The following is a 57,671-nucleotide window of genomic DNA, read 5'->3' as shown; positions in this document are numbered from 1 at the left end:
TTGACCGCTGCCGCAAACTGGGCGCCTGGCCGTCAAAATCGGCAATTGATGCATCCGATTATAACAATCTTCAGGATTTTTTGGTTGAAGCCAGGGAAATACCGAAAGAGATTCCTTATAAAAAAGCGGTGATGAAAGTTTCTTAACGAACCAGCCGGTCAACGAGCATGGCCATGAAGAGCAGAAAGAGATAGGGGCTGGAAAGCTTGTAAAGCAGCCAGGCCTTTTTGTTCATGTAAAAGAAAAAAAGATACAGGTTTCCCGCCAGTATGGCCAGGCCGCTGATCAACGCGGTCCAGAAATAGATGGAGCCAAAGCCGCCGTATGCATAGATAAGCATTGACACGGCAATCATCAGTACGACAGTGAGCAGAATGTAGGTGAGGGTGGTTTTTATGCTGTACACTGCCGGAAGCATGGGGACCTTCACAAAGCGGTAGTCATCCTTGAAATATATCGCCAGGTTCCAGATATGATTGGGAATCCACAGGACAACCAGCACAGCGATCAGTAAAGACATCTGATCAATTTTGCCCGTCACGCAGACCCAGCCAAACAGGGCCGGCAGGCCTCCGCTGAACCCGCCAAGAATGATGTTCCAGACTGTTTTTCTTTTCAGCCAGAGGCTGTACAGGCCGACATAACCGGCCATACCCAGGATAATGCAGATTAAAGCGGTCAGGTTGATGTAATACGCAATGATCATGGCAGCCAAAAAGTGCGCCGTTCCCCAGTAAAGGGCTTTGGTGGCGGGAGATATCCGGCCGTCGGGAATGGGCCTGCGCTTGGTGCGTTCCATCACCGCGTCAAGATCCCTGTCCACGTAACAGCTTATCGCGTTAACCCCTGAACAGGCAAGCGTAATCGACAAGATCGCCTTCAGCCATAAAAGAGCAGGAAGGTGTATCCCTTTAGCGGCAATAAACATTGTAACTATAGAAGTAAAGACAAGCAAAAAAACCGATCTGGGCTTGGATACTTCTATGTAGTCCCTGACCGACTTCGCAAGGACCATCAGGCGAAGCTCCTTGCGCTTTATGGTCACTTCCATGAAAATTCCGCACCTGACTTTTAAAAATAACTAAATAGTTGCTAATAATTATAACCTTTGTCGAATTAAATAACAAGCATTGAGAGCTATATGTGACTATCAAGGCTGTCGATAATCAGCGGATAATGTTATCACCCAAAACTGATCATCGTTTTAAATAAGTCAATTTTTTCAATAAGTCAAGCCTGACCCCCGCTACCCCCAATAAGTCAAGCCTGACCCCCGCTACCCCCAGAAAATTATTTTGGCGGGCGTATTATGTTGTAGAGAGCTAGAATTATTAACCAGGAGGAACAAGCACTATGGCGGAGAAATAGCAATTAAAACAACTTGCTGCAGACAGGTGATCCTGGTTTGAATGTAATCAACAAAATTGCTTTCGGAGAAGAATATCTTGTTGCCGCTAAAGAAGGTGATCACGCGGCCCGGGAAGAAATACTGGAAGCAAACAGAACATTTATCTATAAGGTCGCCTGCCTGTTTTGCCGCAAACGGCTTCATTGGGGCCAGGATGACGAGCTAAGCGTAGCCCTGATTGCCTTCAATGAGGCAATTGATAAATACTTGGAGGGAAAAAATGTCCCCTTCCCTGTATTTGCCAGGATGGTGATCAAGCACCGCCTGATTGATTACTTCCGGAAAGAAAAAAAATTAACAGAGGTAAGCTTTGAGGACGATTCCTGGCTTATCGAAGAAAAACGCCTGGCCCAGGAGACGCTGGACGAAGAAACGATTATCCGGGAGCGCAGGGATGAAATTAAAGATTACGAAACGCTTTTAAAAAAACACGGGCTTAACCTGAAGGAACTGGCCCGTTCGACACCGAAACATAAACCGACCTGCCGCCAGTTCATCGGCGTAGCCGCCAGGCTGGCTGAAGATAAAAAAATGTTTGCCTATTTCGTAGAAACGTCAAAACTGCCGCTTAAAGAACTCGAACTGGCCTGCGGCATACCGCGCAAGACGCTGGAAAGGCACAGGAAATATATTGCCGCCATATGCCTGATTTTCGGTTATCCGGAGGAGTTTACCCACCTCCTCTCCTATCTGAAATTATAAAGGGAGCTCAGAACGCCTTGAACGGACAAAAGGGATTGATTTTAAAAAGAGAAAATGAAGATTGCTTTGTCCTGACCCCTGACGGCATGTTCAGAAACGTCCGCTCTTCCGGAAAGACGCAGGTCGGAGAGGAAATCTTTCTTCCTGCCAGGGCGGCCGGTTTCAAACGGGTTCTCCTTGCAGCCGCAAGTATATGTCTGCTCGCCTTCTGCTGCCTGTTTTACCAGATAAATATAGCCCAGGCGGTCACCTTCGTTTCCCTGGACTTTGATTCAAGTCTGGAAATGGGCTTAAACCGTTTTAATAAAGTAGTCAGCGTTAAAGCGTTTGATAAGGATGCCGAAAAAATGCTGAAGAAGGTAAACATAAAAGGCCAGCAGGTTGACCAGGCGGTTAAAACCATTTTAAACCAGGCCCGTACAGACGGATATCTGGTTTCATCACCTGAAGAAAAGATCCTGGTGGCGGTTTCACCCGTAAAGGACGGGGTTGCGCAAAAAGTCACCGCCAAAGAAATAGCCGGGCTGGCCAACCATGTTTTAAGCCAAAACGGAGTTCAAGCCACGATCATATCTTCCTCTACAGACTCGAAAAGCCACCAGGAAGCCGGGGAAAAGAAAATCTCCCTGGGAAGGTATATTCTGCTGGAGGCGGCTGAAGAAGAGGGAAAGATAATCACCCTGCAGGAAATACAGGAACAAAAACTGGCGGATATTGAAGCAAAGCACGAGCTAAATCTGGCAAGGACCTTCTCAGAGCCAAACAACGGCAGGAAACAACTTGTTATGATCACCAGGCCGTTACAAGAACAAACGGCTGAAAAATTAAAACAACAGTATCCGGAAAAGAAAAAAATAGCGAACAATAAAAACCTTGACCCTGACGTTAATCTGCTATTAGAGCAGTCGAATAAGAACAAGGCTGTTACTAAAAAAGTTTATTCAGCCCCGGTAAACAAAGGAGATCAGAATGCGTCATCAACAGATAAGAAGACATCATCAACAGACAAGACATCATCAACAGATAAGAAGACGTCATCAGATAAGAAGACGACATCAGATAAAAAGACGACAACATCAGATAAGCATCAGAAAGAGTCAACAAAGGATCAAAAGGAATCATCAAGCAGTAGCGGGCTGTGGGAAGGTCTTTCCCCTATCTGGAAGGAATTATGGACTAAAAAGTGAGCTTCCTCAACGCTGTGCTTTTCGTTTAAGTAAAGTGTGGCCAGCGCTTCACCCCGGCTGACCGGTTCACCAATTTTTTTATGCAGAACAATTCCTGCTCCGTGATCAATCTTACTCCCGGGGGTCCTCCTCCCAGCCCCCAGCAACACGGCCGCACGGCCGATGTCTTTCGTCTCAATCCCCCGCACAAAGCCTTCCCCGCCGGACAGGACTTTCTCCTGAACTGAGGCGGCGGGAAGCTTTTCCGGATGATCAATAATTTCAGGATCTCCCCCCTGTGCCCGGATTAATTCTTTAAACTTTAACAAAGCGCTGCCGTCTTTTAGCATTACGGACAGTTTTTGTACGGCTTCCTCAACTCCGGCAGCCCTGCCCGCTAAAACGATCATCCTGGCGCCCAGGGCAAGACAGAGCTCTTCAAGATCCGGCGGCCCCTGGCCCTGGAGAGCCTGGATCGCCTCCCGCACTTCCAGCGAGTTGCCGACGGCATAGCCCAGAGGCTGGTTCATATCGGTAATCACGGCAGTGGTGGTCCGGCCGAGCGCGCGCCCGATGGAGACCATCAGCCTGGCCAGTTCGTATGTGTCTTCTTTTAAAGGCAAGAGCGCCCCATTACCGGCCTTGACATCAAGTACAATCGCATCCGCCCCGACGGCTATTTTCTTGCTCATGATGCTGGACGCGATCAGCGGAATAGAGCCTTCTGTGGCTGTTGCGTTCCGCAAGGCGTAGATCTTTCGGTCGGCGGGGACAATGCCGGCCGACTGTGCTGAAACGGCTACGCCGATATCCCTGACCTGGCGGACAAAAGTATCTTTATCAAGGGCAGTTTGAAAACCCGGAATTGACTCCAGCTTGTCAACAGTCCCTCCGGTATAGCCCAGGCCGCGCCCGGACAGTTTTGCCACCGACACGCCAGCCGCCGCAACAAGCGGCGCCAACACAAGAGTAGTCTTGTCCCCAACCCCGCCGGTGCTGTGTTTGTCCACTTTTAAACCCGGAATGCCCGAAAGGTCTATTTTCTCCCCGGATTCAGCCATCAGGCGGGTTAAAGCGGCAGTTTCACCGGAGTTGAGCCCTTTAAAGTATACCGCCATTAAAAAAGCGGCCGTCTGGTAGTCGGGAATATCACCTTTTGTGTAACCGCTGACAAAATAGGCAATTTCTTCGGGCGAAATTTCCAGGCCGTCGCGTTTTTTTGCAATTAGGTCATACATAAGTATCTGCCTTTCTGTCCAGAAAATAATCTTGCAATAGGACGCCGTTATTCATAAGTGAGCGGTTTTGCAATGTTCCGCTGATGCGACACTAGCTACAAAGATGAAAACACATCAAAAAAGGAAGGTCAATGCCTTAAGTGCGATTTTGAGCCTTCATTCAAAGAACGAGTGAACCCGGGGATAAGCGAGGGAAGTGTTTGAGGCGCTTAAGCGCCGAGTTTTGACCGAGCCCGAGGGTGAACGAGTTCGTACAAGCATAAGAGGCGAACATGAGCACGTAGGCAGTTGACCTCCCTAACACAGATTTATTTCTAGAATAGTGTAAGAAGTAGTCCCATATAAAAATATTTCTTCATCTGTTGCCTTTCTTGCCGCCTTTGCAGCATCGTCTGGCCCTGTCCGAAGCAAGCCGATTGGCGGCGCCGGCACGAAGCATTTAGCGAACGTTGAATACGGCGGCTTAAACGAATTAATCATGATTGATGCTCGCTTCTTAAGATCTGCCCTGCAAAGCTTCTGCCCGAAGGCATGCCGAATCCGAACATTTCTGCGACGGAAGCAGCAAGATCGGCAAAAGTTTCCCTCGTGCCCAGGCTAATCCCCGGCAGAACAGGCGCCCCGGCTGCCAGCAGGGGAACATACTCACGTGTATGGTCGGTTCCCGGGGTGGTCGGGTCGCAGCCGTGGTCAGCCGTGATAATCAGAACTTCGTCATCCCGCAAGCTGCTGATGATTTCCGGAAGCCGCCTGTCAAAAGCTTCGAGCGCGTCCGCATACCCGCGGACATCATTACGGTGCCCGTAAACCATGTCAAAGTCGACCAGGTTTGTGAAGATCAGGCCCCGCTCGCTCCCCTGCATCATCTTGATGGTCTGGTCAATCCCGTCCATGTTGTTTACCGTATGCACAGCCCTGGTGATGCCCTTTCCGGCAAAGATATCCTCGATCTTGCCGACCGCCAGAACGGCCAGACCCCTTTCGACCAGCATATCCAGCAGAGTAGGCCCGGTAGGGGCCAGCGAGTAGTCATGGCGGCCTGCAGTCCGGTGAAAACTTCCTGGCCGGCCGATGAAAGGCCGCGCGATAACCCTGCCCACGGCGTGCTCACCGCAAAGCAGTTTCCTGGCAATGCCGCACATCCGGTATAACTCTTCCAGCGGGATTATCTCTTCGTGGGCGGCGATCTGAAAAACGCTGTCCGCCGACGTGTAGACTATAGGATAACCCGTATGCATGTGCTCCGGGCCCAGTTCCTCAATAATTACAGTTCCGGAAGCAGGTTTGTTGCCCAGTGACGGCCGCCCGATCCGCTCCTCAAACGCGCTGATCACTTCGGGAGGAAACCCATCGGGGTAGAGGGGAAAAGGCTTGTCCAGAATAAGCCCGGCAATTTCCCAGTGCCCTGTGGTAGTGTCCTTTCCCGGCGAGAGTTCAGCCATTTTGCCGAAAGCCCCTGCAGGCTGCGCAGCCGGAGGAATCCCGGGAAGGTCTAGTATATTGCCCAGGCCAAGCCTGGCCAGGTTGGGCAGATACAGGCCGCCCGCTTCCCTGGCGCAGTGAAGGAAAGTATTGCTTCCCTCGTCGCCGTATTTGTCCGCGTCAGGCAGGGCGCCCACCCCGGCGCTGTCTAAAACAACCAGAGTCACCCTGCTTATTTTTTCTGCCATAGAGTCCGCCTCCTAAAAGCTGGTTTATTCATAGTACGCCCTGGGATGAACCCTGTCATAAATTTCTTTTAATCTTGCCCTGGTCACATGGGTATAGATCTGGGTGGTGCTGATATCCGCATGTCCGAGGAGTTCCTGCACCGATCTCAAATCCGCCCCGTTTTCCAGCAGGTGGGTGGCAAATGAATGGCGCAGGGTGTGCGGTGTGACTTCCTTGTTTATGCTGCCCTGCCTGGCATACTTTTTGATAATTTTCCAGAAGCCCTGCCTTGTCATCCTGTCTCCCCGTCCGTTAAGGAAAAAAGCTGAGGTCAGCTTTCCCCTGGCCAGTTTTGACCTGCTCCCGTAAAGATATTCGGTAAGACTTTGATGGGCGGCGCTCCCGAAGGGTACCATCCTTTCGCGGGCGCCCTTTCCGAAACAAATAATAAAGCGATGGGTTAAATTTACTCTGTCCATGTCCAGGGAAACCAGCTCCGAGACCCGGATCCCCGTGGCATAAAGAAGCTCGAGCATGGCCTTGTCCCTTACGCCGACAGGCTTAACGCCACGTGGCTGGGCGAGCAGCGTATCCACTTCCGCATTGGTCAGAAAACGGGGCAGCCGCTGGGGAGAACCGGTTGATTCAAGGTTTGCCGTCGGATCGGTCAAAAGCAGGTTTTCGGTTAACAGAAAACGGTAAAACCTCCTCAGTGCAGAAAGCCGTCGTGAAATGGTAGCATGCGCCAGTCCCAATTTTTTTTGCCCCAGGAGGTAATGAATCACCGCCTGGCGGTTATTTTCCCCCAGCGGGTCACGATTGTGTTTTTTGCAGAAAAGATCAAAAAGCTGCAGGTCGAAGCGGTAAGAAACAAGCGTATTCTCCGACAAGCCTCTTTCGATTAAAAGGTAGTTCAGAAAGTTTTCGATTAATATTTCCAAATGGGATCACCTGTTAAATTCTGACCAGTTCGTAATTCCTTGTTCCCAGCCCAATCCATTCAGCGTAATCCAGCTGGTACTGCCAATTGATCTCCGGGTAAACGGCGCGGAACTTATCCCGGACATCTTCCTTTCCGCCAAGAACCGAACCGGGCAGGGCTTTTTCCTGGTTGACCAAATCGACACAGGCCGTGTCCAGGGCCACCGGATCTGTTGAAGCCAGGATGCCTATGTCCCGGACTATTGACGCATCCGTCCAGCTTGTACAATCGCAGTCCGGGGTAACATTAATCACGAAGTTGATGAACCCGGCCTTGCCCTGCTTGTTTTTCAGCGCCCCGGCTGCGTATTCGACGATCTTTTCCTGAATCACACTGGGCTCTGTTTTCCAGTTGACGTCAATCGCCCGCGACCGGCAGGTTATGATACATTCCCCGCAGCCTATACATTTCTTTTTGTCTATAACCGCCGTTTTTTTGTTTTCTTTCGAATCTTTCAGGGTAATCGCCTCTCCCGGGCACCAGGAAGCGCACTGGCCGCAGCCGGTGCATCTTTCGCTCCTTACCAGCGGTGAAATATCGGAATGCATGGCCAGTTTTCCTGCCCGTGAACCGCAGCCCATCCCCAGGTTTTTTAAAACACCGCCAAAACCGCACAGCATATGGCCTTTGAAATGGCTGAGCATGAGCAGAACGTCAGCATGGTAAATAGCCGAACCTATTTTTACTTCTTTGAAGTATTTCAGATTGACCGGCACGCTAATGTAATCCTTGCCGTTCAGGCCGTCGGCAATAATCAGGGACGCGGCTGTTACCGCGTAGGCAAATCCATTTTCGATTGCGGTCTGCAGGTGATCAATAGAATTTTCCCTGCTGCCCGCGTAAAGTGTGTTTGTATCGGTAAGAAAGGGTTTTCCGCCCAGTTTTTTAACCTGATCAACTATATTGCGGACAAAAAGCGGATTGAGGTAGCCCGTGTTGCCTTTCTCCCCGAAATGGAGCTTTACGGCAACCAGGTCCTTTTTCGAAATCAACTCCTCAAACCCTGCCTTTTTAAATAGTTTGGCAAGTTTATCAAAAAGATTTTCACTGTGCCTGGCCCTTAAATCAGTAAAGTAAACCGGAACCATTTTCTCATATCCTCCCGGTCTTTTTAATTTTAATAGCTATTTCTACAAATAGATAAGTTTTCCTTTAATTAAAGGCCGGTTAGAGTATATTCTGTTACAAAACAGGCGTTTCAATTAATCCGGAGCTGACTCCGGTCAGCCAGGGCGTGAAGTAAATCTCAACAATGCCGGCGCAAATGGCGACAGCCAGAACAACTGTCATGATCGCTGTATAACCGACCAGGCAGCTGAGCAGTTTGATCCTGAAATTTGTATAACGGCGCAGTGAAAGCAGGGCAAAAGACAAAGCGGCTGTCCCGCCGAAAAGAAGGGCAGGCAGGTAAAGCAGATTCTGGGGAAGAATGGTAACGGCGGCTAAAAGAAGACCGTTCACGGCCATGCTCTGGGTTAAAAAAGAGATCGCAAAACCGAGAATAAAACCGCGTACAAAGATCAGGGCCAGGACAAAAGGAATTCCGACGAAGGAAAGGCCAAAAATATACAGCAGGATTATGACAAGGATGTCTGTAAAGATTTTGCCTCCTGCGGCGCCGGCTGGAATGGCTGACAGCTGATCTGCCTGAGCTGCGTACGCCTGGATATGTTTGCTGAGTTCCTCAAACTGTCCAACGGAAAGATGGTTGACGCCAAAAACCCCGAACACGGCGCCGGCCAGGAAAACCGCCAGCACAAGCAGGTATTGCGGCCAATTCTGTTTCCAGCAGTTCCTCCAGAAGACTGTCCAGGCTTTCCACATTTTTGTTCCCTCCCCAAAAACATGTCCACTGACACTTTATTGCGGAGGGACCAGTTTTATAACCCTCTTAAAAAATATTAATTGCAAGTATTTAAGTAAAACCGTCCCCCTGTATTTATTTACTGCCGCAAGCAGGGCAGCGGGGGCTTTTTTTAATGGGCAGGCTGTATAATTCCATGGCCAAGGCGTTATAGACCAGTAGCCTGCCGGCCAGCAAATCCCCCTGTCCAAGAATATATTTCAGGACCTGAGTGGCCTGAATCAGTCCAATAATCCCAGGCAGAACACCGATCACCGGCGCGGGTTTGGCCATGTTCCGGGGTTCTTCCGGGTAAAGACAGCGGTAGCACGGCCCTTCTCCGGGCAGAATTGTCATTACCTGCCCCTCCATACCAGTGACCGCGCCGTAAAAGAGAGGTTTTTTTATTCTTAAGCAGGCTTCATTCAGGATAAACCGTGTTGAAAAATTATCCGTGCAGTCTACAACCAGGTCGCTTTCATCGATCAATTCCACTGCGTTTTCAGAAATCAGCCTTTCGCAGAAAACCTTCACTTCAACAGCGGGGTTTAAGGACGATATTGTCCGCTTAGCCGATTCGGCCTTATACATTCCGATCCGGTCCGAATTGTGCAGGATTTGACGGTTTAAGTTGCTTATTTCCAGCTGATCGTCATCCACGACAGTTATTTTCCCAACACCGGCTGCGGCCAGATAATAAGCAACCGGAGAGCCAAGCCCGCCGGCGCCCATGATCATGATCCCGGCCGCTTTAATTCTCTTTTGCCCTTCCAGGCCCACCTCCGGTAAAAGAAGTTGTCTTTTATATCTTTGCATTTCTTCTTCTCTTAAGATTGGACCGGTTTCAGACATGCTTTTATCCCCCTGACGCTATTGTTCAATGCCTCTGAAAGTCAGCTCCGGGTACTTGAACATTTCAGCAAACTTCTGACGGGCCCCTTCCCTGACCTGATCAGCTTGGAACTCATCCAGGTTATGTGAGGCGATCCACTTTTCAAGAAGCGCTCCGCCGGGCGACCATTTTTCCACGGTCTCCCTCTCATAGACCCAGGCTTTGATCATAATGCCATGCTCTTTTATGATCGCCCAAACATCATCCCTCTGCCTGTCGTCGCAGTAAACACAAATCACACATTCTGTAAGACCAAGGTTTGTAACCGGCGTACGGTCATACTTGATGCATGGAATTATCTTCTGTTCCACGTAAGTGTCCAGCGCCCTTGCCAGGGCGTCAATCTCTTTCGGGCTTCCGAATGAAACAAATTTTCCCCAGTGTTTCAGGTATTCCTTATTGGTCAGATCTTTACCCTTGTAATTTATATAATTGTACCGTCCATTTACGTGATTGGAATGAAAAACAAAAATAAAATGGGAATCAGGTTTGTTAATAATCATCAAATACCACCCTTTTCCTGAAAATATTTTTAATAATGTTTTTAACCTGCCGCAGCTGCGGGAATAATTGCCATTTCATCGCCATTATTCAATTTGGTTTCGACACCCTGAAGATAGGCAATATTTTCCCCGTTGACGTAAACGTTAAAACTGTCCAGTGGTTTGCCCTGCGCATCGCACAGTTTTTCCTTGAAGCCTGGGAAGAGATTATCCAGTTTCTGCAGACAGTCCGATACGCTTTCAGCTTCACATTCAACTGTTTTATTGTTCTGTGTAAAGCTCCCCATTGATGCGGGAAATCTTATCACGATGCTCATTCTCTATACCTTCTTTCTTAGTATTTTTCATGATTTGAAGCTTTATTGCTCAACCCCTCTGAAAACAGCGTTTTCGTCCTTAAACATCTTCTCAAACCTTGCCCTTGAACCATCCCTGACTTTTTCTGCTTCTTCTTCATCAAGTCCATGCGAGGAAATCCACCTCTCCAGAAGGTAACCGCCAGGCGACCACTTTTCCATGGTCTCTCTCTCATAAGCCCAGGCCCTCAATTCGACCCTGTGTTCTTTAAGAATTTCCCAGACCTCGTCCCTCTGCCTGCCGTCACAGTAAACGCAAAGCACGCATTCCTTCATTTGGAGTCTTTCAACAGGGGCCCTGCCAAACTTTATGCAGGGAATCATCTTTCTTTCCACGTAGGGGTCCAATTTTTTAGCCAGTTCATAAATTAGCAGGTAAGAAACCAATACCCTATGGGAAAACGGCATTATCAACGCTCACTCCGATGCTCCGCGCCGACAGCAGTAAGGCTCGTTACGGATCGGACTAACGGTGCTGCAAAGGCAGCTGCGCTGCTGGTTTCGCACCGTTGTCCGATTAGCCTCGCTTCGTGGTTGCTGCTACAGGCGCTACGCAAGTCGTGCGCTTTTGAAAAAGCCGTTTTCCTTGAGCCATGCCTACCTGAATATTTTCTATTATAATCATTAAGTTGCCCTATTATGAATTGGTAAAACATTTAGACTATTATGTTCTTAAATTAGATTATATCTCTTGTCATTCCAAGTAGCAAGTTATAAATATAGCCCGTTGCGAGAACATCCTCCAGCGAGTTGCTGCTGGAAGCTATTATGGCAATATCCGTTTTAAATTCCAGGGCAGCTTTCAGGGCCCGATCGGCCGCAGCCGCAGCGGGGAAAATCCCCCTTTTTTTAGCTGTGCGGGCAATTGTACCAGTTATAACTGAAGGTGAGCCCGCTGCTACGGCGGCATCAAAGGCCACCCCGCCGCTGCTGGTTGCGGCTATAACTACGCGCCCTTTGATCTCCGCTAATTTTACCGTTTCTGCTCCCAGGTTCGGCAGCACCGCCTCAACTGCGGCCCCGCTTTCCCTGATTCCTCCCAGTACCTTTTGAATGCCGGACAGCCTTTCGGTATCAGAACCTACACGCGGCTCCGCAACCAAAACTACACCCGTATTTGAGGCACAGGCCAGTCTGCCCGCTTTAAGGCCGACTCCGGCAGGATCCAAGGGTACAGGCGCCCGTGCCGCGTCAGGAGCGGCGCCGAAAACAGCCAGCGCCCCCTCGTCAAGCATTGCCTCCAACGTCGTGGACATATCAATTACGTCCACAATAACTACCACCTGTCCCAAACCGGCGGCCTTTGCAGAGCCGCTTGCATCCGCCGCGGCGGTTATAATCATAAGTCAGCGCCTCTCGAATTGTTTATTAAGGAAGCCGCATATACACCGGCAGCCCCGGCGGTCAGAAAAAATTCCGGGTCCTTCTCCTGGTTGCGTCCCATTGTGCTTACTGCCAGGCCGAAATCTGCGACGGCCCGCATTGTTATGGAGGCGTCCAGGAAGACCACACTGTGCATATCCTGAATGCCGCTCTCAGCTATCTGCCTGGTTATAAACGCTTTCTTTTCTTCTTCAGCCTCCGCAAACGGAACAACACACGGGACGAGCGCAACTTTTCCCAGCGCTGTCCGGGTATGGTGGCTCAAGCCCTTGTGCCTTTCCCTCGGATCCGCAAAACTGACCCGCGGCACAGCCACGGCACGGCCGCCCAGCACTCCCGCCGCATTAACCAGTTCCCCCTGTTCAAGACCGGTATGGCCGAACTCGGATTCGGTCCCCACTATGCCGGGTCCCATCGAAGCAATGATTATGTCCGCTCCGGCTGCTTTTGCCGCCAATAGGCCGCTGTATATATTTACAGCCTCGATATCTCCCCCGAAGGCATGTCCGCAGGTAACAGTGGAGGACAGCAGGCCTTTTTCTTTAAGATCAGTTACCTGGCGGCTAAAGGCGATAGGCAGGGAAGCCCCGTCAGTCATCATGTAGACAAGCTTAACTCTGTCCCCGCAAAGTCTGGCGACTACAGCCGCTATCGGCCCGAGCATGCTGTGCAAAGAGCAGATAATTACGGGAGTTCCGCCAAGTGACGCAGTTTTTCTGAAAAGGTAATTCAGGGGGTGTTCTTTTTCCTCTATTGATAAAACTTTTACCTGGGAGGGCGTGTAACGGACTTTCATGATATGGCCGTCCCCGGCGGCGTCTTTATTGGCGCAACCCGAAACAGCCATGACAAAGTGGGTTCCGCCCGTACCCAGCCCCCTGGAAACCGCCGTTGTGTTTAAAACAACCAGGTCTCCGGGCTGAACCGGTCCGGTCAGGTCCTGATAGTTGACCGCCCGTTCCAGTCTTCCTTCGACTTCGACTGTCAATTCACAAATTCCCGGCCTTACCCGAAGAATTTTTTTTACTGTGCCCGAACGTATCCGGATCACCTGTCGCAACGCCCCAATCGGTCAAGGTAATTAAGCAAACGGTTGTCTGAAATTATTTTTGTTATTGAATACCTTTCAGATAAAAGATGAAACACCGCCAGGACTAGCAAATAACCCAGCAGGGCGGGTTTATCCAGTACCCACATCGCGGTTATCCCCAGTACCGCTCCCAGGGCATTGGATCCCGAATCACCCAACATCGCTTTTGCCTTGAGATCTGTATTAAGATAGGCAAGCAGTCCGCCAAACAGGGCAATTAAAAAAAACAGGTTATCCTGCTTCCAGCCCAGCGCAAGCAGAAAAGCCGCGATTAGGATAAATCCCTTGCCCGCCCTGCCCGGTCTTAGATCTAAAAGGTTGATCGTGTTGGCGGACATCGCAATAACCAGGGCGTAAGCAAACGCCCACCATGAAAAATCAAACGTCAGGGCCGCCAGCAGTGAAACCACAGCGCCGCCCAGGGCTTTCAAGGCGCCGGTATTAAGCTCTTTTTTAAAAAGCAAAACTTTAAAATGCCCCGCCAGACCGCCCACTTCCCTGGAGCCCCAGACATCGTCAATAAAACCAAGGAAGGCGAAAGAAGTTACAATTATAAAGTAGATCAGTGCGTCCTTAGTGTTATTAAACAATAACAGGTACATAAAAGCAATAAACGGGCTGATTAGAAAAAAAATTAATCCCGCAGCGGCGGGAATACTCTGACCCGAATAGTTGGGCCTTAAAAATCCTGCTTTGCAAATCATTTTGAGTAAAACTGGCAAAAGCAAACAGGTAAATATAACGCCGGTTAAAAATGAGGACAAGTATGCCCAATATAAGGAAGCCGTCAACATTCTGCGCCTCTTTTTCGCCGGCCGATGCCTGCCAGTACCAGGGCTACATGCCAGAACTGCTTCCCGCGGTGCATAAACCCTTTCCAGTTCTGGCCTGTTTCATTATGGCGCATGTTCACAGGCACTTCAAGTATCCTGAAACCCTGTTTTGCAGCAGTGATCGTCATACTGACCTCGACACCAAATCCCGCCGCAAAAGGCGCTGTTTTTTCCGCCACCTGCCGTGTCATTGCACGCTGTCCGGACAGCGGAGATTCCATCACCAAACCCGTATGGCGCCTGATGCCTTCCCTGGCCAGCCCTTTTACCAAACCGAAGCCGCCTTTACGCTTACTTTTTGGAAAACGGGCAATGGTCATATCGGCGATATCGTTCATTACAGGGTCAATCAAACGTTTTGCCTCGGCTGCGCTTGAACCAAGGTCGGCGTCTAAAAAAACGATGATTTCCGCTGTCAGTTCCTTTATCCCACAGTTTAAGGCCTCTCCTTTGCCTGAATTGGCAGGCAAAGATATAACATTAGCCCCGGCAAGGCGGGCTTTTATTGCTGTGTCATCAGCCGAACCATCGTCTATTACAAGGACTCCGTTAATTTCAGGCAGATCAAGGATTGCGCTGACAGTATCCGAAATCCTTTCTTCCTCATTGTATGCAGGGATTAAAACCTCAACTGTTTTACCTGACGGCATCCTTTACTCCAAGCTCAACGCCGGAACTAACTTTTGCGCAGTCGGCTTTATTCCGTAATGACCCGCTTGGCCTGCTATGGCCATAACAAGAGCAGCCTGTCCGGAAACGGTATCAATATCGTCCACAGTGCTGATTCTCTTTTTTTGGTATTCTTTCATATATGAATAAGCAGTTGTAGTTTCTTCAACTCCGTAAACCGGTATCTGCCCGGCCAGCAGCAGATCGATCATCAAAAGGTCGACCGAACTGTTTTTATCAATCTCGTGTTCCTGGCTGCCGCCGGCAATAATTACTCCGTTTAATGGTTTTCCATACTCTCCGGATACTTTTAACAATCCTGCTTTCACAAGGGAATCAATCTCTTCAGGATTGCCGGCTCCAAGCAGCCCCCCGACAATGGCGCCGGCCAGGCGGGCAGCCAGCTGATTCTCGTTTAAGTTCCCCCAACCCTTTTGCCCTTTAAGCAGTTCTTTATTAGCCGGTTCGTTCAGATCCCCGATTAAAGTGGTTACCGACGACACCTCTGCGCCGGAAAGCTGGACGGCCTCAATTATGTTGTTCGAAAAACTGTAATTGTTAGTTTCAATAATGGCCAACTTGTACCCCTGAAGGCGTCCTTTGACCAGAAGAGGCAGAACCTGTTTTTCAAAATCTCCCTGAGCTTTATAATTTAACTTGAGCGAGGATAATTCGTTTTCCACCATCTCATTTTTTTTGCGCAGCTGTTCTATTTGAACCTCAAGCCGGTCAGTAAGCTCCTTCTGCCTGCTGACTACAATATCGCTTTTTAAGAAAATCCCACCAACCAGTATTCCCAGCCCCAGAGCTAAAAAAACCGCTACCAGGGAAGCAATATGGTATCTGAAATCAATAATCATTGCTAAATCCCCAGGAACAGTTTAAACTGCAGGTAAACAAGGCGCAACAGTTCCCTCGTAACGGGTGAAACAAATACGATGACACCCAAAGGCAGCAATGCCGCCAAAACTATTTGAGCGAGGTAACGGGCTTTTATCCGTCCCCTGTATAATTTACTGACTCCCTTGGCATCGACTAAAATTGAGCCGATTTTCATTCTGACTAAAAGTGTGCTTGCCATTCCGTGACGGCCCTTTTCTAAAAATTCTTCAACACTGGAATGTGTTCCTACCGCCACAATGAGCTCGGCCCTTTGCTCGTAAGCTAAAAGCATGGCTATGTCCTCGCTCGTTCCCGGAATAGCGAAAGTCCTGGCCGGCAGACCAAGGTTTTTGATTCTTTCAAGGCCGGGCGCCCGCCCGTTTGGATAGGCGTGCACGATCAGTTCCGCCCCGGAAAAGAGGGTATCGTTACTGACGCTGTCCATATCTCCGATAATAATGTCCGGCTTATAGCCAAACTCCCAGAGTGCGTCCGCCCCCCCGTCCACACCGATCAGGACGGGTTTAACCTCACGGATATATGACCTGACGGCCTCCAGGTCTTCTTTATAATTTTGTCCGCGCACCACCACTAAAACGTGTTTGCCCTTTAAAACAGTGCTTATCGTAGGGATATTATACTCGCCGGCGACCATTCCCAACTCGTTTTTGGCGTGCTCGATCGTATTCTCCACGAAATTGGAAAATACTTTGTTCATATTTAGATTTGCCTGGGCCATTTTCTCCCGGATGTCTTCGATTTCCAGAGACTTGCTGTTTCCTATATATTTCCCGTCAGCATATATGTCATTGTCAATTATTTCAATAACCTGGCCTTCCTCAACACCCATAACATTCTCGCCGGCTGCATCCAGTAGCGATAGACCCGACTGGACAAGTAAAAGCGGTCCCGGATTCGGGTAATAACCGGTTATCGAAGAAGCGGCGTTGATAACGGCTTTTGGCCGTGCAGCTACTAAAGATTGAGCGGCCAAATTATCCAAGTCGCTATGATTAATTATTGCAATTTCACCAGGCATCAGACGTTTGACCAGGTCTTTTGTCCGGCGGTCAACTCTAGCTGTACCCTTAATGTACATTGCAACACCCCAAAAATTTATGCCAGGAGCTAACTTGCTTTGGATTCAATCCTCAATTTGTCGGCTATCATGGCAATAAATTCAGAATTGGTTGGTTTGCCTCTTTCCAGATTAATAGTGTATCCAAAAAATTTGGTCATCATTTCTACATTTCCGCGATCCCAGGAAAGTTCTATCGCATGCCGGATGGCTCTTTCAACCCTGCTGGGAGTTGTCTGGTATTTCTGTGCGATCATGGGGTATAATTCCTTTGTAATTGCGCCAAGTAAGTTAATTTCGTTAATCACCATCAAGATTGCGTCTCTTAAATAATGATACCCCTTTATATGCGCAGGGACACCCATTTCATGAATAATATTTGTCACGGCGATATCAAGATTTCTTGGTTTGACCGTGGAGATGTACTGGGATAAATTAAGCCCGCCTGCTAACTGGCGAATACGTGTGGCCAGAACTAAAAAATCAAAGGGTTTAAGCAGGTAGTAATCCGCTCCAAGTTCCATAGCCCGCTGGGTAAATGCCTCCTGGCCAAACGCTGTAAGAATGATTACCTTCGGTTTCGTATTTGAAGCCCCACCGGCAGCCAGTTTTTCTAATACGCCGATTCCATCAAGGTGAGGCATTATGACATCTAAAACAACTACATCCGGACTTTGCTCCTCAATTTGGTGAAGTGTCTCGAGCCCGTTGTATGCAATTCCGGTAAGTATGAAATCTTCTTGCTGATTCATGTAGCTTTTCAGTAGCTCGCAAAATTCCTTGTTATCATCAGCGATAAGTACTTTGACTTTCTTGTTACTCATACTTTTTACGCGGCCTCCTTTTCTTTTTTCCCCCAGGTATTTATATCCATTTGATTCGACGGCGAACTTTAAAACTCCTGCAGGGTTTTAAAATGTACTTTTATATTACAATATCTCTCATTTGAGATCAGGCAGGCTTCTGCAAATCGCTATTTAAAAGGAAAAAGCCGGCTTCACGGAGCATCCATTCAGCCGGCACGCCAAAACCTCGTTTGGGATCATTGATAAAAACGTGAGTCACGGCGCCTATAAATTTTCCGTTTTGGATTATCGGGCTTCCGCTCATACCCTGGACAATGCCGCCTGTTTTGCTGATTAACTTTTCATCAGTGACCCTGATAACCAGTCCCTTTCCGCCCGCCCTGTTGTGTAAAATAATTTTTTGAATTTCAATGTTAAAACATTCTATTTTATCCCCTTTAAGAACTGTCAGAATCTGCGCCGGGCCTTCCTTTATTTCATAACACATAGCCACAGGCAAGGGTTCTTTATAGAAGAACTTGTCCGGCGGTTTCCTAAGCTTTCCAAAGATGCCGACGCTGGTATTTTTGGTTATTTCCCCGAGCAGTTCGGGCTTGCCCCTGTAAAATCCTACTTTTTCCCCGGGTTTACCTGCTTTTCCCGGATAAACTCCCTGAACTACGGCATTTGTTATCTGGCCTTCGGTGAGATTAATCTTTTTGCTTGTATCCGCATCCGTGACCATATGTCCCAGTGCCCCGTATTTGTTTGTCTTTGGCTCATAGAAGGTAAGCGTACCCATCCCGGCGGCGCTGTTGCGAACAAACAAGCCTATCCTGTACCTTCCTGTTTCCCTGCAGTATAATGGTGAAAGGGAGATCCTCATGTCTCGTTTTCCCCGTTTTACTTCGAGGTTGATCAGAGTCTTTTTATTTCCCAAATTATCAATCTCATCCTGCAAAAGCTTGTCGTTTCTTACTTCCTTCCCATTTATTTTAACTATTACATCGCCCGGTAAAATACCTGCTTTTTCGGCAGGGTTATATTTAAATCCCCGCGAGCCCCCTATGGGCGTGTAACCTGCTACTATGACTCCTTCAGAATGCAGGAAGATCCCTATCGAATGCCCCCCGACCATAACTTTTACCGGATCTACCACATTGACTGAAACCTGCCGGAAGGGTATTAAACCGAACAATTTTATCTTCATCTTAATTGGGCCGGAACTCGAAGCTACCGGAATACCGCTTTGCAAAAACAATTTTTCATTGTTTTCACTGCTGTAGACCTGCATCGCAGGGTTTCGGCCATATTTGTAGCCGGCCAACTGAGGCAGCAGAGGATCCCCTACATTAATGTTTTGTTTTACCGGAAGCAACGCCAAGTCCTTTACCGCTGCCGTATATAAAAGCAGAACAACAAACAGCATGAGAAAATTTTTGAGATAATTTGGTTTCAGGCAGCACCCCTCCTTTATTATTCCTCTTTGCCAGCAATCACAAAAATAATCTTAAAAACCAGAGATATACATTAAAACAACTAAATATTTTGCGCATTCTTAAGTTAACCTTTATAAATAGCTAATATACTGCCTAAATGTACCGTTATTTACAGCTATAGCGCTATTTTGACTGCATTCTTATTAATTTAAAAAAAATAAACTCCCGTAAAAACAAAAAAATCCCGTTTTACGGGAGTTATTATTTAACAATTGTGTCAATTGGGGTCAGGCTTGACTTATTTAAATAATTGACTTATTGAAGAAGAAAAAACAAGAAAAATCGTTTGTTTTATTTTGAAAATCATTAGCAAAGGGAACTCAATGCCTTAAGTACAGGATTTTAAGGATACCTTGACTTGGAAAGAGCGGCTGGATCGTGGGTGGCCAAGACGCGGGTTTTGTCTGCTTTTACTATATTAGAAATGAAAGCGATGCTTCTCCAGGTCGCCTGGCAATCCATGAAATGGCCCGTCATTGTATAGGGTGTGCGTTTTACGGGATTTCCCGTCAGATTATCCTGAACCATCACAGCATCGCCGCAGATGATATAAGGGCCGTTTTCTGTTTCTACAACAACAGACATACTCCCCGGAGTATGTCCAGGCGTTGGAACCATGATGACCTGATCAACAATTTTATGTGGAACCAGGTCAATAGTCCTCATCCTGGGAATAGATTTTGTATACCAGGGTGTCAGGCCGATATTCCAATGCTCGTAATAAAAATAATGAGGCGGCAGAGGCATCAGCGCATAGGTCAGTTCCTCTTTCGCCACATAAATTTCAGCGTTTTTGTATTTGTCCAGGTGGTAGGCATGATCCCAGTGAAGATGTGTAAGCAGAATAATGTCTATTTCCTCGGGTTTAGCACCTATTTTCTCCAGAGCGGCCATAGACTGGCCCGGAGTTACCCGGCAGTTCGTTTCGTCATGCCACATGTCTGCGTGCTCCTGATCCGACACGCCTGGATCAACCAGGATCTTTTTTTCGGCTCCTTCAATATAATAACAGAGTAACTTGGCTTTCCAGGGAACGCCCATTCCCTCTTTTTCCATGGACATACCTTGATCAACAACGGCGTCCCCGAGATCTAACGGGTAAATGGTAAGCCTGCTCATTCTTTTTCAACCGGCGTTTCCATAGTTCCAATGACACCGCTTTCTGCCAGTGACCGCATTTCGTCATCCGTCATCCCCAGCATTTCAGAAAGAACTTCCCTGGTATGCTGGCCTAGAACCGGGGCCGGCTTTTCAATCCGGCAGAGTGTTTTGGAAAACTTAATCGGAAAACCGGCCGTTAAAAATTTTCCGGCAACCGGGTGTTCAACTTCCAAAACCATATCCTGTCCCCACATATAAGGGTGTTCAATTAGTTCTTTGACAGTATTGACGCGGCCGCAGGGAATTCCTTTCTCTTCAAACAGCCTTACCCAGTAAACGCTTGTATTTGTAAGAAAAATATTCCCGAGTATCTCATCCAAATCATATTTATTCTGGACACGCAGTATGTTCGTGGCAAAACGCGGGTCAGTGATTAAGTCTTCCCTTCCCAGACATTTGCACAACATGGAAAACAGTTTGTCGTTTCCTGCAGCCATAACAATTGTAGAATCAGAGGTTTTATAAGAAGCAAAGGGAGCCAGCGAATGGTGTTTGTTGCCAATCCTTAAGGGGATTTTGTTAGTAACTTTATATTGACTGAGGTAGTTCCCCATAAAAGCCACCAAACAGTCAAGCATGGCCACATCAACCTGTTGGCCGCCCTGGCCTCTTTCACGGCCATAAAGGGCTGCAATTACACCGATGGCCGTATAAAGACCTGCGCCAATATCACCAATGGAGATTCCGGAACGCAGAGGTTCTCCTCCCTCAGGACCAGTCAGGCTCATTACGCCTCCAATTGCCTGCACAATAATATCATATGCCGCTCTTTCCTTGAAAGGGCCTGTGCTTCCAAACCCCGAGAGAGATGCATGTATTATATTGGGATTGATTCCAGACATTTTTTCAAAGCCAATATCCAGCTTCTCCATAATTCCTGTTCGAAAGTTTTCAACTACTACGTCGCTGTGTTTGACCATTTCAAGGAAAATTTCTTTGCCCTGTTCTTTTTTCAGATCTAGAGTGATGCTTTTCTTCTGGTTGTTGTAGCTCATGAAATAGGCGCTTTCACCGTGAACATAAGGAGTAAAAGCACGGCTGTCGTCCCCCTTGCCGGGGATTTCTATCTTAATAACCTCTGCTCCCAGGTTGGCCAGAATGGCTGTACAGTAAGGGCCTGACAGTATACGTGTTAAGTCAAGTACGCGAACGCCATCCAATGGTTTGGCCGCCAAACATAATCCCCTCCGCTTTTGTCAAATATTTTTGTCTAATTAGAAGTTCTATTTCTGATTATATAACTAAATAAATAACCATATTTTCTTTATGTAGGATAACATAACGTTTCACTCCTGTCAAGAATTCAAATATTTTCTTTCCAAATATATCAAGTTGCTATAAAGAAGCGGCAATAATGTTTGAACTTTCAATTATAATAAACATTGACAATACTTTCTGATTTTTATATTATTTAGCTGCCAACTGAAGAATTTAAAGAGGTGGGTAAGATGAACAGCCCTGAAAAAGAAAATGCAAAAAGAATTGAACATGATCTTATTGGTAAAAGGAGAGTGCCAAATGATGTTTACTGGGGAGTTTATACTTTACGCGCCCAGGAAAATTTTGCCGTTTCCGGATACAGGCTTCATCCTGAATTTGTTCGCGCCATCTGTCATGTAAAAAAGGCCTGCGCTCAAGTAAACATGAAACTGGGTTATTTGGATAGAAAGATTGGCGAAGCGATAATACAGGCCAGTGATGATATCATCAATGGAAGCCTGCTTGATCAGTTTCTTGTTGATGTATTTCAGGGCGGGGCCGGAACTTCGACAAATATGAACACCAACGAAGTTATTGCCAACCGCGCTCTAGAAATATTAGGAGAAGAAAAAGGAAATTATCAGATTATTCATCCCAACGATCATGTAAACTTACACCAGTCAACTAACGACACTATTCCTACAGCAATCAGAATTGCAATGATTGTCCTTTTCCGCAACCTGCCGATAGCTGTTACAGAGTTGATTAATGCGCTTCAGGACAAGAGCAGGGAATTCGAAGGCATCCTGAAAATGGGCAGAACACAGCACCAGGAAGCGGTCCCTTTAACCCTTGGGGATGAATTCAGCGCCTATGCCGCAGTTATTAAACGGGACAGGGCAAGGTTCTTGGAATGCGAGGACGCTTTAAACCGCGTAAATCTGGGAGGAACAGCAATCGGCACCGGAATAACGGCGCCCAAGGGATTTGGACGCATGGCGGTGGAAAGGATTAATAAAAATACCGGCCTCGGGCTTGTCCCGGCGGGTAATTTGATTGACGCAACCCAGAACCTTGACTCCTTTGCGCTAGTATCCGGCATGTTGAAGATACATGCCGCAAACCTATCCAAAATCACAAGCGACCTGATGATGCTGAATTCAGGGCCGCGGGCCGGAATTGCTGAAATAATGCTGCCGGAAGTCCAAGCCGGTTCATCAATCATGCCCGGCAAGGTCAACCCGGTAATTGCGGAGATGGTCGAGCAGGTAGCCATGAGGGTTATTGCCAACGATTATGTCGTTTGCGAGGTTATCCGCCGCGGCCGCCTTGAATTAAACGCCTTCCTGCCCCTTCTTTCCCATGGCTTGTTTGAATCAATATCGATTCTGGAAAAAGCTGATCATTTATTCGCATCAAGATGTATCCGGGGTATTACAGCAAACGAAAAGGCCTGCCGGGATCAAATGGTAGCAAGCTGGAAAAACTGGGGTTTGACCGCTCTTGTTCCTCACCTCGGTTATGCCAGGTGCACTGAACTGGCCACACGGGCAAAGCAAATGGGTACCACCCCAAGAGAAATAATCCTCAGCGAAGGAATTTACACTGAGGATGAACTTGATCAGATACTTTTTGACGAACAATGCTTTAAAAGAATCTAACAGTTAATAAATATTGAACATAAAGAGGGGAAGTTGCTTATTAAAGCAATGTTCCCCTTCCGTCTAAAACAAGCAGGCCATTTTCATAAACAACTACCGGGTTGAGGTCAAGTTCCTTAATTTCTGCGTTTTTCTCAATCAGTTTGGATACTTTTAAAAGCACGTCTACCAGTGTCTCACGATCCGCCGGGGGGTTCCCCCTGTAGCCTTCCAAGAGAATATTCCCCTTCACTGACCCAAGCATGTCAAAGGCATCTTTCCTTGTAATGGGAATCAACCTAAAGGTCACGTCTTCAAAAATTTCCGCAAAGACTCCCCCAAGACCGAACATGATTACCTTGCCAAAATGATTGTCGGTAGTCACGCCGATGATCACTTCCGTTCCGGCGCTTGCCATGGGCTGTACGGTTACGCTTATCTCCGGCTCCTGATCGGCGACTGCCGCCCTGATTTCGCGAAAAGCCGCCCTGACCGAGTTTCCATCAGGCAGGTTAAGTTTTACTCCTCCGCAATCTGATTTGTGGGTATAGGCAATAGAATGAATCTTAAGAACTGCCGGGTAGCCGAACTTTTCGGCCAGTTGGACCGCCTGGTCTTCATTATGCGCTACCTCGCAGGGGGTAACCGCTACTCCGTTTATGGCAAGAAGCCGTTTGACCTCATCCTCGAAAAGCAGCTTTCTCCCGTCAGATTTAACCTTATCTAGAATTTCTTTTACCTGCACTTTAAACACCTCCTGCGTTTATCCTTGGGTCTGACTGGAAATTATTTGTTTGTACTCGTATAATGCGTAAACTGCCCGGGCTGCCTCTCTTGCGTTAATATATAAAGGAACGCCTTCTTTTTGCAGTATCTCCCTGTCTTTAGCAGAATCCCCGACAGTGGAAACGTAATAGGCCAAGGCCGGCTTATTCCATTTTTTCCGCACATCAATGATTTCCTGTGAAGGAAAACGCCAGTTCTTATGCAGGCAATAGATAGCCATCATAATATCCACCGAAGGATCACCCAGGACAGCATCGGCAATTCTGCCGTATGTGAGGGCAGGAAACCCAAGTCCTGCCGCATCCAACGGGTTTTTCAGGACAACAGGCGGGTTTTGGCCGATAACGTCCCGGACTTTTTGATATGTTTCCGGCGCATACTTTGGCAGTTCACAGCCTAGCTGTAGCATGTAGTCGGCCGCCACTATACTTGGTCCTGCCGTATGAGTTAAGACTCCGACTCTTTTTCCCTCCGGCAACTGCGAAAGTGAAAGAGCCTTACAGCATGCGACCAGTTCTTCTACTGTATCAGCAACTATCGCTCCGTTTTGCTTTAAAATATCCTTGTAAAGTCTGTATGGTCCCGCCAAACTGCCCGTGTGCGTCATGGCCATGTAGTCCGATTCCTTTGTCCGGCCAGCTTTAAAAACAACAACAGGTTTCTTCAGGCAGATTTCCCTGATCAGTTTGACAAATTTTAAAGCATCCTCGGAGCCCTCCATAAATACACCGATAACCCTTGTGGCAGGATCATCCCCCAGGTAGGTTAAATAGTCGGAGAACTCGAGCGCTGCCCGGTTCCCGACCCCGATCCACTTATTCATACCCATCATCTCGTCGAGGGCTTTTTGCATGATTGTCAGGCCCATGCCGCCACTTTGAGAAATAATTGATACCCCGCCCTTGATTAACCTCAAGGGATAAAAGGTGGCGTAAAAATTTCCGTCATCGTTGATGAATCCGAGAGTGTTGGGGCCGATCAGGGGGATACCGAGTTCATTCGCTCTTTCAGTAAGTTTGTTTTCAAGTTTTACTCCTTCGGCGCCCACTTCCCCGAACCCGCCTGCAATGCTGAGAATCCCTTTGACTCCGCACTGTGCACATTCCTCCAGAACGTTCACAGTGCTTAACTGGTTCAGCGCGATTACCGCCACATCAACGGGGCCGGGGACTTTATCCAGGCTGGGGTACACGTCATATCCCAGGATATTCTTGAGTTTTGGATGTATCGGATATAAGGGCCCCTTAAACCCGCCGTATACTATACTTTCAAAAATATTAAATCCGACCTTTTCCGGGTCGGCGACTGCTCCTAAAACAGCGGCGCTGCGGGGATAAAAAAGCGGATGAAGATCTTTTTTCATGCGGCTTCCTCCATTCACAACTGCATTATTTGAACAAATAGTCATAATATTGCTTTATTTTATACTAGATGAATTATTGTAATTTCTTTGCGAATAAAAAAGGGGGCTTTTTTCAAAACCCCCTTTTTTTATCAAGCCATTTTTAGAAGTCAGGAGTTAAAACAACTCTCTTCAATAGTTTGCCGGCGTGGGTTTCTTCGAAACCGGCGGCGATCTGGCTCATCGGCCGTACGTCTACGAATGGTTCAACCTTGATTTTTCCATCCAGAACCATTTTCAGGACTTCGGGATAATACTTGGGCAGGCAACCCCATGTCCCTTCGATTTCGGCGTCAAAAGCCATCAACCGGGAAAGCATGTATTCAACCTTATGCATGCCGAATCCGACAACCATCATTTTGCCCACAAAGGAAAGGAAATTCAGGGCAATTTCCTGGCCGATCTTTGTCCCGGTGGACTCGAAGATTTTCCACCCTACGTTGGGAGGAAGACCATTTTCTTTGCAGTAAGCACGAAACTCTGCAGTAATGGCCTTCATGTCTTTGTCCTGCGTGCTGATTGCACAAGTTGCGCCGAAACTTAAAGAACGCTCCAGCTTTTCCTTGTTGCGGGCAATGGCTACTACCGCCTTGGCGCCCATGGCGCCTGCAATCTGGGTCAAGTAGGCGCCGATTCCGCCCGTTGCGCCGGTTATCATTACAAGGTCCCCTTCCTTAACACCGGCTTTAATTAAAGCCTGGTAGGGGGAGGTAATCGCGTCCGCTACTACTGCCAGCCACTCCAAAGGCATGCCTTTTCTGTCTTCGACTACGCAAAGGTCCTCTGCGGGAACGGGGATATGGCTGGAGAAGCCGCCGTACATACCCAGACTGTTGCCGGGCATTTTCTGCGCCAGGCAGCGGTTGCCCCTGCCGGAAGCGCAGATTGCGCATTTGTTGCAGGGCATGACTGCCGGAATGATAACTTCCTTGCCAACCAGATTATCTGGTCCTGCAACAACCGTGCCGCTGATCTCGTGTCCGAGGGTCAGAGGGGGCTTGTTGACGGTTGGTACGCCATCATAAAAATAGCCAACGTCAGTGTGACAAACACCACAGGCTGCGACTTTCACCAACGCTTCGTCCGGCTGCAGCTCCGGAACGTCAATGCTCGTCTTCAGTAATTTACCGGGTTCAATCATTTGCCATGTGTCAATCTTTGAAGGTACACCCATTATGTAATTTCCTCCTTATAACTTTTTTATCTTTGCTACTTAAAACTCAAAGCCAACCGCTTTTTTGCGGTTTATTTGCCCTGCCAGACTGGGCGCCTTTTTTCCATAAAGGCCTTTAGCCCTTCCTGCGCATCGGCGGTGGCCATCATTTCCTTAAGATAAATGCGGTCTATATCCTTGATGCCCTCTGCAAAACCCTTCCCCATGCCGGTCCTGGCGGCTTTTTTGGTCATGGCCAGGACAACCGGGCTAAGCGCGGTAAACTTCTTTAAATATTCCATGGCGCTTTCTTTGAAATTATCCGCCGGAAGGACTTTATTGACTATACCAAACTTCTCGGCCTGTTCGGCGCCGATTACGTCTCCGCTTAAGAGAAGATCCATGGCCCTCGGCCAGGAACAAAGCTTGGGCAACACGAAACAAGCGACAGGCGGGAACACGCCAACCTGGATTTCAGGCTGGCCGAGTTTGGCTTTCTCCGATGCGATAACCATGTCGCAGAAAATGACAACTTCGCAGCCGCCGCCGAGCGCGGCGCCGTTGACCAGGCAAACGATCGGTTTTTCCACTGCGTCCATGGCCAGGAAAAGGCGGTCAAAAACGTCGATCATGCTGTCCACCTTGTCAGGGGTATGGTCGGCGACATCTACGCCCGCCGAGAATGCTTTTCCTTCGGCATCCAGGATTACTATGCTGCCCGGCTCATCTTTTACCCATTTAAAGGCCTCGACCATTTCTTCCATCATGGGAATTGTTAAAACATTTAGCGGGGGGCGGGCAAGCGTTATCGTAATAACACCGTTCTTACTCCCGACTTTAAGAGTTTTAAAAGCCAAAATTATTTCACCCCTTATAACTGGAGTAGTTAAAATTCACCGAATAAACCAGGAATACCAGGCACTGGACATAAATCAGCGCCTGGTATCCCATTAACTATCGCTATTTGCCTTCCAAACGGGGACCTAAAACGGCGTCGACCAGTTCCTGATCGAACGGATGTCCCTCATTACCCAGCTGTCTGTACTTGATGAAGTCAATGACATCTTTGCCGGTGAGTTTCTTGGTATTGAAAGCGTTGAATCCGAGGTAAGCTTCGCCCATCATGTTAGCTAACAGCCAATGACGGTTGGGCAGCTTGGCCTGATCCCAGAAGAACTTCTTCTTGGCCCGGACACCGTCGATGGACATCATCAGGCAGTGGGGGAAGAGGTTGGTGAAGGTCCAGAGCAACTTGTCGACTTCGGCGTCTAAGAGCGAGAAGTCAACCGTACATTCCTTGACAAGAGCTCTTCCCTCGGCAAGAGCAGCGCCCGTCTTGTTTTCGCCGTAGACGATCTGGCCGCCGTCGATGTACTTGTCTGTAATTACGTTGGGGTTGGGAATCCACTCGTCGCCCTTCTTTAATACGGGGACGGCCTTGGTGATCATACCCCAGTCAACAGCCTTGTAGGCGCTGATCATCTGGCAGGAAATACAACTAAACATTCCCCGCTCAGCTCCAATGTACCAGGGCAGGAAGTCTGATGCGCCGCCAACCGGGGCGGAACCGTGTCTCGGACCGGCCTGACCGAAGATAGCCATGTCTGAGGATACTGCCAGGTCACAGGCGCCGCCGATTTCCTGGCCGCCGGCCACACGCATGCCGTTTACCCTGCAGATAACCGGCTTTTTGCAGTTCAGGATGGCGTCAACCATACCGTTGAAGAGATCCATGTATAGACCGTATTCTAGAGTCATGGAATAATACTCGGAATATTCCTTTGTGTTACCGCCGGTGCAGAAGGCGTTGCTGCCGACTGCCGTGAAGACCGCGGCAACTACCGTGCGGTCCATGGAAGCCTTATGGAAACCGGCGATAACTCCCTTGACCATTTCCGTGGTGTAGGAGTTGAACTGCGCAGGGTTGTTCAGGGTTATCCAGGCGCTGTTTACGCCTTCTACCGGGTTGCCCTTCGGATCGATAATGGGCTTTAACTCGTAAATTACACAGGGCGCTTCGGTACCAAACCATTGATCGGTGAAGATATTGTGGTCTTTTGCGCCTGATTCGCGCGGCCATTTGTTAATATCCATTAGCTACTACTCCCCCTTATATTTTTTAAATTTTATATGGTTGTATTATAAAATCCCGTGTACAAGCATGTCAATAGTAAATAACTTTTTCTAATTGCCATTGTGCAGCTATACGGCAAACAAAATATTCTATTCGGCAGCTACAAACTCATGGGCTATCTGGCCGTTTTCATAATTGACCACAACCGGTTTTACGGTCATGCCAACTTTGATATCCGTACCCTGCATAGAACTGACCAGCCGCCCGAACATCCTGAAGCCGTCGAAATCCACCACCGCCAGCAGGTAGGGCAGATCGCCCTCAAAGCCGGTAGGGGCATATTTGACGTTTGTAAAAGTAACCAGCTTGCCCTTGTCAGGAACCTTGACCCATTCTAAAGAGCCGCTTAAGCAACCCGGGCAATCCATCCTAGGAGGAAAATAGGTCTTGTCGCACTTGGGGCAATGGGTTGTGAATACTTCGCCACTTTCCAGCTTATCGACGTACTCGCCTACTTTTGTAATTGCGGTAAAGCTCTTCCGTCCAAACTTTTCAAACCCCACGTTGTTCTACCTCCCCAATATTAAAACGTTCCCGTAGATACCTACACCGCCGATATTGTGAACGAGGCCGATTTCAGCATTCGGCACCTGGATGGCGCCCGCCTCTCCGCGTAGCTGCAGGACAATCGTCCTTAGCTGCGAACCGCCTGTAGCGCCGATCGGATGCCCTTTGGACAGCAGCCCGCCGTCTACGTTAACCGGAATTTTGCCTTCGAGATATGTTTCTTTATCGCGGATCAGCTGAGGGCCTTCTCCTGGTTTGGCAAAGCCAAGAGCCTCGTAGGCCAGAATTTCCGCAATGGTGAAGCAGTCGTGAACTTCGGCCACGTCAATATCCTGCGGCCCTACGCCGGCCATGGCGTAGGCCTTTTCTCCGGCTATGCGCGCGCAATCCAGGCCCCTCATATGTTCCCTGCTGGCCAGGTTCATCGGCGCGTTGGCTGAACCGACACCCATAACCCAAACCGGCTTCTTGCTGAGTTCCTTGGCCCTGTCAGCCGAGGCTAAGATAACACAGGAGGATCCGTCTGCATTTGCACAGCAGTCCATTACTTTTAAGGGACTGGAAACAAGACCCGCTTCCATCACCTGCTCAAAAGTGACCTTCTTACGGTAGACTGCCTTTTCATTTAACTGTCCGTATGTTGACGCTTTAACACGGACCAGGGCCAGATCCTCCGACTTCGTGCCAAAGTTGGCAAAATGCGCCTGGGCGTACATGGCATAATATGCGGGCATGGATGTCCCGTAAGGAGACTCCCACATTACGTCGGCGCCGCGCCCCATGCGCTCCTGGACATCCTGGGAGGTGATTTCGGACATCTTCTGGAATCCCAGGACACAAACAACATCGTAAACTCCGCTCTTGATAAATGAGTACGCGATAGCAAACCCTGTCGTACTTGAGGAACACAGGGATTCAACCATAAAGGCAGGCGACGGGTTTAGCCCCAGGTACTCATTAATTAAGCTCGAGGGACTGCGCTGCTTATCGTACTCGGGAGCGCAGCAAACAATTAAAGCTTTGATTTCCTTCGAGGGAATCCCCGCATCCTGCATAGCTTCCCTGTAGGCTTCAAAACATAATTCCCGAATACCACCGGGATAACCGCGCACAAAAGCGCTCTGGCCTACTCCAATAACGGCCACATCTTTATCAGGCATCGTCAAACCTCCTATAAGTACATTTATTTGCCTAAAGCATTACCATACCGCCGTCCACACAGATGGTCTGCCCGGTTACATATGATGATTCCTCAGAGGCTAAGAATGACACAACTGGTCCAATCTCCTCAGGCGGCGCCCACCTTCCCAGCGGAATGCGCTCCAGGTACTTGTCTTTAAAACGGGGATCGGTAGCGATTACCTTGGTCATATCAGTCTCCGCCATTGGGGAGATGCAGTTCACCCGGATGTTGTACCGGGCTAGTTCCTTAGCTGCAGATTTGGTTAAAGCGTGTACCCCTCCCTTTGCTGCTGTATAATTTACCTGTCCTATTGTGCCCATCAAGCCGGCTGAGGAAGTAACGTTGATAATGGAACCGGTCTTCCTTTCCAGCATTGTGTTGGCTACGGCCTGAATGCAGTAAAAAGTCCCCGTGAGATTGATCCGGATAATATCATCCCATACTTCTTCGGACATCTTAAGAAGCATGGCCGGCTTGCTTATTCCCGCATTGTTGAACAAGCCGTCGATCTTCCCGAAGGTGCTCATTGTCTGGTCAACCATAGCCTGCACCTCGGAGCGCTTGCCTACGTCAGCCTTGACAGCTATGACCTTGCGTCCAAGGTCCTTGCACGCTTTTACAATAGCGTCTTCTTCGGAAATTTTCCGGCTGACCAGGCACAGATCTGCTCCATCTTTGGCTAAAGAAATAGCTACTCCTTCGCCAATACCCATTCTTGCTCCGGTTACAACAATTACTTTTCCATCTAAGCGCACAATCTTTCCTCCTTGGTCTTTTTATTACCGTACCATTTTCTAACTTGATAAAAAGGGGACATCATCGCTGCCGCCCAAGGGCAGCTTCCCGTGTCCGGGTGAAACGGTTCTGCTGTCGCTTCTTCTACGCCGGTTTACATAGGCTTTCTTTAAATAAAGAACTGCGCGCTCAACCTTTCTTCCGGTTTCCTCCAGCGTGCTTTAAGTCAGCTATGCCCATAACTTCTTTATCTTTATCGAAGAAATCTATTAATTCGTCACGAAGCTATGTTTTTGAGGCGTCAACCTGAGAAAATCTTCCGTCGGGGGAAGTTCAACCGGGGGTATCGCTAACCTTAAGGCACATTACAGCAGCGGACCATCTAATTTCGGGCGTCCTTAAATCCCAGCCCTGATGTCTTTAGTTTCTCCTTGACGCTGTTCACTACCCCAGGCCTCGTTCTCTTAAAAAGAATGCCCCGGAAGGCCTGGTATCGTTTACGGCCGCTGCTTTTTGTTTACTGCGGCAACAATCTAAACTTTTTTCTCTTTCTACCTCTGCCGGTACCTGTTGTAAAAATCGCTACCCGCCTGCTGACTTAACCATCATGTTTAAAGGCGTTAAAAAGAACGCAGATGACTTTCCTCCGACGGGAAGGGTACGGTTTAGCCGAGGCGCAGACCTATGCCTTTTTTACTTGTGTCCTCTATAAAGATAGTAAAATATCTAAATATAAAAGAAAATCGCTAAAAAGAATGAGTAAGGATTTAAAAAAGGGCGAAAAAGGTAGTAACTCATTAGTGTTAGTCCATAAGCATGAAAAATGGTTGACAGTCGTGCGGACATGCGTTAGAATTCTTTTGGCGGAAAATATAAGTTTTTCAGCAGAAGGAGGCACATTGGTGGACACGGGGAAACCGAAACTTTTGATTATCTGCCGGGTAAGTCCCTCAGCCGTAATGCCAAAACAGTTGGAAACCAACCTGCGCCAAATACTGAAAAGATTCATCCAATCCTTCGATTTTTACTGGGTGGCGTTTATCCTGCTCAGGCATGACAAACTTCCCGTCTGCCTTGATGTTTATAAGAACTCGCATAAAAAGGACCATATCTGGGCCGCCCGCTGGCAGGACCTCTCCAGACACCTCTTTTTCCCGGACAGCCCGTTTGACTTAAGGGAATGGCTGAAATTATTCTCGCCGGCCGCCAAAACCACGCTGCCCGTGATGCTGCAGGTTGAGGAACCCAGCGGAACAATGGAAATTGTCATCTTTGACACCGACGCTGAAACTGCCCAACGCCTGCTCGTAAAAACAATGTCCCTGGGCAGGCATATGGCGGATATGATTCAGGAGTTTGTTTTCCGCAGTTCCCCAAAACGCACTCTTAGAAAATTAACAACCTGGCTGGAAATGGCCAGCACGATCAGTTCAACCCTGGATATCGGCCAGGCCCTGCATGTTGTCGCCCAACTGACGGCAGATCTTTTTTCCGCAAGAACTAGTCTCTTCCTCCTGGACGAAAATAAAAACCTTACTCCGGCGGTCGCCGTAGGAAGCTACGACCCTAAACTGCGCAACCAGTTTAGAGCTCTTTCAGGCCAAAAACCATACCCGGCCATCATCCAGGCAATCCAGACACAGCATCCGGTAATAATCACGCCTGAAAATATCTATAATTTGCTTCCGGCTGATATTATTGAGACCTTCAACTACCACTGGCTGATCGTGGTACCCATCCTGAACAAGGACAAAGCAATCGGGATAATGCAAGTTGACCGTCCGCGGGACAGCCGCCTGGAGGGCTTCGAAGACGAGGCCGCCGAAATTATTTTCGCCATCGCGCGCGTTACGGCCATAGCTATTGAAAACGCAAGGCTGATTGAAAAATTGGAGCAAAAAGAACTGCTCCTTCACAAGTTGGTCAATAAAATCATCACCGCCCAGGAGGATGAGCGCAAACATCTGGCTTCGGAGCTGCATGACAGCGTCATTCAGGCTTTAATTGCTATCTGGTACCGGCTGCAAAGGATTACTCCGACTTACAATTTACAGCCCGCTGATTGGTATGGAGAAATATCCAACCTGACCAATATTTTAGGAAATCAGATTCAGGATATAAGGCGGATTTTGTCAGGCTTAAGGCCGATGATCTTAGATAACTACGGACTTATACCGGCTATCAAGTCGTATACAAACGAAATTCAGGAAAAACACAATATCCCCATCGGCCTACATTTCAATCTCAATACGCCGAACGGTCATGACAGACCTCCCGAAGAAAGCATGGTTGGAATGGCGGCCAATCCGGGCGATAATCTGCGCCTGCCGCCCCAAACAGAAATAGCTCTGTTCAGAATTCTGCAGGAAGCGCTGACTAATATAATTAAACACGCAACTGCCACCAGCGTGGATGTTGAACTTATGGTCCGCAAAAAAGACATCCTGCTGACCATCAGGGATAACGGGACCGGTTTTAACCAGAGTTCGTTAGTTAACTCACAAAATTACAACCGCCTCGGCTTGGCCAGTATGCAGGAAAGAGCGCTCCTTTTAGGAGGAAATTGCATCATCGGCTCCCAGCCGGGAAAAGGAACCTGGATTTCAGTTAAAGTACCCTATACTTTGGATGTTGATGTTGAAGGGAGATTGTCTAATTGATACCAATTAAGTTGATGATCGTAGATGATCATGCGATGATCCGTGTCGGCCTGGCAACAATGCTGAGTGATTGCAAGGATATTTCCATTATCGGCAGCTGCTCCAGCAGCCAGGAAGCCGAACAGATGCTCCTTAACCAGAACGCCGATGTTATCCTGATGGACATAAAGATGCCGGACATCAGCGGTATTGAGGCCGCCAAGGAAATTCTGCGCAAAAAATCTCTGATTAAGATCGTCTTTCTGACTGTTTTTGAGGACGCCGAATTTGTGCGGCTGGCCCTGCAGTCCGGCGCCAATGGATATATCTTAAAGCATGTCTCCCGGGACAAACTCATTGAAACGATCAAGCGGGTACATCAGGGTGAGACCGTGATTGACCCGGCGGTACTGCACCAGATTATCAACGACTATGCAAAAACACCCGGAAATAATGAACAAAATTCAGCTCACCAGCGGGCCGAGCTTACACCCAGGGAACACGAAATTCTCCAATACCTGACCAGAGGCCTGACTAACAAAGAAATATCCACAGAGACACACCTGGCTGTCGATACCGTAAAAACCCACCTCCATAATATTTTTAGAAAATTGGGGGTAAAAAACCGGGCACAGGCCATTGCCCAAATAAGCAAAACCAAGGATAATCAGGCCGTCAACGGCAGTCTTTAGCTCAACCGGATTTTCTTCCATTACATACCCCTTTAATATTTCTTGTAATTCTTCAAAAACTGTATTTCTTTGTCCCCTACCGCCAATTTATTCTATCCCCCTGTCTTATAGAGCTTAAGTTTTCATATGAGAAATTCGATATTTAAGTATATAATACTTTTATTCCTATTTGACTTTTAGGATGTGATTCTTATTTACGCCTCAAAGCTTGGCCGGATTATGGTTATTGACGATGAACAAGACCTGATGACCGCTCTCTGCGATATGCTGGTAGGGCGCGGCTATGAGGCTCTCGGTTTTACTTCGGGCACAAAGGCCCTGGAGATTTTCAAAGAGCAGAAGTTCGATGTTGCGATCATCGATCTGGCCATGCCGGAGATGGATGGGGCCAAGCTTCTCAAAAGAATTCATGCCGTAGATAAAGACACAATCTGTATTTTGCTGACAGGCCAAAGTATGGTTAGCGCTGCAGTCGATTGCATGAAAAAAGGCGCTTTTGACTATATTTTAAAACCTTTCAAGCTAAACTCTCTTTTGCTCCCCTTATCCCATGCAATGGAAATAAGAAACCTTCGCCGGGATAACGAAAAACTGCGCGGGAAGTTGGCTGTTTCTGACATGTGCAAGGTAGTAAGCTCCGATGGTGAGCCGGATTTGATCTTAAACAAGCTGGCTGATGCTGTCTATGAACGGTTCGGAGCAGGGGAAGTGTCGATCCTTCTGCCCTCGGAAAGCGGCGATGAATTTTATGTGGCAGTATCCCGGGGCAAAAACTGGCAGGCTCTTATTGGATCACATATTCCACTTAATAAAGCGGTTTCCGGTATGGCGCCAAACTTGCTGGATGAAACAAACAACCGCCGGTTGAGACTTGTCCAGCCTCAGGCAGAAGCGGGGTCAACCATTTCCCTTCCGTTGCTGTTCAGAGGGAACCTTTCCGGAGCTCTGAATGTCACCTCCTCAGACAGGAAACCCTTCTCACCCGGACAGATAAAAGCCCTGGGAATGCTGATTCGCACTGCTGAAAACGCTCTGGAAAAAGCCAAGTTGTTTATAGAAAACAATCAAATTAAAAAAGAGACTCAAATAACCCTTCAAAAAATGAAAGTGCTTTTGGAAGAAACAATTATTGCCTTATCCAATACCGTCGAGGCAAGAGATCAATATATAATGGGGCACCAACTCCGTGTAGCCGAACTTTCCTCAGCCATAGCCATATTGATGAAACTACCGGAAAAGCAGAAAGAGGGTTTGCGAATAGCCAGTATCCTTCATGATACCGGAAAAATATGCATCCCTTCGGATATACTTGCAAAACCCGGACTGCTTAATGAAAACGAGTATAATCTAATCAAGAATCACCCGCTGACAGGTTTGGACATTTTAAAAAACATAGGCTTCATCTGGCCTGTTTCCCAGATAATCCTCCAGCATCACGAGCGGGTTGACGGCAGCGGTTATCCTTTTAACCTGCCCGGAGAAAACATTTTAAAAGAGGCAAAGATTCTCTCTGTCGCCGATGTTGTGGAAGCTATGTCCGCTAGCCGCCCATACAGGCCTGCGCTGGGCATCGAAGCAGCTTTAAAGGAGATCTCTGAAAAAAGGGGAACTCTTTATGATTCCGAAGTCGTCGACGCATGCCTGGAACTCTTTCAAAAAAAGGGTTTCAAGTTTGAGCCCAGAGTAAGCCTTACTTCTTAAAAGCCATACTCTTCCCCGGTAGCAGGGGGGGAATACAGTCTCAACAATATCCGCCGTTCAAGCCGCACTTTCCAGCTCTAGAACTTACCGTTTTCTTTTTCCCAGGGATTTAAGTATTTAACATATAGAATATTGATCTATAAATTTACTCATAACTAATATCTTCAGGAGTGTTTTCAATTAATACTGCCAATACTGCCCGGTTTTTAATTGTTGAAGATGATGTTGATTTGCTGAACGCTCTTTGTGAAATGCTGACAGGCGCCGGATATGAGGCTGTTGGATCTTCTTCGGGCGCCAGGGCTTTAAAGGTATTTGGCGAAAAAGAATTCGATGTCGTTTTAGCAGATCTGACAATGCCGGAAATGAATGGAACCGAATTGCTTAAAAAGCTGCACGGTGCTGATCCTGATCTCGTCTGCATTATTATGGCGGGTCAGGGCATTGGGAAAAAGGCGATAGCCCTGTTGAAAGAAGGAGCTTTTGACTTTATCTTGAAGCCTTTTAAGCTCAACTACCTGTTGTCTGTGCTACCCCGTGCCCTGGAAGTACGCAGGCTGCGAAAGGAAAAGGCAGCGCTGAGGAAGATGGTTGACATCTACGAGCGCTGCAGGAATATTACTTCAGAGCTAGACTTGGATGTTATTTTAAATAATACAGCCGAAGCCGTCCTTGATGTAAGTCAAACTGAAGAAACGTCGATTATGCTCCCTTCGGATGGGGGCAACGAACTTTATATAGCTGCAATCCGCGGAAAAGGCAGGTCGGATTTACTGAAAATCCGGATACCGGTTAATAAAGGAATCGCGGGTTGGGTTGCCAGCCACCAGGAGACATTAACCCTGCAGGGCAAAATTGACGATCCTCGCTTTAGCCCCGTTCAACCGCGATCCGATATTGGATTTTCTATTTCGATGCCGCTTTTGGCGGGAGAAAGATTTGTCGGGGTTCTTAATGTAAATTCGACAAAGGACAGGCCTTTTTCAATCCAAGTGATAAGACATATAGGGCTTTTGGCATGCGCAGCAGCAAGTGCGCTGGAAAATTCAAGAAAGCACAAAGAACTCCGGGAGATTGAACAGAAATACCGGCTTTATTTTGAAAACGCTTTTGAAGGCATCTTTCAAACCGCTTGGGACGGTAGGCTTCTGACTGTAAACAGAAAAATGGCAGCTATTTTCGGCTATAATTCCCCTGAAGAAATGATCTCCGGGGAAAAGACTTTTGATCAGTGGGATTTTTGGCCGGAATACAGGCGGCTTCTGGGTGCTCAAAACGAATTGAGGAATTTCGAACATTGCATACAACTTAAAAACGGCGGGAAAATCTGGATTTCGGCTAATGTAAGAACAGTTAAAGATGTCCACGGGAACATAACCTATTATGAAGGAACCATGCAGGACATCACAATGCATAAGTTTACGGAGGAAGAGTTGGTCAGGACGCGGGACTGCTACCTGACCCTTTTTGAGGAATTTCCCACTCCTGTTTGGAGATCCGGCCCGGAGGCTAATTTTGATTATTTTAACAAAACCTGGCGGCAGTTCACCGGCAGGACAATGGCTGAAGAGCTCGAAAGAGGCTGGACGGAAGGAATCCATCCCGAGGATCGTGAACTTTTTTTTGAAACCTACAGGGAAGCATTCTCAACCCGTAAAATATTTAACTGTGAATTTCGCCTGCGGCGCTGCGACGGCGCATACTGCCCGGTGATCAGCCTGGGAAAACCCTATCATGACTCAAAAGGAAATTTCTCCGGTTATATAGGAGCTTGTTACGATTTCAGTACACATCACAAAGCAGATGATAATAACGCAGAAACTATTCAGAAACTCGAAACAATTCTTAATGAAATAATTACTGCTTTTTCTTTAACCGGTGAGAAAAGAACTTTATACGGAGCTGGTCATCAGTTCCGGGTATCGGAACTGGCCTGTTCCATCGCAGCCTTATTGGGTTTTACAGAAAAAAGGATAAAGGGCCTGCGCACAGCCTGCATACTTCATGACATAGGAAATATTTACATCCCAACCGAGATATTGAGTAAGCCGGGCAAGCTTAATGATTATGAATTTGACTTGGTCAAGAACCATTCCCAGGAAGGTTTTAACATTCTTAAAAATATAAGCTTTAGCTGGCCGGTTGCCCAAATAGTTCTTCAGCACCACGAAAGGCTCAACGGCAGCGGCTATCCATTTGGACTTTCGGGAAACAACATACTCCCGGAGGCAAAAATACTGGCAGTCGCCGATGTCGTGGAAGCAATGACTTCAAGACGCCCCCACCGTCCTGCATTTAGCCTGAAGGCTGCCCTGGAGGAAATCTCTGAACAGAAGGCAACCCTTTATGACCCACATGCCGTTGATCAATGCATTAAGCTCTTTCTTGAAGAAGGCTTCACTTTTTAATCGCTTAGGGGGTCAAATCGCTTAGGGGGTCAGGCTTGACTTATTTAAAATGTTGACTTATTCTAATCGCTTAGGGGGTCAGGCTTGACTTATTTAAAATGTTGACTTATTCTAAAAAATGATTAGCTTATATCTTTTATTTAAAGATAAAAGAAAGGATAGCCATGGCAAGAAAACAGCGAGTTCATTTTGTGGGAGCAACTTACCATGTAATAGCCCGTGGTAACAATCTTGAGAATATTTTTAGGGAAGAAGAAGACAAGAAAGAATACGCAAACTTACTCGTAAAATACAAAGATAGGTTAGGATTTGACCTGCTGGCGTATGTATTAATGGACAACCATTTTCATTTACTGATACAGGTTGATCAATCTCCATTAATGAAAATTATGCAGGGATTACAACAAACTTATACTCAATATTTCAACCGGAAATATCACCGTGTTGGCCATGTATTTCAACAACGATACAAGGCGTTCCTTTGCGGGAACGATGCCTATCTAATCACTTTAATATGTTATATTCACCAAAATCCGTGCCGGGCAAACATAGATGAAGGATTAGATTATACATGGAGCAGTCACCGGGATTATGTAAAAGGATGGGGAAGTCTAGTTAAACCACAATTGGTTTTAAAGCTGTTAAATGAAGATATTGAGAAAGCCATCCAGTTATATAAAGAAACATTTGCTAAAGTCCAAGAATATCCCATACCTTCAGCGCAACCTATTGAAAAGAACTTTTCTTTAGAAGATAATAAAACAGGAGAGACTGAAAATAAATTTGATCAAGCACTGTTAACAACAACAAAGATGAGTTTTGAAGATCTTGTTACACAAATACTGAATGAGACAGATGTTTCAAGGGAACTTTTACTGGGACCTTGCCGCATTCGGAGTGTTGTAGCTGCTCGCAATCAATTGATTTACCGTGCAGTAAAATTTGAAATCTGTACAAGAGCGGAACTGGCCAGATGGCTGCAACTTGATCCTACCCGTATTACCCGTGTCTGCCAGGAAACTGATTTAGACTTTTGCAGACAATAAATAAGTCAATTCTTATCAATAAGTCAAGCCTGACCCCATCCTATATTATCAATAAGTCAAGCCTGACCCCATCCTATTTAATAAAGCAGGCGTTTTTTAATGAGCTTGAAAATCTGGAACATTATTTCCAAGGAAGCGAAAGTCCAGATGCCGGTTTTCCGGTGGACTACATGGACAGATAAAACGTTCTGAACTACCAGTGAGAAAGCTGTTGACACCGCAACCCCCTCTTTCCCGAAATACTGCACCAGGATTATGTTCAAGGCCAGATTTAAAAGGCCGCTGAAGATGCTGATTTTCATAAAAGCAACATGCAGTCCGGTCATTTGCAGAAAGTAGTCGCATGATCCTGTCAAAGTGTTGACCATCTGGCCGAGGATAAGGAAACTCAGGACGACGGCCCCGCCTGCATACTGCTGGCCAAACAAGACGGCCAGAATGTTTCTTCCAAAAAGAAATAAAACAAGGAATACGGGAACGGAAACCATCGAGCTGATTGTCGTTGCGTACCTGGTGACGTATTTCAAATTCTGCAGGTCTTTTTTTGCGCTAAAATGGGCAATCATCGCCGGGATTACCTGGTTGATTACGTTTCCGGAAAGAAAAGTCACACTGGCCAGAGAACTGGCCACACCGTAAATACCTACCTGAACCGCATCCGAAAAGATCCCCAACACGTATATGTCCGTGCTGGTCATCAGCAAAACGACCCCGCTTGTTATCAGCATGGGTAATGAGTCCGCCAGTATTTCAGATGCTGCGACCTTTTTTGGAAGCCAATCCTTCACTCTTTTCGCAAAAATAAGCAATCCGTTTAAAGGAGCTAAAAACAATCCGGCAATTAAGGCCAGCAGCACATTCTGTATCGTGGCGGCAGAACTCAACCAGAGAAGAACCAGCAGAGCTAAAAAGATCAACTGCTGCAGAACGGGTAAAAAAGAGGCGGTTTTGATATCCTGGAGCCCTTTGAAGGTCTCTACGATAAGGGTTAAGAAATTTTGCAAAGGAATTACGCCGGCATAAAATATCAACATCATATAAAGATCCGGAGACTTAAATATTTTAAAACACAGGGGCTGCCTGATCAGCCAGATTAACAGAACAGTACCCGCCGATCCGGCCATGACGATCTTAAAAATACAGCTCAGCGTGCCTTTCAGCAATCCCCAGTCCTTCTCACCGGCTGCTATACCGACAAGTTTCACAGTCAGCGTTTTGGTCCCCAGCAGGGAAAAAATACCCGCAAGGTCACAAATTTTTAAGAAAATAACATAAGCGCCAAACAGACCGGGTCCAAGACAGCGGGCTAGCAGGACTTTATTTGCCGTCGCAAGCGGCATAAGGGCAGCCTTGCCAAGCAATGCAAGAAAACTCCCCGAAAGAATATTTTTATCCACGTTGTCTATATAAAACACCTGCTTTTGTCAGCAACCGTTATTAATCCTGTTTTAAGTTACGCCGGAGTTCATCTATTGCTACAATTTTTTAAAATCCCTTGCACCGGGTGATGGAGAACTGCGTAATATATCAAAGATATTTGCTATACGGGTGAAAAAATGGGTAAAAAAATTTTTATAATGACCTGCGTACATGAATGGAATGACAACCGGATCCTTTTCAAGGAAGCGTCTTCGCTGGCCAGGAACTATACGGTGGAACTTCATGCCCCCGGAAATTTTAAATTGAAGGAGTTAAATGGTGTCAGGATTTTTGGTCTGACACCCGTAAGGAGGTTATTAAGGCCATTAAGCTGGTTCCGGCTTTTTTTCAGAGCAGTAAAAGCCAAAGCCTCTGTTTATCATTTTCATGATCCGGAATTGATTCCTTTGGGACTGTTCTTAAGAATTTTAGGCAAAAAAGTAGTTTATGACGTTCACGAGGATTACCCCGATGCAATTTTATATAAGCAGTGGATACCGAAACCTCTCAGAAAAATGACCTCTTTTATTTTTAACTTCCTGGAAAAAAAATGTTCTTCCTTTTTTAGCGGGCTTATTTTCGCAGAACTTACCTACAAGGAAAGCTTCCGCAATTCAAGAACCCCCCAGATCGATATACTCAACTACCCCCTTGACTGCGAACCTAAGGAAAGGGTTTTAAAGGAAGCCGATCAGTGCTGCAATTTAATCTATGCCGGCACTGTCGGCGAGATTAGGGGCGCTGTGGAAATGCTCAAGGCCATGGCCATTCTTGCAGATCGGGGGGGAAATGTTCATTTATTTCTGGTAGGCCCCTTCCCCTGCCCTTCTTTAAGGGCCGAACTTGAAGAATTCCTAAACGGGCATGGTTTGCTGGAATACGTCACGATCACCGGCAGAGTGGCGCCCGCAAAAGTGTACAGCTACTATAAAAAAGCCGACATCGGTTTATGCCTTCTACACCCTGTCGAAAACAACCTTAAATCCCTGGTTACGAAGTTATTTGAATATATGTCGGCAGGAATTCCAATCCTGGCCTCTAATTTTCCCCGCTGGTCGAGGCTGCTTGAGGAAACCGGAACAGGATTGACAGCCAATCCCTTGGATCCGGACGATATAGCCCGCCAAATCTGCACTTTAGTCGACAATCCGGAATTACGGCTTTCAATGGGCTTCAGCGGCCGCGAAGCTTATGAAAAATCTTTTAACTGGCGTGTGGAAGAAACAAAACTAATCAGCTTTTACGATAAGCTTCTTGAAGGATAGCTCATAAAAAGTCAGGGAGTGTTGATCATGCTTAAAGAATTTTATCTAATGATCCGCAGGTCAAAGTTTCTTTCTTTGTTAACCTGCGGCGCCTTGTCTTTATTTGTTCTTTCGGTACTCGTCAGTTTAATCTGCGGGACTTTTTTCCCTTTGCTTGTCTTCTGCGAAGCGCTGATCATCGCTCTGATTATCTGGCAGCCCCTGGCCGGTTTCTGTTTGATGACTTTCCTGATTCCTCTTGAAGACCTGACAGTACTTTTCCCTTCTTTAACCTTAATAAAAATTATCGGACTGGCCACCTTCTGGGGATTCTTAACGCAGCTTTTCCTGGGTAAGAAAACTTTTAAGACACACCACTTTTTTATGCTTTTATCTATTTATTTAGGATGGTGTCTTCTATCCCTGACCTGGGCAATCCAACCCGAACAAAGCTGGCTGAGGATTGAATCCCTTGTTCAACTGTTTGCCCTGGCTATTCTGGGTTATAATCTGGTTGGCTCAAAAAAAGATATTTACCTCATCCTGGGCAGTTATTTTTTAGGAGCGCTTGCAGCGGCAGGTCTGGGGATATACAACGGTTACCTGCATGAATTTACGACCAGGATTACCATCTGCAACCTCCAGGATCCCAACTACTTCGCCAGGCTTTTAGGCATAGGTGTAATTTTCAGCGGTTATTTTCTTTTGATTTCAAAAAATAAAGCAATCCGTCTGATCTGTTTTCTTGCCGGACTGGGCATGCTCTTTGCCGTGCTGCTATCAGGGTCCAGGGGCGCCTGGATGGCGCTGTTTTTTGTTTTTGTGACCGGACTCATCTTATTCAGAAAGTCTGCCGGTGAATTTTTTAGGAAAACTTTTTCCGGCCCTGATCCGGCCAAAAAGGCCCGGCTCTTAATAACACTGCTTTTCTCCATATTATTGGCCTTCTTTCTCGTCAGCAAGCTTCCGCAGGTCGTTTCTGTAAGAGCGCAGACCGTGTTCAGCCTCGCTGAAGATAAGGGCTCGGGAAGGCTGGATATCTGGACGGTAGGCCTGAAGATTATCAAGGAACACTTTGCCCTCGGAGCCGGCCTTGATAACTTTCCATATGCCTATACGAAATATTTTGGGCAGATCCCGGGAATAAATCCTGAGATCGGACTTAACAAAAACCCGCACAATATCTTCCTGGCCACACTCACCGAGCTTGGCATCCCCGGATTATTTATATTCCTTTCCTTATTTATCTGCCTCTGGCGATGCGCCGGCAATTCCGAAAACATGACGGATTCCGCCTTGAGCAGGCTTTTAATAGTCTTTTTGGCAACAGCCGGCCTAACCTGCGCCGATCAGCACAGAAAATTTTTCTGGCTGGCGATGGTTATTCCTGTTCTTTTTGAACAGTTTGCAGTGATAAGATCCGTATCCTCCGGCGGCAGGGGAAAAAGAATATTATTTTTATCGCCAATTTTCCCAAACTGTCAGAACCCGGGTTACGGCGTTTTTTCCCTGAGGCTTGTTGAGAACCTCCAGACAGCCGGTCTGCAAGTTACGGTTATTGCACCTGTCCCGTATTCCCCAGCCTGGCTGTGGTTCAACAAGGACTGGCGCAAATTTGGCCTTGTACCGGAATCCGAAGATATCGGAGGAGTTAAAGTGCTTCATCCCCGTTATTTCTGCCTGCCCGGCGGCAAGTTCGAAAGGCTGAACGGATACTCCATGTTCCTGGCTGTGGAATCAGTCGCGGAAATCCTGCACCAGACCGCTTCTTTCAGCCTAGTCCATTCCTACTGTGTTTTTCCTTCCGGATATATCGGCCTGCTGATCTCAGACCGGTTAAACCTGCCTTCCGTATGTACCGCTATAGGCTCTGATATCAATATAACCGCATTCAGATCAGCTTCCATGACCAGATTGGTCGGCAATATACTCAACAATACCGGCCAGGTCGTGGCAGTAGGAAATGAACTGGCCCGTAAAGCACTCACTTTGCAAACATCTGATAAAGACGTAAAGGTTATTTATAACGGTGTCGACGGTGACATGTTCTGTACTGAAAAAATTAACAGGGAATTAATCAGGCAAAAGACCGGCCTTGAGCCGGATGACCGGGTTATCCTTTTTGTCGGCAGGCTTGTTTCCGGCAAGGGAATCTACGAATTAATCGAAGTTTTTGAACAGATCTGCAATAAATTTAAGGATACAACGCTGGCGCTCGTCGGAGACGGACCGGAAAAGGAAGCTTTAGGCAGCCTGGCCAAAAGTAAAGGGCTTGGCGGAAGAATACTGCTGCCCGGGCCGGCGCTCCACGAGGATCTTGTATACTGGTACGCAGCATGTGAGGTTTTTGTTTTATTAAGCCACCATGAAGGTGTACCCAATGTCATCGCAGAAGCAATGAGCTGCGGTAAGCCCATCGTGGCAACCAGGACAGGCGGGATACCCGAACTGGTGGAAGACACAAAGTCGGGTTTTTTAGTAGAACAGGGCCACACGAGCGAAGCGGCCGAAGCGCTGGAGAAACTCCTTGCCGATCCCGCAGCGGGCCGGGAAATGGGCAAACTGGGCAGAGATATAGTCAATAACAGGCCGCTGAAATGGAAGGACTGTGCGGCGGCATACCTGGAAATATTTGAACAGTTAACGGGTTATAAATTGTTAAAATAAGCATACAACTTGAATGACAATTCAAGGTTGCTATCTAACTGCTTAATATCTTTAAAATCCCTTTCGGGGGTTTTTTTTCATAAATGGAACCAGGTGAGGAAACAATTGGACGGCGAAAAAAGGAGGTTTCGGTCGAATATTGTCGTAATTAAGAAAACAAGAAGAATCTATTAAAAGGTGGTTTAACTATATTATGACTGCCAAGAAAGTATTTAACATTTTTTTAGCGCTTGTTTTCTTAGGGACGATCTTCACCGCCAAACCCGCTCAATCCGCCGTATCCCCAACAAATGCCAAATCGCTCTTTACCAAAATGAATAGAACTAGCAGCTGGGAATATTACAAAACCAGGGTAGACGACAGCCTGATCGCCTGGGATGAAAGTTACCTGCTCAGGGCGTATCTGTTTATGTACGAAGCCACCGGGGACAAGCAATACCTTGATGAGTTCACCGGGCATGCAGATACTTTTTTAACCCGCCGGGACAGCGTGCGGGGGGTTAAAGACTACCGCGGACTTTCCCTGCCGGCCTGGCGCAGCGGCAAATACACCGACTATAAACAGTACGTCATCTATGCCGTGCAAACAGGTTTAACCATAACACCCCTTGCCCTTTTTGCCGCCGGCGTGAAAAAAGATCCCTCCTTATCGGCATACCAGGCCAAGGCGGACAAATACCTGGCCGCCGCCGAGGACGCTATTGCCATTCACGATATGAGGGACAAACCCCAGTATTACGATGTCAACTGCCGCTGGTACGAGGAAGGAAATATGATGCATCTGGACAGGCCGATAAACATGAACCTGGCTATGGGAAGCGCCATGCTCGCCGTCTATCAGGCGACAGGAGACAGTACCTATCTGACCAAAGCGACAAAAATCGCCAACTATTTCAAGCAATACCTGATTTTAAACTCTTCCACGAACAGCTACAAGTGGAACTATTATCCAGACAACAGCCAGTATGGAACAGTGGTTGAGGACATGGACCACAGCCTTTATGATATAGAATTTGTCAGACTGGCTTATCAAAGCGGAATTTTCAGCTCTACTGACATGCAAAGGTTTGCCAACACGGCCAGCAAAGTGATGGTCAAATCAGGCGGAACAATTACGGCTAAAGTTGACGGGACTGGTACGACACCCTATCCCGGTTTTATTTCGAACTGGCTCTACTTCTGCAATTGGGCGCCCTCTCTTGCGGACTCAAGCTACAAGATTCTCTCAGCCAAGTCGTCCCTGGTCCCGAAGGAACTATGCGGTCTGGGTCTGCTGAACAAGGTTCTGTCAAACAATACGACTGAGCCGACACCACCACCTGCATCTGATACACAGCAGCCTCAGGTAAGCGTGACGGCGCCGGTTAAAGACAGCATTCTGACAGATGACAGCGCAACTCTTCAAGCTGCGGCAAGCGACAATAAGGGTGTCGGCTCACTGTCCTTCTCCTACTCTGTCGACCAGCAGAATTGGACAGGCATCGGTCTCGCCGAACTGGCCAGCGGCGACGGTCTGTCGGGAACCTGGAAAATATCCTGGGATATTAAAGACCTCAAGGATGGCGCCTATTACCTGAGGGCAATCGCCAGAGACGACACCGGAAATACTGCCGTATCCACATCTGTTTACTGTGAAGTCAAGCATGCGGTTGGCAATCTAATTAAAAACGGGGATTTCAGCCAGGGTGTCCAGGGTTGGGTTAATCTCAACAACTCGGCGAAAATAAACAGCACAAACGGCAACTACTACCTGACAAACACATATAACTGGGACTTCTACCAGAACCTCACCCTCTCTCCGGGTATCTACAAACTGACTGCCCGTACGAAAAAGGGGACGTCCGCGAAAGGCGCCAGGATTGTCATCCAGTTCCGTTTCAGCAACGGCACGAAGACAGTTCCCTATGATTCCGGATATAAAAATACCGGAACCGGCTGGGAGTCAATGACGGCAATGACCATCAAAGTACCGGCCGGGGCGCCGGTCACCAGGATCTACCTTTTATCCGGCGGCTCGGGAAACCAGCATTTCGACGACCTTACTCTAACTGCGATATAATTAATTTATACAGGTATACCGGAGCCGCGTTTTAGCATTTTCCAAAATTAAACGAAGTTCGGTCATCCCGGGATTATATATGCCCCAAAAGTTGCAGTCTGGGTTGCCCTTGTCCTATGATTTTCCTCCAAAATGGTAACTGGGAAAGCCGCGCAGGTATATAATTAGTATCGGGCGCGGTTTTCCCTTATTTATTTAATTTTCGTTAACTCTTGCCAGGAAACCTGCAAATACCGCTGCATGTAAAACCGATTATAAGTATGACCAGGAGTATAAGAATTAATATAGCGTCTATGCAATTCCGGCTGCAGCAACCGGTAGTCTCGTGAGTCACGCAGATCACTCTTTCCTGGTTTTTCATTAACATCATATGAATATTGGTGTTCAAATGCTCTTGCTGTTATGAAATGAAGTGGCGGGAGGCTTCGCTGGTCAAGACTGACCAGCGGACGGAGTTACTTGAATCTCCTGGGCGATTTCCCGGTCAACCGCAATCTGGGTAAACCCGACCTGAAAAACGTATGCGGGGAATACTTGCAGCAGGCGAATCAGCAAACCGGGGTAAATCCCCAACGACATAAGTTTTCTGATTTTCTTCGGCTCGTATGTTGAAAAACCCGAAATCTGTCCCCGATCTCCAACATGCAAATCGGCAAGAGATCTTTGTTCCGCTGTGACGGTGTTATCCTTCCTTCTCCTCAACCGGCTGATTATTCCCGGGCGCCTTATAAAAACTTCATATCCGCAATTCGGGCATTTCAGTTTGCCGCATAAGCGTCGCAGAAAACAACTGGCGCAGCTCTGCGCAGCCTCGTCTGAAAATTCGTGGCCGCAGAATGAGCATTTATTCACAGTTTCACCCCCGTTATAAGGATCAGCCAGTTAAGCGCATACCCTGAAATGAATGCGAAAGGAAAGATAAATACAGCAATCGCCACAGCGGTTTTCAGCCCGCGCTCTTTAATCATGATGATGAATTGAGCAATACAGGGAACAAACAGAGTCAGGGTTGCGGCAGTCACTACCAGTTGTATATTGCTGAGAATTCCGGTCTTATATAAATCATACAGCCCGGCGGCTCCGTAATCACGCCGGAAGAAACCGAATAAGAAAACCTGCGCAATTGTGTCCGGCAGACCAAGACTATTTACCACTGGAGTCAACCAGGCAACTAACTGCTGAAAAACTCCGGTAATATTGCCCAGCCAGATCAGTACGCTGGCCAGGATAAACAGCGGCATAATTTCTAAAAAATACCACCGCATCCGTGTATACGTCTTTATATATATGTTTTTCAAGTTCGGCCAGCGCATCGGGGGGAGTTCCATATAAAAGCTGGGCCGGTCGCCCGGCAGCATCCTGGCTGCCAAGTAGCCTACAAGTAAAAAGATCAGCAGCATGAACCCTGCCCAGAGAGCCAAAGCTCGCGGTTTTCCTGAAAGAATAGCCAGAATAATGCCCAACTGCGCCGAACATGGAATCGCCAGGGCTAATAAAAGAGTGGCAATTATTCTCTCACGGGCAGTCTCCAGAGTCCGGCTGACCATGGTCGCCATGGTGTCACAGCCGAAGCCCAGTGTCATCGGGATGACTGCCCGGCCGTTTAGACCTATGCTCTTGAATATCCGGTCAACCAGCATAGCCATGCGCGGCAGGTAACCGGTGTCTTCGATGATTGAGAAAACAATAAAGAAGGTTCCCACAATCGGCAGGACAATAGCCAAAGCATAGCGGAAACCCAGTGTTATGATCCCGTAATCCTTCGCCAGCAGTTCCTGAATCAAAATCCAGGGGACATAGCTTTCAAGCAGTCTGTTGACCCAGGGATTAACAATGCTCTCATACCCGGTTTCAAGGTAATTGACCAGTGTTCCCGCCCCGAAAATACCTACGAACTTATACAGCCCGTAGTATAGAACGAGAAGGAGAATGGGAACGCCGGTCAGCGGCTGCATGGTCAGCCGGCTGATACTTTCGCTGAAACTGGTCCGTGGTTCTTCCGGCACAGATGTGGCCTGATCAGAAAGCCGGGTTGCCGTATGCTGCCTCTGCAGATTTACAACAAAGTAAAGCGGTTCCTTATAGTTGGCCTGGGTATCTGCAACTATTCTTTCTATTGTCTTATAATTCTTCAGGTCCCGGTCAGACACGATCTTATGTATCTCCTCGTCACCCTGTAATAGCAACAGGGCAATCGCCCGTTTTGACAGGTTAAAATTATTAATCAGAAGATCTTCTATCTTCAACAGTGATTTCTCGATTAATGAATCGTAGACAGGCAGTTTTAACATCGCAGTTTCCATATCTTAAGCCTGCTTTCCGCGGATGTTGTTCTGATAATAGTCCCAGATAGTCTTCTTAAGCATATTCAGGCCGTATCCTGAGGTGGCGGAAGTAGCAACTACGGGAATTCCGGTTAAGGATTCCAGTATTGCGTGGTCAACTTTAATTCCCAACTTATCAGCTTCATCAATCATATTGATGACTAGTATAACCGGCAGGCCTGCTTCGATGAGCTGTATTGTCAAATTGAGCATGCGCTCGAGATTTTTGGCGTCGATAATGTGCAAAACAACCTCCGGGTTATCTTCCAGAAGGAGGGAGCGGGAAACCCGTTCTTCCTCAGTAATTGGCAGAAGTGAATACATACCCGGAGTATCGATAACCTCCCACGTTTCTTCAATTTTCGTTTTACCGGAGGAGATCTCGACGGTAGTGCCGGGATAATTGGATACAGTAACGTAAGCGCCGGTGAGGAAATTAAAAATTACACTTTTGCCTACATTCGGTGTTCCGACAAGAACGATCTTTTTTAGATTATGAGACGATGATTTGTGGCTTTCTTTATGTTTGACCGGCCTCATTTAATGCCAGGCTCCTATATCAACCGATGAATATTTATAAGATCTCATTGTTTATTTTCTGAAGAATGACCAGTAACTGGCTGGCCTCCTCTTCTGATATTGTTGAAAGTATCTGGTTGGTCAGCTCAAGGTGAAACTTATGATGCTCCTTGAACGCCTTTATTCCTTTATCAGTCAGGCTGATCAGATGTACCCGCCGGTCTTCACGGATGTGGTTTCTTCTGGCGTAGTCCTTTCTTTCGAGCCTATCTACCGTTACTGTTGTAGTTCCTGTTGTTACACCCAATCTTTGGGCAAGATTCTTCATGTTTATTTCACCGCACTGGCCAAGTATCTCCATTGCATGAACTTCAGAAACGGTTAAATCGCCGGACCGGACTACTGACGATTCCCATGAAGTAAAACTGCTTATAAAGCGGATTAGTTCATTTGTAAGATTGTCAACCATAATAGCCACCAACTTCTTAATATTTTAATTTATGATAATAATAATATCTAATTGTTTGATTTTCAAGCTATAGTGTACTGCCTTTGACAGCTTTTGTCAACCATGAAGCATAAAATATTTTATAGCAATAACAATGATTTTAAATCAGACATTTTATATAGAACCGGCTTGCCCTATTTATTACATTCGGACAATTCTTCTAAAAAAAGTATTAGTCCCCGGCTGGTTTTTACTATAACCGGGGACTTTTTTCCAAAATAAATAATACAGCAATATATTTAGCGAAACCGGAATAAGCAATTCCGGCTTCGCGCATTGCTGCAGGATTATCATTTTATTTAGCTATTTAATTGTAAATTCCCATGCACAGTACCATTTATCTAAGGGCGCCTCATCCGGGGGGCATCCAATACATCTTGTCTTAATTCTTTTATCAACCGTATTTGCAAATACGCTATATTCAACCAGGCCGGCCGGTTTGCATTTGAAGAGTTCCATTGCTTTTCTCTTACGGGCGGACTGTACCCGGCATTTATTCATGCGAAATATTAATGTTTTCTCGTCGGGACGGATAATTTCCTGTTCGTTTATAAATGCATACATACGGTATTTAAGGCATTGTTCCAGTGATTCCAAACCTCCGCCTGCTTCTATTTTTAAAAGACCCATAATTCGTTCGGCTTCCAAAACGGTATATTTCTCCCAGGCATTAATATCTAAAGCAATCGCCTCATCTATTCCAAAGCGGCTTTCGGCCGCTTGAAACCACAAACCATCATGGGACAACCATCTTTTTGCGAAATCTATCGCTAACACCTTCCACATATCATCCGACACATAATTGTAGCTCATCTTACAGGTAATCTCCTATTAATTTATACAACTATCACCGTTGCTTTTTGAATTGAATTTACAGGGCAATCTGTTTCTTTGTTTCATCCCAGAGCGCTATTATCTTGTCTTTGACTTTTCCGCTTGTGTAATCAACTACGGGACGGCCTGCACGGACGGCCTTGATTACTTCCCTGTCATATGGTATTTTCCCAACTACAGGGACACCCTTTTCCTTACATATTTGTTGAATTTCTTCAGTGTTCGAAATGCTCAAATCAAATTTATTAATACAAACTGCCGCTTTCCCCTCAAAATGATCAACCAGGGTAAGTACCCTTTCCATATCGTGAAGACCGGACAGCGTTGGTTCGGTCACAATCAAGGCCAAATCTGCGCCTGAAAGAGATGAAATAACAGGGCATCCTATACCGGGCGGGCCGTCGGTAATAATGAGATCACACCGGTTGTCTTCTGTAATTTTCCTCGCTTGCTGACGGACAGCGGCTACAAGCTTGCCCGAATTACCTTCACCTATACCCAAACGGGCATGTACAAGCCGGCCGAACCTCGTATCAGATATATACAGATATCCTGATAAATGCTCAGCCATTTGGATAGCTCCGTTGGGACAGGCATGGTAACAAACAGCGCATCCCTCACATGCCAATGAATTTACTTCAAATTCCTTAATCGCGTCGAAACGGCAAAGGTCTGCACAAATCCCGCATTCACTGCACTTTTCCTTGTCTATCACTGCTTTCGGCATCCCGTAAAAGGGTTGTTGATCATTTTGTGTTGGTCCCAGAAGAAGATGCAGGTTGGCGGCGTCAACGTCGCAGTCAACCAGGACTTTGTTTTGAGCAAGCGCGGCAAATGAACCTGTGATACAGGTTTTACCAGTACCGCCTTTACCGCTGACAACCACCAGTTCCTTCAATTTCTTCCCATCCTCTCACACTTTCTCCACAGATCTATCAAGTCTTTCTTCCACTGCGGCTTTATTGCAAGCAACGGCAATCCCTTTGCGTAGTTAACCGCAATATCACGGCTGAAGGGAAATTTCATGAGCAATGGAATCCCTCTGTCCCTGCAAAACCTTTCCACATCTTCGTCGTTTCCATCTGAGCGGTTAATAACCACTCCTCCGGGGACCTTTAATTCCCGAATCATTTCGAACGCCAGTTCCAGGTCATGAAGACCAAAGGGAGTTGGTTCAGTAACAAGTATGCAGAAATCGGCGCCTTCCACCGCTTTAATTACTGGGCAGGAGGTACCCGGTGAGACATCTGCGATAACTGCCGCACCGGGCAGACGCTTTCTTTTAACTGCCTGGATAAGCGGGGGGCTGACTGCAACGCCAATTTTCAGTCGCCCCTGCATAAATTCTATTCCATCAGCCAACCCGCCCTCTATCCAGCCGATTTCCTGCTCTGCAGGTGAAATTGCTTTTTCAGGGCAAAAATACATACAACCTCCGCAGCTATGGCAGAGTTCCGTGAAAGACAGGACATTTCCCGGAAGCGCAACCAGAGCGTGAAAAGCGCATATTTCAGCGCACCGGCCGCAAAAGCTGCATAAGTCAAAATTAATCTTTGGGATCTCTACCGTCACAGGTTCCCGCTGATTTAATTCAGGCTTTAGAAAGATATGGCCGTTTGGTTCCTCGACATCACAATCAATATATTGTACTTGGTACTGTTCTTTGATGGCCAGGGCAAGGCTCGTTGCAATAGTGGTCTTACCTGTGCCGCCCTTACCGCTGGCTATAGCAATAAACATTTTAACTCCTACTTTCTTCCCCTGCCCATACCCTCGTGAGGGCTGGCGTTGGCTGTAGAAGACTGTGTTAAAAGACCGTTTTTATACTGCTCAAACGCTTCCCGGACCGTCCCGGACGCTCCCGTATATACTTTTATACCGGCAGCCTGCAATACATCCATAGCATTAGGACCAATGCGTCCGGTCAGCACATACTCAACTTTCCTGTTAACTAATTCCTGGGCAGTATGAATACCCGCTCCCCCTCCGGCAGATGCGCCGGGGTTGGATATATGTTCCCACTGATCCTTATCTTCGCTTGTAATTGCAAAATATTCGCACCTTCCAAAGCGGGGGTCAACTCTTGCCTCAATATTATTTCCTTCTGCGCTGATTGCTATTTTTATTCGTGACATCCCCTTCCTTCCTCATGACAGTCTCCGTGCCCATGGCCATCACCGTGACCGTGACCATGGTCGCATGTGCTTTCACCCATTTCCAACTGTCCGGCTAAAAAGTCCTCAACTGCCTTATTTACAGGACCACTTACTCCTGTAAGCGTAACGATATTGTTTTGAACAAATAACATTTGCGCCCGCTGACCCATGCCGCCGGCAATAATGTGGGTTACACCCATTGAGGCCAGATAACCCGGTAAAAATCCTGGCTGGTGACCGGGAGTGGGGATGGTTTGTTTTTCATTAATCTCATTGTTTTCAACATTAAAAAGAGTATACACGGGGCAGTGTCCGAAATGCCCTGAAACAAAACCGTGTTCATCCGCTACTGCTATTTTTATCATTTTGACCTCCTGTTTTTAAGATAGATTTTTTGGGTACTATTCTTTAATTAAGTTAATTTCATTAAAGGGGTTAACGTCATATAGTTCTATCTGGCCTGAATCACTGAACTTGGCCAATTTGGGATCAACGGGCAGTACCGCAAGCAGTTTCATGCCTGTTGTACGGGCTGTTTCCTCTGCTTTTCCGGGCCCGAACAGATCAATTTTCTTCCCACAGCCGGGACATATTAAGAAACTCATATTTTCAACCATTCCTAAAATCGGAATATTCATCTGCCCAGCCATTTTGACAGCCTTTTTAACAACCATAAATGCCAGGTCCTGAGGAGAAGTAACTACTACCAAACCATATAAGAAAAAAGACTGCATAACTGTCAGCGGCACATCTCCGGTTCCCGGCGGCAGGTCTATAATTAAGTAATCAAGTTCCCCCCAAATGACATCCGTCCAGAATTGTTTGACGGCGCTTCCAAGCAGCGGACCGCGCCAGATTACAGGCTCGTCTTCCTCCATAAGAAATAAATTTAATGAAATGACAAGGATACCGTTAGTTGTCCTGACTGGAATAATACGATTATCCAAAACCCCAGGCGGACTGGTTAATCCAAACATTTTTGGAATGCTTGGCCCGGTAATATCTGCGTCTAATATCCCTACTTTATATCCCTGCCGGTTTAATCCAACCGCCAGCAAAGCGCTGACTGAAGACTTGCCGACACCCCCTTTGCCGCTGACTACCGCAATCACATGTTTGATATTGTTAAACTCACTCTGCTCAAGAATCTCTGGTTTCGCATTCGAAGCTTCTCCTGCACATGCGTTCTCTGACATCCAGCTCTCCCTTTCTAATGTTACAGTTATTAGCCTTTATTTATTTGGCGCCGCTCTTAAAACCTATACATCTTTTCCTTACCATTACAATACTACCTAATGAGCATATGCTCATATGATTATACATTAGTATATCCAAAAGCACAATACGAAGTTAAAAATTTATTCAAGAAAGGTAAGCGCTTTAGTCTTTGGAGGGGGCAAGTCTCCCTGTTTTTTCATAATAATTGCCGATTGCTTTACGCAAAGCGCTAACTCCAAGATTGGAACAATGCGCCTTATGTTCAGGAAGTCCGTCAAGAGCATTTATAATATCTTCTTCAGTTATCTTTAACGCATCTTCCAGGCTTTTGCCTTTCGCCAATACAGATGTCATGCTTGAGGTAGCTATTGACGCGCAACAACCAAAAACAAGATAGCTTACCTCTTGAATATAGTTATCTTTTACTTTCAAATAAAACGTTAACGCATCTCCGCAGGTTGGATCTCCATAACTTCCTTCAGCATCAGCATCCGGCATATTATATGCATTTTGTGGGCTCATAAAATGTTCAATCACTTTATCTGAATAAATAGTTAACCACCTCTATACTCTTTTATAAAAAGTTTCTACCGTACCTGTGTCTATGACAGCCACCCCTGCCGCAAGACTCCCCGTAACCGTCACAAAGCTGATATTCTCCGCCCTCGATAAGAAGCACTTTCACATTTACCAGAGATTCTGCCACCTTTTTTCGTGCATTATTGTAAATACCTTGAACAGTTGTACGTGATATATTCATTTGACCGGCGCACTCTTCCTGTGTGAATCCTTCCAGGTCAATAAGCCTTATAGTCTCGTACTCATCAACTGTCATATTGATAAGGTTCTCCGTATTTGCCGGGGAATCAAGAGGCCCAAACCGGCTGCTTTCAGGCAGGCAACAGACTTTTCTCCATTTTCTTGGTCTTGGCATATTTTTTAACCTCGTTTTAAACAGGAATAGCCAGAGACTTCTCCGGCTATTCCTGCCGCTTGTTACAAGTTTTCCAATTGCCTATTGATAGCCTCAAGCCGGCTTTGAAGCAAATCTTTTTGTTCCTGAAGTAACTCTTTTTGTGTTTTTAAGGAAGTCTGCTCTGCATTAAAACCCATACCAAAACCTCGTCCAAAACCCATACCAAAACCTCGTCCAAAACCTCGTCCAAAACCTCGCCTGCATCCAAGCCCTAATCCAGTTCCAAAGCCGGCGCCGTATCTAGAAACATTCGTCCCGCAAAATCCCAAACCTCTGCCGGTCATTGATCCTTGCCTCATCGGACCAGTTCCATCTCGTCCTGGCATTAATTACATCTCCTTTCTATCTGATTATACTCTGACCATTGATGAACTACATTGTGGGCATTTAATATTCATACAAGGTGTTGCAACTTGGTGCGCTACTCTTGTCCCACACTTCGGACATTCACAAAAACCACCCGGGCCTGCGCTTGCAGGTCCTCTCATTCTACCTGCGCCAAATCCGCTTCCGGATTTACGGCCTTGACCGCCACGGCCACCCGAGCCTGCCGGACCTGTACCGTCTCTTCCTGGCATATTCAACACCTCCCAATGTAATTGACATATGTCACATTCAATTTATATTATATATTGATTCTGATATATGTCAATAACCATTTTTTATTTGTTTTAAAAAACTGCCTGTAAAAAATAAAAACGGCGCAACCATTTGATTCGTCGTTCTTACACAAATAATTCTCATGTAATTGTGCTTTTATTTTACAGCAAAGGGGCTATCCCTTTAAAACCAGGATACCTTTTCATAATGTTTCCGGTTTATTGCTCTCTGCCCTATTCCTAGCGCGGGGAGATAAGCAGGCTTTTTACAGCTTCGTTAATCTTTTGAGCAATATAAGCGTTATTCATAGTGTAAAGGTGTATACCGTCAACACCTTGGGAAACAAGATCTACAATCTGATCGACAGCATAGGCGATTCCGGCGTCGCGCATTGCTACAGGATTGTTTTCATACCGGTTCATCATAGCGGTGAACTTTCTGGGAAGATCAACTCCGCACAGCGATACCATCCGTTCAATTTGCTTTTTATTCACAACCGGCATTATCCCTGCTTCTATCGGCACAGTTATCCCTGCGTGTTCTGCCCGTTCCAGAAATGCGTAGAAATAGTTGTTATCGAAAAAAAGTTGAGAAATCAGGTGATCTACACCATTTTCTACTTTGATTTTCAGATTGTGTATATCCGCATCAATGCTGGCAGCCTCTCTATGCCCCTCCGGATAGCAGGCTGCAATAATGTTAAAATCGCTGTTTTTCCTGATAAAGGAAATCAAATCACTGGCGTACTTAAAATCCTGCTTTGGAGGAATGTCCGGGTTAATGTCACCTCTTAACGCCAATATATTTTCTATATTGTTGGCTTTCAGCCGTTCCAGCAGGGAGAGGACTTCCTCTTTAGTCTGGCTGATACAAGTCAGATGGGCAACAAACTCTATGTGATATTGATTCTTTATAGTTGATGAGATTGCAATGGTTGATTCGCTGTTGTCACTGCCGCCTGCGCTGTAAGTTACGCTGATAAAGTCGGGAGAAAGATTAACAAGTTCATTCAGCGTTTTATAGATAGTATCCAGAGGAGAGGTTTTTTTGGTGGGAAAACCTCGAAGGACAGCACCGTTTTTACCTTGAATAATTCTTTTACTTCACGCTATAGCCTTTCTCAGATTTTCTTTTACAGCGGCAGCAGCAAGTTCTTTCAAACGCTCAATACTGTTTCAGGCTTTTTTTGTCATATTTGAGCATTATCCTGAAATAAATCATAATACCCAGCCCATTGAAGAAGCCTTAAAAAACAGCATGGGGATCTTTGTTGTTGACCATGCCCCAATAAATATAAGTACATTAAAAATGTGCTCCCCTTATTTAAGAAGAACACCTGCAACAGGGAAAGCCGCATATAAAGGTCCGGCGGCTGCTGAACCCAAAATAAACGCTATTACTACACCCAAAAAGCCGGACTTTTCTCCCATCAGCTTGATCGTGGTTTAACGTTCTTCCCAAAAAACTTATATCGCTTAATGAGTCCTTTCATTTTATCACCACTCCCATGATAATGGCTATAACAAATGAGAAAAAAACGCTAAAGTATTCCTTAAAATGGTTACTATTCACAGCCCAAAAAATAGACATGCAGAACAAGGCTAATTTCTAGCCTTGTTCTGCAGCATTAAGAATTTCTTCCAGTTTGAAAGGATCCCCTCTGCAAAGTCGAAGCATTGCATAGAATTCATTAATTCCGTTCCTGTAACACGTTTCAAGATAGGATTTGATATTGGCATAGAATGATGCAGTTTTAACATTTTGAAACTGCCCGGATATCTTCATTTTCTTTATATGCATC

At 46.8% G+C, this 57,671-nt stretch carries 54 protein-coding genes and 3 pseudogenes (1 of these 57 running past the window's edge); 12 read left to right on the top strand and 45 right to left on the bottom strand.

Annotation, left to right across the window (positions count from 1 at the left end; all coding sequences use genetic code 11):
- Nucleotides 1–146, top strand: the 3' end of a protein-coding gene (locus tag DEH07_03380; protein HBY03582.1) for a hypothetical protein. 859 nt of this gene lie to the left of the window's left edge; the window shows 146 of its 1,005 coding nt (coding positions 860–1,005); its start codon lies beyond the left edge, outside the window; the stop codon is at nucleotides 144–146.
- On the opposite strand, the gene cyoE is transcribed toward DEH07_03380, so the two are convergent.
- Nucleotides 143–1,051 carry a protoheme IX farnesyltransferase gene (gene cyoE, locus DEH07_03375; GenBank protein HBY03581.1) on the bottom strand — a complete coding sequence of 303 codons (909 nt, stop codon included), beginning with the start codon at nucleotides 1,049–1,051 and terminating at the stop codon, nucleotides 143–145. The genes DEH07_03380 and cyoE overlap by 4 nt on opposite strands.
- A 330-nt stretch (nucleotides 1,052–1,381) precedes the next feature.
- Between cyoE and DEH07_03370 the strand changes: the two genes are divergently transcribed.
- Both DEH07_03370 and DEH07_03365 read left to right on the top strand, forming a co-directional pair.
- The gene (locus DEH07_03370; protein HBY03580.1) at nucleotides 1,382–2,110 is read left to right on the top strand and encodes a hypothetical protein; all 729 of its coding nucleotides are present in this window, start codon (nucleotides 1,382–1,384) and stop codon (nucleotides 2,108–2,110) included.
- Nucleotides 2,050–3,297: a hypothetical protein gene (locus DEH07_03365; protein HBY03579.1), complete on the top strand. Its 1,248-nt coding sequence runs from the start codon at nucleotides 2,050–2,052 to the stop codon at nucleotides 3,295–3,297. The genes DEH07_03370 and DEH07_03365 overlap by 61 nt, the downstream gene beginning before the upstream one ends.
- Here the strand turns inward: DEH07_03365 and deoA are convergent.
- From deoA to DEH07_03270, 19 genes are all read right to left on the bottom strand, one after another.
- Complete coding sequence (gene deoA, locus DEH07_03360; GenBank protein ID HBY03578.1) at nucleotides 3,219–4,520, bottom strand: pyrimidine-nucleoside phosphorylase; 1,302 nt, start codon at nucleotides 4,518–4,520, stop codon at nucleotides 3,219–3,221. The two genes, DEH07_03365 and deoA, sit on opposite strands and share 79 nt — an antisense overlap.
- Nucleotides 4,521–4,990: 470 nt before the next feature.
- Nucleotides 4,991–6,184 carry a phosphopentomutase gene (locus DEH07_03355; protein ID HBY03577.1) on the bottom strand — a complete coding sequence of 398 codons (1,194 nt, stop codon included), beginning with the start codon at nucleotides 6,182–6,184 and terminating at the stop codon, nucleotides 4,991–4,993.
- Nucleotides 6,185–6,208: 24 nt separating this feature from the next.
- Nucleotides 6,209–7,105 carry a site-specific tyrosine recombinase XerD gene (gene xerD, locus DEH07_03350; protein HBY03576.1) on the bottom strand — a complete coding sequence of 299 codons (897 nt, stop codon included), beginning with the start codon at nucleotides 7,103–7,105 and terminating at the stop codon, nucleotides 6,209–6,211.
- Between the two features lie 13 nt (nucleotides 7,106–7,118).
- The gene (locus DEH07_03345) at nucleotides 7,119–8,234 is read right to left on the bottom strand and encodes a 4Fe-4S ferredoxin (protein ID HBY03575.1); all 1,116 of its coding nucleotides are present in this window, start codon (nucleotides 8,232–8,234) and stop codon (nucleotides 7,119–7,121) included.
- Nucleotides 8,235–8,328: 94 nt separating this feature from the next.
- Complete coding sequence (spoIIM, locus tag DEH07_03340) at nucleotides 8,329–8,970, bottom strand: stage II sporulation protein M (protein HBY03574.1); 642 nt, start codon at nucleotides 8,968–8,970, stop codon at nucleotides 8,329–8,331.
- A gap of 115 nt (nucleotides 8,971–9,085) precedes the next feature.
- Nucleotides 9,086–9,841 carry an adenylyltransferase gene (locus DEH07_03335; GenBank protein ID HBY03573.1) on the bottom strand — a complete coding sequence of 252 codons (756 nt, stop codon included), beginning with the start codon at nucleotides 9,839–9,841 and terminating at the stop codon, nucleotides 9,086–9,088.
- Nucleotides 9,842–9,859: 18 nt separating this feature from the next.
- On the bottom strand, nucleotides 9,860–10,384 hold the full coding sequence (locus DEH07_03330) for a hypothetical protein (GenBank protein HBY03572.1): 525 nt from the start codon (nucleotides 10,382–10,384) through the stop codon (nucleotides 9,860–9,862).
- Between the two features lie 41 nt (nucleotides 10,385–10,425).
- On the bottom strand, nucleotides 10,426–10,701 hold the full coding sequence (locus DEH07_03325) for a molybdopterin synthase sulfur carrier subunit (protein HBY03571.1): 276 nt from the start codon (nucleotides 10,699–10,701) through the stop codon (nucleotides 10,426–10,428).
- Between the two features lie 42 nt (nucleotides 10,702–10,743).
- The gene (locus DEH07_03320) at nucleotides 10,744–11,148 is read right to left on the bottom strand and encodes a hypothetical protein (protein HBY03570.1); all 405 of its coding nucleotides are present in this window, start codon (nucleotides 11,146–11,148) and stop codon (nucleotides 10,744–10,746) included.
- Nucleotides 11,149–11,417: 269 nt separating this feature from the next.
- Nucleotides 11,418–12,083: a hypothetical protein gene (locus DEH07_03315; protein HBY03569.1), complete on the bottom strand. Its 666-nt coding sequence runs from the start codon at nucleotides 12,081–12,083 to the stop codon at nucleotides 11,418–11,420.
- Nucleotides 12,080–13,174, bottom strand: a complete 1,095-nt coding sequence (locus DEH07_03310; protein HBY03568.1) for a DUF3866 domain-containing protein — start codon at nucleotides 13,172–13,174, stop codon at nucleotides 12,080–12,082. The genes DEH07_03315 and DEH07_03310 overlap by 4 nt, the downstream gene beginning before the upstream one ends.
- Complete coding sequence (locus DEH07_03305) at nucleotides 13,171–14,007, bottom strand: hypothetical protein (protein ID HBY03567.1); 837 nt, start codon at nucleotides 14,005–14,007, stop codon at nucleotides 13,171–13,173. The genes DEH07_03310 and DEH07_03305 overlap by 4 nt, the downstream gene beginning before the upstream one ends.
- Nucleotides 14,001–14,696 carry a glycosyl transferase gene (locus DEH07_03300; protein HBY03566.1) on the bottom strand — a complete coding sequence of 232 codons (696 nt, stop codon included), beginning with the start codon at nucleotides 14,694–14,696 and terminating at the stop codon, nucleotides 14,001–14,003. Before DEH07_03300 ends, DEH07_03305 begins: the two co-directional genes overlap by 7 nt.
- 3 nt (nucleotides 14,697–14,699) lie before the next feature.
- The gene (locus DEH07_03295; protein ID HBY03565.1) at nucleotides 14,700–15,575 is read right to left on the bottom strand and encodes a copper transporter; all 876 of its coding nucleotides are present in this window, start codon (nucleotides 15,573–15,575) and stop codon (nucleotides 14,700–14,702) included.
- Nucleotides 15,576–15,577: 2 nt separating this feature from the next.
- Nucleotides 15,578–16,696 carry a hypothetical protein gene (locus DEH07_03290; protein HBY03564.1) on the bottom strand — a complete coding sequence of 373 codons (1,119 nt, stop codon included), beginning with the start codon at nucleotides 16,694–16,696 and terminating at the stop codon, nucleotides 15,578–15,580.
- Between the two features lie 29 nt (nucleotides 16,697–16,725).
- On the bottom strand, nucleotides 16,726–17,499 hold the full coding sequence (spo0A, locus tag DEH07_03285) for a sporulation transcription factor Spo0A (GenBank protein ID HBY03563.1): 774 nt from the start codon (nucleotides 17,497–17,499) through the stop codon (nucleotides 16,726–16,728).
- Between the two features lie 127 nt (nucleotides 17,500–17,626).
- On the bottom strand, nucleotides 17,627–18,889 hold the full coding sequence (spoIVB, locus tag DEH07_03280) for a SpoIVB peptidase (GenBank protein ID HBY03562.1): 1,263 nt from the start codon (nucleotides 18,887–18,889) through the stop codon (nucleotides 17,627–17,629).
- A gap of 412 nt (nucleotides 18,890–19,301) precedes the next feature.
- Nucleotides 19,302–20,078, bottom strand: coding sequence for a hypothetical protein (locus DEH07_03275; protein ID HBY03561.1), 777 nt, complete (start codon nucleotides 20,076–20,078; stop codon nucleotides 19,302–19,304).
- Nucleotides 20,075–21,295, bottom strand: a complete 1,221-nt coding sequence (locus DEH07_03270) for a carnitine dehydratase (GenBank protein HBY03560.1) — start codon at nucleotides 21,293–21,295, stop codon at nucleotides 20,075–20,077. The genes DEH07_03275 and DEH07_03270 overlap by 4 nt, the downstream gene beginning before the upstream one ends.
- A 273-nt stretch (nucleotides 21,296–21,568) precedes the next feature.
- On the opposite strand from DEH07_03270, the gene DEH07_03265 reads away from it, so the two are divergent.
- Nucleotides 21,569–22,981 (top strand): aspartate ammonia-lyase, encoded by a 1,413-nt coding sequence (locus DEH07_03265; GenBank protein ID HBY03559.1) that lies wholly within the window; start codon nucleotides 21,569–21,571, stop codon nucleotides 22,979–22,981.
- Nucleotides 22,982–23,021: 40 nt separating this feature from the next.
- Here DEH07_03265 and DEH07_03260 read toward each other — a convergent pair whose 3' ends face one another.
- From DEH07_03260 to DEH07_03225, 8 genes are all read right to left on the bottom strand, one after another.
- Nucleotides 23,022–23,714, bottom strand: coding sequence for an acetyl-CoA synthetase (locus tag DEH07_03260; GenBank protein HBY03558.1), 693 nt, complete (start codon nucleotides 23,712–23,714; stop codon nucleotides 23,022–23,024).
- A 9-nt stretch (nucleotides 23,715–23,723) separates the two neighbouring features.
- On the bottom strand, nucleotides 23,724–25,154 hold the full coding sequence (locus tag DEH07_03255; GenBank protein ID HBY03557.1) for a hypothetical protein: 1,431 nt from the start codon (nucleotides 25,152–25,154) through the stop codon (nucleotides 23,724–23,726).
- Between the two features lie 97 nt (nucleotides 25,155–25,251).
- Complete coding sequence (gene had, locus DEH07_03250; protein ID HBY03556.1) at nucleotides 25,252–26,322, bottom strand: 6-hydroxycyclohex-1-ene-1-carbonyl-CoA dehydrogenase; 1,071 nt, start codon at nucleotides 26,320–26,322, stop codon at nucleotides 25,252–25,254.
- 71 nt (nucleotides 26,323–26,393) lie between these two features.
- A complete protein-coding gene (locus DEH07_03245) occupies nucleotides 26,394–27,194 on the bottom strand; it encodes an enoyl-CoA hydratase (GenBank protein ID HBY03555.1) in 801 nt (266 codons plus the stop codon).
- Between the two features lie 67 nt (nucleotides 27,195–27,261).
- Complete coding sequence (oah, locus tag DEH07_03240; GenBank protein ID HBY03554.1) at nucleotides 27,262–28,395, bottom strand: 6-oxocyclohex-1-ene-1-carbonyl-CoA hydratase; 1,134 nt, start codon at nucleotides 28,393–28,395, stop codon at nucleotides 27,262–27,264.
- 129 nt (nucleotides 28,396–28,524) lie between these two features.
- Complete coding sequence (locus DEH07_03235; GenBank protein ID HBY03553.1) at nucleotides 28,525–28,938, bottom strand: DNA-binding protein; 414 nt, start codon at nucleotides 28,936–28,938, stop codon at nucleotides 28,525–28,527.
- 6 nt (nucleotides 28,939–28,944) lie between these two features.
- On the bottom strand, nucleotides 28,945–30,102 hold the full coding sequence (locus DEH07_03230; GenBank protein HBY03552.1) for an acetyl-CoA acetyltransferase: 1,158 nt from the start codon (nucleotides 30,100–30,102) through the stop codon (nucleotides 28,945–28,947).
- Between the two features lie 31 nt (nucleotides 30,103–30,133).
- Entirely contained in the window at nucleotides 30,134–30,880 is a 747-nt protein-coding gene (locus tag DEH07_03225; protein HBY03551.1) for a 3-oxoacyl-ACP reductase, read from the bottom strand.
- 615 nt (nucleotides 30,881–31,495) lie between these two features.
- On the opposite strand from DEH07_03225, the gene DEH07_03220 reads away from it, so the two are divergent.
- The 5 genes from DEH07_03220 (at nucleotide 31,496) to DEH07_03200 (ending at nucleotide 39,346) form a co-directional block, all read left to right on the top strand.
- Complete coding sequence (locus DEH07_03220; protein HBY03550.1) at nucleotides 31,496–33,520, top strand: hypothetical protein; 2,025 nt, start codon at nucleotides 31,496–31,498, stop codon at nucleotides 33,518–33,520.
- The gene (locus tag DEH07_03215) at nucleotides 33,517–34,191 is read left to right on the top strand and encodes a DNA-binding response regulator (GenBank protein ID HBY03549.1); all 675 of its coding nucleotides are present in this window, start codon (nucleotides 33,517–33,519) and stop codon (nucleotides 34,189–34,191) included. The genes DEH07_03220 and DEH07_03215 overlap by 4 nt, the downstream gene beginning before the upstream one ends.
- A gap of 219 nt (nucleotides 34,192–34,410) precedes the next feature.
- Nucleotides 34,411–35,892 carry a hypothetical protein gene (locus DEH07_03210; GenBank protein ID HBY03548.1) on the top strand — a complete coding sequence of 494 codons (1,482 nt, stop codon included), beginning with the start codon at nucleotides 34,411–34,413 and terminating at the stop codon, nucleotides 35,890–35,892.
- 170 nt (nucleotides 35,893–36,062) lie between these two features.
- Nucleotides 36,063–38,300 (top strand): hypothetical protein, encoded by a 2,238-nt coding sequence (locus tag DEH07_03205; GenBank protein ID HBY03547.1) that lies wholly within the window; start codon nucleotides 36,063–36,065, stop codon nucleotides 38,298–38,300.
- Nucleotides 38,301–38,464: 164 nt separating this feature from the next.
- A complete protein-coding gene (locus DEH07_03200) occupies nucleotides 38,465–39,346 on the top strand; it encodes a transposase (GenBank protein HBY03546.1) in 882 nt (293 codons plus the stop codon).
- A gap of 77 nt (nucleotides 39,347–39,423) precedes the next feature.
- Here the strand turns inward: DEH07_03200 and DEH07_03195 are convergent, their stop codons facing one another.
- A complete protein-coding gene (locus DEH07_03195; protein HBY03545.1) occupies nucleotides 39,424–40,743 on the bottom strand; it encodes a hypothetical protein in 1,320 nt (439 codons plus the stop codon).
- A gap of 159 nt (nucleotides 40,744–40,902) precedes the next feature.
- Here DEH07_03195 and DEH07_03190 point away from each other — a divergent pair, with 159 nt between their 5' ends.
- The 3 genes from DEH07_03190 (at nucleotide 40,903) to DEH07_03180 (ending at nucleotide 46,735) form a co-directional block, all read left to right on the top strand.
- On the top strand, nucleotides 40,903–42,030 hold the full coding sequence (locus DEH07_03190) for a hypothetical protein (GenBank protein HBY03544.1): 1,128 nt from the start codon (nucleotides 40,903–40,905) through the stop codon (nucleotides 42,028–42,030).
- A 27-nt stretch (nucleotides 42,031–42,057) separates the two neighbouring features.
- Nucleotides 42,058–44,676, top strand: a complete 2,619-nt coding sequence (locus tag DEH07_03185) for a hypothetical protein (protein HBY03543.1) — start codon at nucleotides 42,058–42,060, stop codon at nucleotides 44,674–44,676.
- Nucleotides 44,677–44,869: 193 nt separating this feature from the next.
- Nucleotides 44,870–46,735: a hypothetical protein gene (locus DEH07_03180; GenBank protein ID HBY03542.1), complete on the top strand. Its 1,866-nt coding sequence runs from the start codon at nucleotides 44,870–44,872 to the stop codon at nucleotides 46,733–46,735.
- A gap of 432 nt (nucleotides 46,736–47,167) precedes the next feature.
- Here the strand turns inward: DEH07_03180 and DEH07_03175 are convergent, their stop codons facing one another.
- From DEH07_03175 to DEH07_03100, 16 genes and pseudogenes are all read right to left on the bottom strand, one after another.
- Nucleotides 47,168–47,383, bottom strand: a complete 216-nt coding sequence (locus DEH07_03175) for a ferrous iron transport protein A (GenBank protein HBY03541.1) — start codon at nucleotides 47,381–47,383, stop codon at nucleotides 47,168–47,170.
- A 200-nt stretch (nucleotides 47,384–47,583) separates the two neighbouring features.
- Nucleotides 47,584–49,599, bottom strand: a pseudogene (gene feoB, locus DEH07_03170) (ferrous iron transport protein B).
- A gap of 34 nt (nucleotides 49,600–49,633) precedes the next feature.
- Entirely contained in the window at nucleotides 49,634–50,047 is a 414-nt protein-coding gene (locus tag DEH07_03165; protein ID HBY03540.1) for a MarR family transcriptional regulator, read from the bottom strand.
- Nucleotides 50,048–50,389: 342 nt separating this feature from the next.
- Nucleotides 50,390–50,899, bottom strand: coding sequence for a hypothetical protein (locus DEH07_03160; protein ID HBY03539.1), 510 nt, complete (start codon nucleotides 50,897–50,899; stop codon nucleotides 50,390–50,392).
- Between the two features lie 58 nt (nucleotides 50,900–50,957).
- A complete protein-coding gene (locus DEH07_03155) occupies nucleotides 50,958–51,818 on the bottom strand; it encodes a (4Fe-4S)-binding protein (protein ID HBY03538.1) in 861 nt (286 codons plus the stop codon).
- Nucleotides 51,815–52,660 (bottom strand): (4Fe-4S)-binding protein, encoded by an 846-nt coding sequence (locus DEH07_03150; GenBank protein HBY03537.1) that lies wholly within the window; start codon nucleotides 52,658–52,660, stop codon nucleotides 51,815–51,817. The genes DEH07_03155 and DEH07_03150 overlap by 4 nt, the downstream gene beginning before the upstream one ends.
- Before the next feature lie 8 nt (nucleotides 52,661–52,668).
- Nucleotides 52,669–53,046 (bottom strand): dinitrogenase iron-molybdenum cofactor biosynthesis protein, encoded by a 378-nt coding sequence (locus tag DEH07_03145; GenBank protein ID HBY03536.1) that lies wholly within the window; start codon nucleotides 53,044–53,046, stop codon nucleotides 52,669–52,671.
- Nucleotides 53,043–53,441 carry a dinitrogenase iron-molybdenum cofactor gene (locus tag DEH07_03140; GenBank protein ID HBY03535.1) on the bottom strand — a complete coding sequence of 133 codons (399 nt, stop codon included), beginning with the start codon at nucleotides 53,439–53,441 and terminating at the stop codon, nucleotides 53,043–53,045. Before DEH07_03140 ends, DEH07_03145 begins: the two co-directional genes overlap by 4 nt.
- Nucleotides 53,442–53,477: 36 nt before the next feature.
- Nucleotides 53,478–54,272, bottom strand: a complete 795-nt coding sequence (locus DEH07_03135; GenBank protein ID HBY03534.1) for an ATP-binding protein — start codon at nucleotides 54,270–54,272, stop codon at nucleotides 53,478–53,480.
- 184 nt (nucleotides 54,273–54,456) lie between these two features.
- Complete coding sequence (locus tag DEH07_03130; protein HBY03533.1) at nucleotides 54,457–54,846, bottom strand: iron-sulfur cluster assembly scaffold protein; 390 nt, start codon at nucleotides 54,844–54,846, stop codon at nucleotides 54,457–54,459.
- A gap of 22 nt (nucleotides 54,847–54,868) precedes the next feature.
- Entirely contained in the window at nucleotides 54,869–55,228 is a 360-nt protein-coding gene (locus DEH07_03125; protein HBY03532.1) for a hypothetical protein, read from the bottom strand.
- Between the two features lie 62 nt (nucleotides 55,229–55,290).
- Complete coding sequence (locus DEH07_03120) at nucleotides 55,291–55,596, bottom strand: hypothetical protein (GenBank protein ID HBY03531.1); 306 nt, start codon at nucleotides 55,594–55,596, stop codon at nucleotides 55,291–55,293.
- A 24-nt stretch (nucleotides 55,597–55,620) separates the two neighbouring features.
- The gene (locus DEH07_03115; GenBank protein HBY03530.1) at nucleotides 55,621–55,848 is read right to left on the bottom strand and encodes a hypothetical protein; all 228 of its coding nucleotides are present in this window, start codon (nucleotides 55,846–55,848) and stop codon (nucleotides 55,621–55,623) included.
- Nucleotides 55,849–56,109: 261 nt separating this feature from the next.
- Nucleotides 56,110–56,945 (bottom strand): annotated as a pseudogene (metF, locus tag DEH07_03110) (methylenetetrahydrofolate reductase [NAD(P)H]).
- Between the two features lie 151 nt (nucleotides 56,946–57,096).
- Nucleotides 57,097–57,330 (bottom strand): annotated as a pseudogene (locus DEH07_03105) (permease).
- A gap of 148 nt (nucleotides 57,331–57,478) precedes the next feature.
- The coding region (locus DEH07_03100; protein ID HBY03529.1) for a hypothetical protein at nucleotides 57,479–57,671 on the bottom strand (193 nt) is incomplete at its 5' end.

It is taken from the genome of Desulfotomaculum sp. (assembly GCA_003513005.1).
Lineage (GTDB): Bacteria > Bacillota > Desulfotomaculia > Desulfotomaculales > Nap2-2B > 46-80.
This window is presented reverse-complemented; position numbering and strand designations above follow the sequence as displayed.

Coding starts and splice junctions, on each gene's coding strand:
- cyoE (HBY03581.1), bottom strand. CDS start 1,051: ATGGAAGTGACCATAAAGCGCAAGGAGCTTCGCCTGATGGTCCTTGCG.
- DEH07_03135 (HBY03534.1), bottom strand. CDS start 54,272: ATGTCAGAGAACGCATGTGCAGGAGAAGCTTCGAATGCGAAACCAGAG.
- DEH07_03150 (HBY03537.1), bottom strand. CDS start 52,660: ATGTTTATTGCTATAGCCAGCGGTAAGGGCGGCACAGGTAAGACCACT.
- DEH07_03315 (HBY03569.1), bottom strand. CDS start 12,083: ATGATTATAACCGCCGCGGCGGATGCAAGCGGCTCTGCAAAGGCCGCC.
- had (HBY03556.1), bottom strand. CDS start 26,322: ATGGGTGTACCTTCAAAGATTGACACATGGCAAATGATTGAACCCGGT.
- DEH07_03265 (HBY03559.1), top strand. CDS start 21,569: ATGAACAGCCCTGAAAAAGAAAATGCAAAAAGAATTGAACATGATCTT.
- DEH07_03305 (HBY03567.1), bottom strand. CDS start 14,007: ATGTTGACGGCTTCCTTATATTGGGCATACTTGTCCTCATTTTTAACC.
- DEH07_03335 (HBY03573.1), bottom strand. CDS start 9,841: ATGTCTGAAACCGGTCCAATCTTAAGAGAAGAAGAAATGCAAAGATAT.
- DEH07_03210 (HBY03548.1), top strand. CDS start 34,411: ATGGTTATTGACGATGAACAAGACCTGATGACCGCTCTCTGCGATATG.
- DEH07_03220 (HBY03550.1), top strand. CDS start 31,496: ATGACTTTCCTCCGACGGGAAGGGTACGGTTTAGCCGAGGCGCAGACC.
- DEH07_03330 (HBY03572.1), bottom strand. CDS start 10,384: ATGATTATTAACAAACCTGATTCCCATTTTATTTTTGTTTTTCATTCC.
- DEH07_03255 (HBY03557.1), bottom strand. CDS start 25,154: ATGACTATTTGTTCAAATAATGCAGTTGTGAATGGAGGAAGCCGCATG.
- DEH07_03190 (HBY03544.1), top strand. CDS start 40,903: ATGGGTAAAAAAATTTTTATAATGACCTGCGTACATGAATGGAATGAC.
- spo0A (HBY03563.1), bottom strand. CDS start 17,499: ATGAGTAACAAGAAAGTCAAAGTACTTATCGCTGATGATAACAAGGAA.
- DEH07_03320 (HBY03570.1), bottom strand. CDS start 11,148: ATGCCGTTTTCCCATAGGGTATTGGTTTCTTACCTGCTAATTTATGAA.
- oah (HBY03554.1), bottom strand. CDS start 28,395: ATGGATATTAACAAATGGCCGCGCGAATCAGGCGCAAAAGACCACAAT.
- DEH07_03120 (HBY03531.1), bottom strand. CDS start 55,596: ATGCCAGGACGAGATGGAACTGGTCCGATGAGGCAAGGATCAATGACC.
- DEH07_03275 (HBY03561.1), bottom strand. CDS start 20,078: ATGAGCAGGCTTACCATTTACCCGTTAGATCTCGGGGACGCCGTTGTT.
- DEH07_03290 (HBY03564.1), bottom strand. CDS start 16,696: ATGTACATTAAGGGTACAGCTAGAGTTGACCGCCGGACAAAAGACCTG.
- spoIVB (HBY03562.1), bottom strand. CDS start 18,889: ATGCTGTTTGTTGTTCTGCTTTTATATACGGCAGCGGTAAAGGACTTG.
- DEH07_03295 (HBY03565.1), bottom strand. CDS start 15,575: ATGATTATTGATTTCAGATACCATATTGCTTCCCTGGTAGCGGTTTTT.
- DEH07_03180 (HBY03542.1), top strand. CDS start 44,870: ATGACTGCCAAGAAAGTATTTAACATTTTTTTAGCGCTTGTTTTCTTA.
- DEH07_03300 (HBY03566.1), bottom strand. CDS start 14,696: ATGCCGTCAGGTAAAACAGTTGAGGTTTTAATCCCTGCATACAATGAG.
- DEH07_03115 (HBY03530.1), bottom strand. CDS start 55,848: ATGCCAGGAAGAGACGGTACAGGTCCGGCAGGCTCGGGTGGCCGTGGC.
- DEH07_03230 (HBY03552.1), bottom strand. CDS start 30,102: ATGCCTGATAAAGATGTGGCCGTTATTGGAGTAGGCCAGAGCGCTTTT.
- DEH07_03185 (HBY03543.1), top strand. CDS start 42,058: ATGCTTAAAGAATTTTATCTAATGATCCGCAGGTCAAAGTTTCTTTCT.
- DEH07_03125 (HBY03532.1), bottom strand. CDS start 55,228: ATGCCAAGACCAAGAAAATGGAGAAAAGTCTGTTGCCTGCCTGAAAGC.
- DEH07_03165 (HBY03540.1), bottom strand. CDS start 50,047: ATGGTTGACAATCTTACAAATGAACTAATCCGCTTTATAAGCAGTTTT.
- DEH07_03355 (HBY03577.1), bottom strand. CDS start 6,184: ATGGCAGAAAAAATAAGCAGGGTGACTCTGGTTGTTTTAGACAGCGCC.
- DEH07_03200 (HBY03546.1), top strand. CDS start 38,465: ATGGCAAGAAAACAGCGAGTTCATTTTGTGGGAGCAACTTACCATGTA.
- DEH07_03365 (HBY03579.1), top strand. CDS start 2,050: ATGCCTGATTTTCGGTTATCCGGAGGAGTTTACCCACCTCCTCTCCTA.
- DEH07_03140 (HBY03535.1), bottom strand. CDS start 53,441: ATGATAAAAATAGCAGTAGCGGATGAACACGGTTTTGTTTCAGGGCAT.
- DEH07_03325 (HBY03571.1), bottom strand. CDS start 10,701: ATGAGCATCGTGATAAGATTTCCCGCATCAATGGGGAGCTTTACACAG.
- DEH07_03160 (HBY03539.1), bottom strand. CDS start 50,899: ATGAGCTACAATTATGTGTCGGATGATATGTGGAAGGTGTTAGCGATA.
- DEH07_03345 (HBY03575.1), bottom strand. CDS start 8,234: ATGGTTCCGGTTTACTTTACTGATTTAAGGGCCAGGCACAGTGAAAAT.
- spoIIM (HBY03574.1), bottom strand. CDS start 8,970: ATGTGGAAAGCCTGGACAGTCTTCTGGAGGAACTGCTGGAAACAGAAT.